Origin of the sequence: Streptomyces sp. NPDC050433 (assembly GCF_044458565.1) — a bacterium.
Classification (GTDB): domain Bacteria; phylum Actinomycetota; class Actinomycetes; order Streptomycetales; family Streptomycetaceae; genus Streptomyces.
Window position 1 is genome coordinate 111,561 of record NZ_JBITIB010000005.1, and the last position, 57,671, is coordinate 169,231.

Annotated in this window: 45 protein-coding genes and 1 tRNA gene (2 of these 46 cut by a window edge); 24 read left to right on the forward strand and 22 right to left on the reverse strand. The window is 70.5% G+C overall.

The window, feature by feature from the left end:
• Both ACIBLA_RS08510 and ACIBLA_RS08515 read left to right on the forward strand, forming a co-directional pair.
• Positions 1-883, forward strand: partial view of an ATP-binding cassette domain-containing protein gene (locus tag ACIBLA_RS08510; RefSeq protein ID WP_399198239.1) — the 3' portion only. The gene continues 134 nt to the left of window position 1, outside the view; 883 of the gene's 1,017 nt are visible here — the last part of the coding sequence; its start codon lies off the left edge, out of view; it ends in the stop codon at positions 881-883.
• On the forward strand, positions 880-1,668 hold the full coding sequence (locus ACIBLA_RS08515) for an ABC transporter permease (RefSeq protein WP_399198155.1): 789 nt from the start codon (positions 880-882) through the stop codon (positions 1,666-1,668). The genes ACIBLA_RS08510 and ACIBLA_RS08515 overlap by 4 nt, the downstream gene beginning before the upstream one ends.
• Positions 1,669-1,744: 76 nt before the next feature.
• On the opposite strand, the gene ACIBLA_RS08520 is transcribed toward ACIBLA_RS08515, so the two are convergent.
• From ACIBLA_RS08520 to ACIBLA_RS08540, 5 genes are all read right to left on the reverse strand, one after another.
• Positions 1,745-1,975 (reverse strand): hypothetical protein, encoded by a 231-nt coding sequence (locus ACIBLA_RS08520; RefSeq protein ID WP_399198156.1) that lies wholly within the window; start codon positions 1,973-1,975, stop codon positions 1,745-1,747.
• Positions 1,959-2,222 (reverse strand): DUF6400 family protein, encoded by a 264-nt coding sequence (locus ACIBLA_RS08525; RefSeq protein WP_399198157.1) that lies wholly within the window; start codon positions 2,220-2,222, stop codon positions 1,959-1,961. The genes ACIBLA_RS08520 and ACIBLA_RS08525 overlap by 17 nt, the downstream gene beginning before the upstream one ends.
• Before the next feature lie 218 nt (positions 2,223-2,440).
• Positions 2,441-3,052, reverse strand: coding sequence for an alpha/beta fold hydrolase (locus ACIBLA_RS08530; protein WP_399198158.1), 612 nt, complete (start codon positions 3,050-3,052; stop codon positions 2,441-2,443).
• Between the two features lie 295 nt (positions 3,053-3,347).
• Entirely contained in the window at positions 3,348-4,481 is a 1,134-nt protein-coding gene (locus tag ACIBLA_RS08535) for a PQQ-dependent sugar dehydrogenase (protein WP_399198159.1), read from the reverse strand.
• Positions 4,482-4,717: 236 nt separating this feature from the next.
• Entirely contained in the window at positions 4,718-5,866 is a 1,149-nt protein-coding gene (locus ACIBLA_RS08540) for a PQQ-dependent sugar dehydrogenase (protein WP_399198160.1), read from the reverse strand.
• A 312-nt stretch (positions 5,867-6,178) separates the two neighbouring features.
• Here ACIBLA_RS08540 and ACIBLA_RS08545 point away from each other — a divergent pair, with 312 nt between their 5' ends.
• From ACIBLA_RS08545 to ACIBLA_RS08560, 4 genes are all read left to right on the forward strand, one after another.
• A complete protein-coding gene (locus ACIBLA_RS08545) occupies positions 6,179-7,996 on the forward strand; it encodes an ABC-F family ATP-binding cassette domain-containing protein (protein WP_399198161.1) in 1,818 nt (605 codons plus the stop codon).
• Between the two features lie 256 nt (positions 7,997-8,252).
• Positions 8,253-10,070: a PQQ-binding-like beta-propeller repeat protein gene (locus tag ACIBLA_RS08550; RefSeq protein ID WP_399198162.1), complete on the forward strand. Its 1,818-nt coding sequence runs from the start codon at positions 8,253-8,255 to the stop codon at positions 10,068-10,070.
• A 97-nt stretch (positions 10,071-10,167) separates the two neighbouring features.
• Positions 10,168-11,997: a PQQ-binding-like beta-propeller repeat protein gene (locus ACIBLA_RS08555; protein WP_363246688.1), complete on the forward strand. Its 1,830-nt coding sequence runs from the start codon at positions 10,168-10,170 to the stop codon at positions 11,995-11,997.
• Between the two features lie 242 nt (positions 11,998-12,239).
• Positions 12,240-12,947, forward strand: coding sequence for a LuxR C-terminal-related transcriptional regulator (locus tag ACIBLA_RS08560; RefSeq protein WP_363246689.1), 708 nt, complete (start codon positions 12,240-12,242; stop codon positions 12,945-12,947).
• Positions 12,948-12,958: 11 nt separating this feature from the next.
• Here the strand turns inward: ACIBLA_RS08560 and ACIBLA_RS08565 are convergent, their stop codons facing one another.
• Together ACIBLA_RS08565 and ACIBLA_RS08570 are read right to left on the reverse strand one after the other, a co-directional pair.
• Positions 12,959-13,276: a hypothetical protein gene (locus ACIBLA_RS08565; RefSeq protein WP_399198163.1), complete on the reverse strand. Its 318-nt coding sequence runs from the start codon at positions 13,274-13,276 to the stop codon at positions 12,959-12,961.
• A 20-nt stretch (positions 13,277-13,296) separates the two neighbouring features.
• Positions 13,297-14,979: a sodium:solute symporter family protein gene (locus tag ACIBLA_RS08570; RefSeq protein ID WP_399198164.1), complete on the reverse strand. Its 1,683-nt coding sequence runs from the start codon at positions 14,977-14,979 to the stop codon at positions 13,297-13,299.
• Between the two features lie 221 nt (positions 14,980-15,200).
• Between ACIBLA_RS08570 and galT the strand changes: the two genes are divergently transcribed.
• From galT to galK, 3 genes are read left to right on the forward strand one after another with little or no spacing between them, the layout of a single operon-like run.
• Positions 15,201-16,256, forward strand: coding sequence for a galactose-1-phosphate uridylyltransferase (gene galT / locus ACIBLA_RS08575; protein WP_399198165.1), 1,056 nt, complete (start codon positions 15,201-15,203; stop codon positions 16,254-16,256).
• Positions 16,253-17,221, forward strand: a complete 969-nt coding sequence (gene galE, locus ACIBLA_RS08580) for a UDP-glucose 4-epimerase GalE (RefSeq protein WP_363246693.1) — start codon at positions 16,253-16,255, stop codon at positions 17,219-17,221. Before galT ends, galE begins: the two co-directional genes overlap by 4 nt.
• The gene (gene galK, locus ACIBLA_RS08585; protein ID WP_363246694.1) at positions 17,218-18,384 is read left to right on the forward strand and encodes a galactokinase; all 1,167 of its coding nucleotides are present in this window, start codon (positions 17,218-17,220) and stop codon (positions 18,382-18,384) included. Before galE ends, galK begins: the two co-directional genes overlap by 4 nt.
• 62 nt (positions 18,385-18,446) lie before the next feature.
• Here the strand turns inward: galK and ACIBLA_RS08590 are convergent, their stop codons facing one another.
• Positions 18,447-18,890: a GNAT family N-acetyltransferase gene (locus tag ACIBLA_RS08590; protein ID WP_363246695.1), complete on the reverse strand. Its 444-nt coding sequence runs from the start codon at positions 18,888-18,890 to the stop codon at positions 18,447-18,449.
• Positions 18,891-19,146: 256 nt separating this feature from the next.
• Between ACIBLA_RS08590 and ACIBLA_RS08595 the strand changes: the two genes are divergently transcribed.
• The gene (locus tag ACIBLA_RS08595) at positions 19,147-19,917 is read left to right on the forward strand and encodes a LuxR C-terminal-related transcriptional regulator (protein WP_399198166.1); all 771 of its coding nucleotides are present in this window, start codon (positions 19,147-19,149) and stop codon (positions 19,915-19,917) included.
• A 216-nt stretch (positions 19,918-20,133) separates the two neighbouring features.
• Here the strand turns inward: ACIBLA_RS08595 and tamR are convergent, their stop codons facing one another.
• Positions 20,134-20,631: a MarR family transcriptional regulator TamR gene (gene tamR, locus ACIBLA_RS08600; RefSeq protein WP_363243241.1), complete on the reverse strand. Its 498-nt coding sequence runs from the start codon at positions 20,629-20,631 to the stop codon at positions 20,134-20,136.
• 131 nt (positions 20,632-20,762) lie between these two features.
• On the opposite strand from tamR, the gene ACIBLA_RS08605 reads away from it, so the two are divergent.
• Complete coding sequence (locus tag ACIBLA_RS08605; RefSeq protein ID WP_363243239.1) at positions 20,763-21,632, forward strand: trans-aconitate 2-methyltransferase; 870 nt, start codon at positions 20,763-20,765, stop codon at positions 21,630-21,632.
• Complete coding sequence (locus ACIBLA_RS08610; protein WP_363243238.1) at positions 21,632-21,994, forward strand: VOC family protein; 363 nt, start codon at positions 21,632-21,634, stop codon at positions 21,992-21,994. The genes ACIBLA_RS08605 and ACIBLA_RS08610 overlap by 1 nt, the downstream gene beginning before the upstream one ends.
• 71 nt (positions 21,995-22,065) lie before the next feature.
• Here ACIBLA_RS08610 and ACIBLA_RS08615 read toward each other — a convergent pair whose 3' ends face one another.
• The 3 genes from ACIBLA_RS08615 to ACIBLA_RS08625 all read right to left on the reverse strand — a co-directional run bounded on the left by ACIBLA_RS08615 (position 22,066) and on the right by ACIBLA_RS08625 (position 25,240).
• Positions 22,066-23,427: a hypothetical protein gene (locus ACIBLA_RS08615; protein ID WP_363243237.1), complete on the reverse strand. Its 1,362-nt coding sequence runs from the start codon at positions 23,425-23,427 to the stop codon at positions 22,066-22,068.
• Positions 23,428-23,510: 83 nt separating this feature from the next.
• Positions 23,511-24,206 (reverse strand): TetR/AcrR family transcriptional regulator, encoded by a 696-nt coding sequence (locus tag ACIBLA_RS08620; protein ID WP_363243236.1) that lies wholly within the window; start codon positions 24,204-24,206, stop codon positions 23,511-23,513.
• Entirely contained in the window at positions 24,203-25,240 is a 1,038-nt protein-coding gene (locus tag ACIBLA_RS08625; protein WP_399198167.1) for an acyl-CoA desaturase, read from the reverse strand. The genes ACIBLA_RS08620 and ACIBLA_RS08625 overlap by 4 nt, the downstream gene beginning before the upstream one ends.
• A 281-nt stretch (positions 25,241-25,521) precedes the next feature.
• On the opposite strand from ACIBLA_RS08625, the gene ppc reads away from it, so the two are divergent.
• Positions 25,522-28,251, forward strand: coding sequence for a phosphoenolpyruvate carboxylase (gene ppc / locus ACIBLA_RS08630; RefSeq protein WP_399198240.1), 2,730 nt, complete (start codon positions 25,522-25,524; stop codon positions 28,249-28,251).
• A gap of 77 nt (positions 28,252-28,328) precedes the next feature.
• Here the strand turns inward: ppc and ACIBLA_RS08635 are convergent, their stop codons facing one another.
• From ACIBLA_RS08635 to ACIBLA_RS08665, 7 genes are all read right to left on the reverse strand, one after another.
• Positions 28,329-28,799 (reverse strand): hypothetical protein, encoded by a 471-nt coding sequence (locus ACIBLA_RS08635; protein WP_363243234.1) that lies wholly within the window; start codon positions 28,797-28,799, stop codon positions 28,329-28,331.
• A 65-nt stretch (positions 28,800-28,864) separates the two neighbouring features.
• Positions 28,865-29,461 carry an aminoacyl-tRNA hydrolase gene (gene pth / locus ACIBLA_RS08640; protein WP_363243233.1) on the reverse strand — a complete coding sequence of 199 codons (597 nt, stop codon included), beginning with the start codon at positions 29,459-29,461 and terminating at the stop codon, positions 28,865-28,867.
• 75 nt (positions 29,462-29,536) lie between these two features.
• On the reverse strand, positions 29,537-30,127 hold the full coding sequence (locus tag ACIBLA_RS08645; RefSeq protein WP_363243232.1) for a 50S ribosomal protein L25/general stress protein Ctc: 591 nt from the start codon (positions 30,125-30,127) through the stop codon (positions 29,537-29,539).
• A 203-nt stretch (positions 30,128-30,330) separates the two neighbouring features.
• Positions 30,331-31,308, reverse strand: coding sequence for a ribose-phosphate diphosphokinase (locus ACIBLA_RS08650; RefSeq protein WP_363243231.1), 978 nt, complete (start codon positions 31,306-31,308; stop codon positions 30,331-30,333).
• 110 nt (positions 31,309-31,418) lie between these two features.
• Entirely contained in the window at positions 31,419-32,867 is a 1,449-nt protein-coding gene (gene glmU, locus ACIBLA_RS08655; RefSeq protein ID WP_399198169.1) for a bifunctional UDP-N-acetylglucosamine diphosphorylase/glucosamine-1-phosphate N-acetyltransferase GlmU, read from the reverse strand.
• Positions 32,868-32,981: 114 nt separating this feature from the next.
• Positions 32,982-33,056: transfer RNA gene (locus tag ACIBLA_RS08660), tRNA-Gln, on the reverse strand.
• A 28-nt stretch (positions 33,057-33,084) separates the two neighbouring features.
• Positions 33,085-33,939, reverse strand: coding sequence for a hypothetical protein (locus tag ACIBLA_RS08665; protein WP_399198170.1), 855 nt, complete (start codon positions 33,937-33,939; stop codon positions 33,085-33,087).
• A gap of 157 nt (positions 33,940-34,096) precedes the next feature.
• Here ACIBLA_RS08665 and ACIBLA_RS08670 point away from each other — a divergent pair, with 157 nt between their 5' ends.
• Positions 34,097-35,443 (forward strand): histidine kinase, encoded by a 1,347-nt coding sequence (locus tag ACIBLA_RS08670; protein WP_363243228.1) that lies wholly within the window; start codon positions 34,097-34,099, stop codon positions 35,441-35,443.
• A gap of 21 nt (positions 35,444-35,464) precedes the next feature.
• Here ACIBLA_RS08670 and ACIBLA_RS08675 read toward each other — a convergent pair whose 3' ends face one another.
• Together ACIBLA_RS08675 and ACIBLA_RS08680 are read right to left on the reverse strand one after the other, a co-directional pair.
• Positions 35,465-35,953, reverse strand: coding sequence for an SUKH-3 domain-containing protein (locus ACIBLA_RS08675; protein WP_363243226.1), 489 nt, complete (start codon positions 35,951-35,953; stop codon positions 35,465-35,467).
• A 7-nt stretch (positions 35,954-35,960) separates the two neighbouring features.
• A complete protein-coding gene (locus tag ACIBLA_RS08680; RefSeq protein ID WP_363243259.1) occupies positions 35,961-36,422 on the reverse strand; it encodes a YwqJ-related putative deaminase in 462 nt (153 codons plus the stop codon).
• Positions 36,423-36,874: 452 nt separating this feature from the next.
• Here ACIBLA_RS08680 and ACIBLA_RS08685 point away from each other — a divergent pair, with 452 nt between their 5' ends.
• The 3 genes from ACIBLA_RS08685 (at position 36,875) to ACIBLA_RS08695 (ending at position 41,454) form a co-directional block, all read left to right on the forward strand.
• Positions 36,875-37,852 (forward strand): SMI1/KNR4 family protein, encoded by a 978-nt coding sequence (locus ACIBLA_RS08685; RefSeq protein WP_363243225.1) that lies wholly within the window; start codon positions 36,875-36,877, stop codon positions 37,850-37,852.
• 5 nt (positions 37,853-37,857) lie between these two features.
• Entirely contained in the window at positions 37,858-40,293 is a 2,436-nt protein-coding gene (locus tag ACIBLA_RS08690) for an SUKH-4 family immunity protein (protein WP_363243224.1), read from the forward strand.
• Positions 40,294-40,560: 267 nt separating this feature from the next.
• Positions 40,561-41,454, forward strand: coding sequence for a cellulose-binding protein (locus ACIBLA_RS08695; RefSeq protein WP_363243223.1), 894 nt, complete (start codon positions 40,561-40,563; stop codon positions 41,452-41,454).
• Between the two features lie 17 nt (positions 41,455-41,471).
• Here ACIBLA_RS08695 and ACIBLA_RS08700 read toward each other — a convergent pair whose 3' ends face one another.
• Positions 41,472-43,094 carry an MFS transporter gene (locus tag ACIBLA_RS08700; protein WP_399198241.1) on the reverse strand — a complete coding sequence of 541 codons (1,623 nt, stop codon included), beginning with the start codon at positions 43,092-43,094 and terminating at the stop codon, positions 41,472-41,474.
• Positions 43,095-43,611: 517 nt separating this feature from the next.
• Here ACIBLA_RS08700 and ACIBLA_RS08705 point away from each other — a divergent pair.
• The 7 genes from ACIBLA_RS08705 to ACIBLA_RS08735 all read left to right on the forward strand — a co-directional run.
• Positions 43,612-44,400 (forward strand): ABC transporter ATP-binding protein, encoded by a 789-nt coding sequence (locus ACIBLA_RS08705; protein WP_363243222.1) that lies wholly within the window; start codon positions 43,612-43,614, stop codon positions 44,398-44,400.
• Entirely contained in the window at positions 44,397-46,973 is a 2,577-nt protein-coding gene (locus ACIBLA_RS08710; RefSeq protein ID WP_399198171.1) for an ABC transporter permease, read from the forward strand. Before ACIBLA_RS08705 ends, ACIBLA_RS08710 begins: the two co-directional genes overlap by 4 nt.
• 409 nt (positions 46,974-47,382) lie before the next feature.
• Entirely contained in the window at positions 47,383-49,203 is a 1,821-nt protein-coding gene (locus ACIBLA_RS08715) for a BTAD domain-containing putative transcriptional regulator (protein ID WP_399198172.1), read from the forward strand.
• A 5-nt stretch (positions 49,204-49,208) separates the two neighbouring features.
• Entirely contained in the window at positions 49,209-51,587 is a 2,379-nt protein-coding gene (locus ACIBLA_RS08720) for a TOMM precursor leader peptide-binding protein (RefSeq protein WP_399198173.1), read from the forward strand.
• Positions 51,588-51,624: 37 nt separating this feature from the next.
• The gene (locus ACIBLA_RS08725) at positions 51,625-53,517 is read left to right on the forward strand and encodes a TOMM precursor leader peptide-binding protein (protein ID WP_399198242.1); all 1,893 of its coding nucleotides are present in this window, start codon (positions 51,625-51,627) and stop codon (positions 53,515-53,517) included.
• Between the two features lie 13 nt (positions 53,518-53,530).
• On the forward strand, positions 53,531-55,162 hold the full coding sequence (locus ACIBLA_RS08730; RefSeq protein WP_399198174.1) for a nitroreductase family protein: 1,632 nt from the start codon (positions 53,531-53,533) through the stop codon (positions 55,160-55,162).
• Between the two features lie 35 nt (positions 55,163-55,197).
• A protein-coding gene (locus ACIBLA_RS08735; protein WP_399198175.1) for a lantibiotic dehydratase crosses the window boundary here: on the forward strand, positions 55,198-57,671 show its 5' portion. 355 nt of this gene lie beyond the right edge of the window; the window shows 2,474 of its 2,829 coding nt (coding positions 1-2,474); the start codon lies at positions 55,198-55,200; the stop codon falls past the right edge of the window.

A 57,671-nucleotide genomic window follows, 5' to 3' on the forward strand; every position in this document is an offset into this window, starting at 1 on the left:
CGCGCTCCTCGGACCGAACGGCGCCGGCAAGACCACCACCGTGCAGATCCTGTCCACACTCATCGCCGCCGACGGCGGCCAGGCCCAGGTCGCGGGCCACGACGTCGCCTCCGCACCGGAGGGTGTGCGCGCCGCGATCGGCGTCACCGGGCAGTTCGCCGCACTCGACGACCTGCTCACCGCCGAGGAGAACCTGCTCCTCATGGCCGACCTGCTGCGCCTCGGCAAGCGCGAAGGGCGGTCCCGTACCAAGGAGTTGCTGGAACGCTTCGACATCGCGGACGTCGCACACAAGCGAGCCGCGTTCTTCTCCGGCGGTATGCGGCGCCGGCTCGACCTCGCCATGACGCTGGTCGGCGACCCGCAGGTGATCTTCCTCGACGAGCCGACGACCGGCCTCGACCCGCGCAGCCGCCGCACCATGTGGGAGACCGTGCGCTCGCTGGTCGCCGGAGGCGTCACCGTCTTCCTCACCACGCAGTACCTGGAGGAGGCCGACCAGTTGGCGGACCGGATCGCGGTGCTCGACGGCGGCCGGATCGTCGCCGAGGGCACCGCCGAGGAGCTGAAGGCGCAGATCCCCGGCAGTCACGTACGGCTGCGGTTCACCGACCTCGACGAGTACGGGCGCGCGTCCGCCGCCTTCCCGGGCGCGGCCCTGGACGACGAGGAACTGGCCCTGCGTATCGCGAGCGACGGCGGACTCGACGCGCTGCGCTCCCTGCTCGACCGGCTCGACGCCACCGGCGTGCGCGCAGCCGACTTCTCCGTGCACACCCCCGACCTGGACGACGTGTTCCTCGCTCTGACCGGCGACGGCACCCCGGGCGACGGCACCACCGGCACCCGCACCCCCCTTCACGTCAAGGAGACCCTGCGATGAGCACCCTCACCCTCAGCCACGCCCTGCACGACTCGAAGACGATGCTGCGGCGCAACCTGAAGCACGCGATCCGCTATCCCAGCGTGTCGCTCGGCTCGGCCATGATGCCGATCCTGATGCTGCTGCTGTTCGTGTACGCCTTCGGTGACTCGATCGGTGCCGGAATGGGCGGCAGCCGGGGCGTATATCTGGAGTATCTGACTCCTGGCGTCCTGATCATGGGGGTGGCGGCCGGGGTCATCTCGACGTCCATCGCTGTCTGCTCCGACATGACCAAGGGCATCATCAACCGCTTCCGCACCATGAACATCACGCGTTCGTCATTCCTGACCGGTCATGTCATCGGCAGCGTTCTCCAGACGATGGTGAGCCTGGTACTGGTCGTCGGCGTGGCGCTCGCGCTCGGCTTCCGCCCGGACGCGAGCCCGGTCGAGTGGCTGGCGGCGGCCGGGCTGCTCGCGGGCATCGCCTTCGGGGTGACGTGGCTCGCCGTGGGGATCGGGCTGGTGTCCAAGACGGTCGAGTCCGCGAGCAACAAGCCGCTGCTGATCCAGTTCCTGCCGTTCCTCGGCTCCGCGTTCGTGCCGGCCGAGTCGATGTCGCCGGGTCTGCGCTGGTTCGCCGAGTACCAGCCGTTCACCCCGATGATCGAGACCCTGCGCGGCCTGCTGACCGGCACGGCGATCGGCAACGACGGCTGGATCTCGCTGGCCTGGTGCGCCGGGATCGCCCTGGTCGGTTACGTGTGGTCGCGCTCGCTCTTCAACAGCAGTACCACGGGCTGAAGGCGACTGAAGGCGGGGCAAGCGCGAGGGCGGGGTGCTCACTCACCGGGGAGGTGAGCACCCCGCCCTCGCCTGTTCAGGCGCCTCGGTGGGGCACATCGGGTCGCGTGTTCACCGACCACATGTGCGTGCACCGCGGGCACTGGAGGTGGAGCACCGGCCCGCTGTTGGAGATCAGATAGCGCCAGTGCTCGCCGCAGTTGCGGGTGCCGGCGCACACCGCGCAGTGCCGGGCGTCGTCACAGACGGGGCAGGCCACCCAGGCGCGCCGGGAGGCGTCGGCCTGCGGATCAATGGGCAGGCGCACGACCCGGCCCGTCCTCCGGCAGGACCCCGGCCGCCACCAGCATGTCGTATGTGCGCTGCTGCTCGGCGTCCAGGCCGGAGTAGAGGAGCGCGTACGCCTCGTCCTCGCCGCGCAGGGCGGCCACCGGGTCCCAGTCGGGCCCGAGCGCGGCCACGACCTCGGCCCGTCGCCGGGCTTCCTCGAAGGTCAGGTCGATGTCGAAGGGTATGAGGTCGGGAGCGGGGTCGGTGCCGTTGTCGTGGTTCATGGCGAGACTTTCGCTGTGCGGGTGCCGGGTGCCGGGTGCCGGGTGCCAGTGGTACCCCTCCATCTGTAGCAGGCGGCGGCAGGGGCAGGGAAGGGTGGCCTAAGTCGTCCTGGTCGGCCCGGTCGATCCCGTACGGCAGTGCGTCCCCGGATCGGCGGACGGGGGTGGGCTGTTGCCGGCGCGGGGCCCCTCGCCCGCCCGCGGTGCTGTGACGTACTTCACGTTTGCGTGGTGAGGGTGAGGAAGAAGTCCCGGATGTCCCCGGCCAGCAGCTCCGGCACCTCCATCGCGGCGAAGTGGCCGCCGCGGTCGAACTCCGACCAGTGCCTGATGTCGTACAGCCGCTCGGCCAGCGGTCGCACCGACTGGGTGATGTCGTACGCGAACACCGCCACGCCCATGGGTACCGGGCACGGCTCCGACCCCCGCGCGGCGTCGTGGTGCAGGCGGGCCGAGGAAGCGGCGGTGGCGGTCAGCCAGTACAGCGAGATGCCCGTGAGTATCCGCTCGTCACTGATCGGCGAACGCGGGTCGGTCCACTGCGCGAAGCGCTCGGCGATCCAGGCCAGTTGCCCGACCGGCGAGTCGGTCAGTGCGTAGCCGATGGTCTGCGGGGTGAGCGCCTGAAGTGCCTGGTACGGCGGACGGTTCGCCATCAGCTGCCTGACCTTGTCCAGCCGGGCCTCGTCCGTCTCGGAGAGTCCGATGCCGGCGTCCGGAACCGGTCTGGTCGGCAGGTAGTTGACGTGCACGCCGACGACTCGCTCGGGTGCCACGGCGCCGAGCGCGGTCGAGATGCCGCGCTGCTGTCGAAGCTGCTGGACCACCATGGTGGGCGAACGGGTGCGTCCGGGGAGACGTGGCGCTGAGGGGAGGGCGATGGTCGCCGGGTGCCGTCGGGGGCGGGTTCGGGATCTCCGGAGGGGTATGTCCGGACGGCATGATTTACGGTGCGTGCCCCGTTCGTTGGATCCGATGAGGCCTTCTTGTTCACGCGCCACAAATCAGCCTGAGTGTCCGAACACACCCTTCCTGCGACCCCGCCCCCCTCACGCCGCCACGTGCTGCGGTTCAGACCGCGGGCGGCGGGAGAAGCGCCGGGCCCGGCCTCGTGTCCGGCAGGAGCTACGCCGCGTCGATGCGCGAGACGCTGCCGCCCAGGCCGAGCACGTACAGCTCGCCGTCGCCGCCCTCCACGAACGAGATGACCTCGCCGCCGTTGACTCCGAGGTCGCCCTGGCCGGTCACGGCGCCGTTCTCGATCTTCAGGGTGCGGAGCGTGCCGTCGCAGTAGTCGCTGTACACGTACTGGCCCTTGAGATCCGGGACGGCGTCGCCGCGGTAGACGTAGCCGCCGGTCACCGAGCAGCCCAGGCCGTTGCGGTCGTACTCGTGCACCGGCGGGACGTGGTTCGCGGGCTCCGTGCCGCCGCGGAAGGGGTGGTTGCCCTCCATGGAGGCCCAGCCGTAGTTCTCGCCGCCCTTGCTGTTCGCCGGGGCCCAGTCGATCTCCTCCCACTCACTCTGGCCGACATCGCCGACCAGCATGTCGCCGGTGCCCGAGTCGAAGGAGAACCGCCAGGGGTTGCGGAGCCCGTACGACCAGATCTCGTCCTTCGCGCTCGGGTCGTTCACGAACGGGTTGTCCGACGGGATGGCGTACGGCTCGGCGCCGGCCGGGTCGATGCGCAGGATCTTGCCCAGCAGAGTGTCGAGTTTCTGGCCGTTGCCGTGCGGGTCGCCGCCCGCGCCGCCGTCGCCGAGGGCGATGTAGAGGTAGCCGTCGGGACCGAACTTGATGTCGCCGCCGTTGTGGTTCTCGTACGGCTGCGTCTGGGTGAGGACCGTACGCCGGGTGTCCGGCTGGATCGCGCCGTCCCGCACCGCGAACTCGTCGATCGTGCTGGTGCCTTCGAGGTCCGTGTACGAGATGTAGAAGTGCGCGAGTTCGTTGTCGAACGCGACGCCCAGCAGGCCGCGTTCACCCGTGGTCGTGGTCTCGTCGGAGATGTCGAGGACCGGCGCGCCGAGTCCCTGGTCGGTCAGGACCCGTACGGTGCCCGCGCGTTCGGCAATCCACACCGTGCCGTCGGGCCCGGCGGCGCCGGCGATCGGGTTCTGGGCCGTGGCCACTTCCGTAAGGGCGACCGCCGCCTGCTGTGGGGCGGCGGGCTCGTCGGCGGATGCCGAGCCCAGGGCGAGGGAGCCGATGAGGCAGATGGTGCCGATGATCGCCGAGCTTCTGGTGCGAATTTTCACCGTGGCCTCCTGGAGGCGGCGAGTGGGGGGACCCGGCTGCTCGGGCGGAGTTGTCGGCGGTGTCGCCCGTGCCAGCGCGCAACCTGGGTGGGGGGATTGAGTGCAACTGGCCACGGATGAGAATACAGAGACAGGGGTGGCCTGGCCTAGACCAATACTGGTCCTTTTGGCCTCGCCCAGCTTTCAGGCCCGGTGCCGAGACCGCGGCACCGGGCCTGACCTGACCTGAGTAGTCGTTACGCCGGGTCGATGCGGGAGATGCTGCCGCCGATGGCGAGCACGTACAGCTCGCCCTCGCCGTCCTGGACGAAGGAGATGACCTCGCCGTTGATGACTCCGAGTTCGCTCTGGCCGGTCACCTTGCCGTTGTTCATCTGCAGGGCGCGCACTGTGCCGTCGCAGTAGTCGCTGAACAGGTACTGGCCCTTGAGGGCCGGGATCTTGGCGCCGCGGTAGACGTAGCCGCCGGTGACCGAGCAGCCGAGGCCGGTGCGGTCGTACTCGTGGACCGGGGGTACGTGGTTCGCCGGTTCCGTGCCGCCGCGGAAGGGGTGGTTGCCCTCCATGGAGGCCCAGCCGTAGTTCTCGCCGCCCTTGCTGTTCGCCGGGGCCCAGTCGATCTCCTCCCAGTCGCTCTGGCCGACGTCCGCGATCAGCATGTCGCCGGTGCCGGAGTCGAAGGAGAACCGCCAGGGGTTGCGGAGCCCGTACGCCCAGATCTCGTCCCTGGCGTTGGGGTCGTTCACGAACGGGTTGCTCTTCGGGATCGTGTAGGGCTTGCCGCTGTACTTGCCGCCGAGCGGGTCGATGCGCAGGATCTTGCCGAGCAGGGTGTCGAGTTTCTGGCCGTTGCCGTGCGGGTCGCCGCCCGCGCCGCCGTCGCCGAGGGCGATGTAGAGGTAGCCGTCGGGACCGACCTTGATGTCGCCGCCGTTGTGGTTCTCGTACGGCTGGGTCTGGGTGATGACGGTGCGCCGCGTGTGCGGCTGGAGTTTGCCGTTGCGCAGGGCGATCTCATCGACGGTGCTGGTGCCTTCGAGGTCCGTGTACGAGATGTAGAAGTGCGCGAACCACTTGTCGAACGCGACGCCCAGCAGCCCGCGTTCGCCGTCGGTGGTGGTCTCGCTGGAGATGTCGAGAACGGGCTGGCTGAGTCCCTGGCCGGTCAGGACCCGTACGGTGCCCGCGCGTTCGGCGATCCACACCGTGCCACGGGGCCCTGCGGCGCCGGCGATGGGGTTCTGGGCGGTGGCCACTTCCGTGAGCGCCACGTCTGCCGCCGGGCGGGGGCCGCGGGGCTCGTCGGCGGAGGCCGTGGTCAGTGCGAGGGACGCGATGAGGCAGATGGTGCCGATGATCGCCGAGCTTCTGGTGCGAACTTTCACCGTGACCTCCTGGAGGCGGCGAATGGGACCCGGCTGCTCGGAGCAGTGTTGGGTGGGCGTCGCCCGCGCCGGCACGCAACCCGGGTGAAGGATTTGTGCGCTACTGGCCACGGATGAGAATACAGAGACAGAAGTGTTTGGCCTAGACCAATGCCCCTGCCTCTTCGCCTCTGTCCATCTACCTTCATTGCGCTCTCCCCGGCCCCGCCGCCCACCACCCGGACCGAGCCCGCGCCCCACCCCCGTGCCGACTACGCTGGGAGGCCGGTCCATCCGGCCCGTCGTACCCGAAGCACCCGTCGCAGGAGTGAAATGGCCGTCAATCTGGTCAATGTCGAGGCAGTCACCAAGGTGTACGGCACCCGTGCGCTGCTCGACGGTGTCTCCCTCGGGGTGTCCGAAGGGGACCGGATCGGGGTCGTCGGGCGGAACGGGGACGGGAAGACCACCCTCATCCGGATGCTCGCCAAGCTGGAGGAGGCCGACACCGGACGGGTCACGCACAGTGGGGGGCTGCGGCTCGGGGTGCTCACGCAGCATGACTCGCTCGATCCCGAGGCCACCGTCCGGCACGAGGTCATCGGGGATCTCGCCGATCACGAGTGGGCCGGGAACGCCAAGATCCGAGACGTGCTCACCGGGCTGTTCGGCGGGCTCGACATGGCCGGGTTTCCGCAGGGGCTCGACACCGTCATCGGGCCGTTGTCCGGTGGCGAGCGGCGGCGGATCGCGCTCGCGAAGCTGCTCATCGCCGAACAGGACGTGATCGTCCTCGACGAGCCGACCAACCACCTCGACGTCGAGGGCATCTCCTGGCTCGCCCGGCATCTGCGCGAACGCCGTTCCGCGCTCGTCGTCGTGACGCACGACCGGTGGTTCCTGGACCAGGTCTGCACGCGGATGTGGGACGTGCAGCGCGGCGCGGTGCACGAGTACGAGGGTGGCTACTCCGACTACGTCTTCGCCCGCGCCGAGCGCGAGCGCATCGCCGCCACCGAGGAGTCCAAGCGGCAGAACCTGGTGCGCAAGGAGCTGGCGTGGCTGCGGCGCGGCCCGCCGGCCCGGACCTCCAAGCCGCGCTACCGCATCGAGGCCGCCAACGAACTGATCGCGGACGTGCCGCCGCCCCGCGACACCTCCTCGCTGATGAAGTTCGCCAACGCGCGTCTCGGCAAGACGGTCTTCGACCTGGAGGACGTGACCGTCCAGGCCGGGCCGAAGGTGCTGCTCAAGCATCTGACCTGGCAGCTCGGCCCCGGCGACCGGATCGGCCTCGTCGGTGTCAACGGCGCGGGCAAGACATCACTCCTGCGCGCGCTCGCCGAGGCGGCCCGTACGCAGGGAGACGTCCAGCCCGAGGCCGGGAAGGTGATCGTCGGACGGACCGTCAAGCTGGCGTATCTGTCGCAGGAGGTGGGGGAACTCAAGCCCACCTTGCGGGTGCTGGAAGCCGTTCAACAGGTGCGTGACCGGGTCGACCTGGGCAAGGGGCGGGAGATGACCGCCGGGCAGCTCTGCGAGCAGTTCGGTTTCGGCAAGGACAAGCAGTGGACGCCTGTCGGCGATCTCTCCGGTGGTGAGCGGCGCAGGCTCCAGATCCTGCGGCTGCTGATGGACGAGCCCAACGTGCTGTTCCTGGACGAGCCGACGAACGATCTCGACATCGAGACCCTCACCCAGCTGGAGGACCTGCTCGACGGCTGGCCCGGTTCGATGGTCGTCATCAGCCACGACCGGTTCTTCGTCGAGCGGACGACGGACAAGGTGTACGCGCTCCTCGGCGACGCCACCCTGCGTCATCTGCCGCGCGGTATCGACGAGTATCTGGAACGGCGGCGCAAGGTCGTCGAGTCGGCTGCCCCGGCGTCCGCCCCGGCCGCCGCTCCGGCATCCACCGCCTCCCCATCCGCCGTCTCCGCCAAGGACAATCGCGCCGCCAAAAAGGAACTCCAGCGAATCGAGCGCCAACTCGAGAAGATGTCGACCCGCGAGACCGCCCTTCACGGACAGATCGCCGAAAGCGCCACGGACTTTGACAAGGTGGCGAAACTCGACAGCGAACTCCGTGAACTCGTGGCGCAGCGCGACGAGTTGGAGATGCGCTGGATGGAGCTGGCCGAGGACGCGTAGAGGTCCCGTACAGACCTCATAACAACCGCGTCACGGGCCGGTCCTCCCTTGGGAACAGGGGGCGACCGGCCCGTCCCGTACTGGGGTGCGAGTGATACAAAGAAGGCCCGCTCGACTGACGTGACACTGCGGATCCCAAGCCCGAATCGCTCCATTCCGGTGGCCCCAGCTGACATTTGACAGCTGAATTCCCGACCGCCGGAACAGCGGGGGAGACCGACCGGACGAAGGACCGTACGACAAGGGGGAAGCGCTGATGACCCAGCCACCCAGCCAGCCACCACCGCCGGGACAGCAGCCGGGCCAACAGCCGGGGTACGGATACCCGCAGGGACCGCCGCAGGGCGAGCCCGGATACGGGTACCCGCAGACGCCGCCCGTTCCCGGCCAGCCGCCGGGTCAGCCGCCTCAGGCCGGTCAGCCGCCGCAGCCGGGGCCGTACAACCAGCCCGGTCCGTACAACCAGCCCGGTCCGTACAACCAGCCCGGTCCCTACGGCCAGCAGCCCGGCCCCTACAACCAGCCGGGACCGTACGGCCAGCAGCCCAATCCGTACGGCGGTGGCGGCTTCCCGCCCCAGCAGTTCCCCGGCGCGCCCACCCCGCCCCCCGGCGGCAACGGCGGCGGCAGCTTCTTCACGCGCAAGCCCGGCGCCCTCATCGCGGCGGCCGTCGCGGGGCTGCTCGTCATCGGCGGCGGCACCTGGTTCGTCCTCAGCGGTGACGACGACGGCGGCTCCAAGAAGAACGTCAGCAAGGACAAGGACGCCAAGCCCTCCGGCTCGGACGAGCCCGACACCGGTGACGGCACCGGCGGCGGGCGTGAGGCGCAGGACGACCTCAACGCCGGGCGCAAGGACGGCGAGTCGAAGATCCTTTGGCTCCAGAAGAACGACGTCGACCTGCCGAAGAACGGCGCCGACGTGTACGGCCCGTGGTTCGCCGGCGACGTCGTCGCCAAGGCCATGTACAAGAAGGTGGTCGGGTACGGCGCCGCGGACGGCAAGGAGAAGTGGAGCCTCACCCTGCCCGCCGAGGTGTGCGCCGCGCCCTCGACGTCCACGGCCGACGGCAAGGTCGTCATCGGGATCAAGGACGGTGTCTCGGAGAAGGCCAACTGCACCGTTCTCCAGCAGATCGACCTCAAGACCGGCAAGGGCGGCTGGAAGCAGGAGGTCAAGCAGGCGGGCAACTGGGACTTCCTGTCCGACATCACGCTCGCGATCAACGGTGGCACCGTCACCGCGGCCCGCACCGGACACGTCAACGCCTACCGGATGAGCGACGGCAAGGAGCTCTTCGACGAGGTGCCCGGCGAGTGCCAGCCGGGCGCCATAGCCAGCGGCGAGCGGATGATCGCCGCCGAGTCGTGCCCCGGCGGCGACGTGGACAAGCAGCAGAACCAGGTGCAGGAGCTCGACCCGGCCACCGGCAAGCCCAAGTGGACGTACAAGCTCAAGACGAACTGGGAGCTCGACAAGGTCTATTCGAGCAACCCGATCGTCCTGTCGCTGACCGAGCCGGACAAGAAGTCCTGGGCCATCGTCGCGCTCAACGACAACGGCACCGTGCGCTCGCAGATCGACGGCGGCAACGACAAGTTCCAGCCCAACTGCGGTGGCAGCTTCATCGTCTTCGGCGCCAACCTGGACGGCTGCACCGGCGTCGCGGCCGACGCCAGCACCTTCTACATGGCGACGCAGCCGAGTGAGACCGGATCGAGCGGCACCAACGAGGTCATCGCGTTCGACCTGTCGACCGGCAAGTCCAAGTGGCGCGCCAAGGCCCCGGCCGAGCGTGTCATGACGCCGCTGGGGATGGAGGGCGCGAACGTGCTCCTCTACTTCGAGCCGGCGTACGACAAGGGCGGCGCTGTCGCGACCCTGGCGCCCACCGGGGGCGCACCGAAGGTGCTGCTCCAGAACCCGCAGTCCACCTCCCAGATCGAGAGTTCGTTCTACGACTCCGAACTGGACTATGTGGGCGGGCGGTTCTATGTGACCAGCAGCCGGGTCAGCGCCAGTGACGACAAGGCGGAGATGGAGACGAAGACCATGATGGCGTTCGGCAAGTGACGCGCCTCATGACGCGCCTCATATCCATTCCCCAGCCGCTGCCGTCTCAGGCGCTCCCGCTCCGTACGCACTCTCATCTCTTCGAGGTAAGCACGCCATGACACACCCGCCCCAGCCGCCCAACGAGCCCCCGCAGGGCGGGTTCGGCAAGCCGCAGGAGCCGCCGGCCGGTGGTTTCGGCGCGCCGACCGAGCCGCCGTCGGGCGGCTTCGGCGCCCCGACGCCGCCGCCCGAGCAGCCCGGTTACGGCTATCCGCAGCAGCCGCCGACCCAGCCCGTGGGCCAGCCCCAGTACGGCTACCCGCAGCAGGGTGGCCAGTACCCGCAGCAGCCGCCGACCCAGCCCATGGGCCAGCCGCAGTACGGGTATCCGCAGCAGGGCCAGCAGCCGCAGTACGGCTACCCGCAGCAGCCCGGCCAGCCGTACACCCAGCCCGGTCAGCCCGGCCCCGGCGGAACTCCCGGCGGCGGCAAGAAGATCAACACCCAGGCGCAGATCATCATCGCCGCGGTGGTCGCCGTCGTACTGATCGTCGGCGGTGGCGTCTACTTCGCCTCCAGCGGCGGCGACGACAAGGACAACCAGGCCAAGACGTCCGACTCCAAGGGCGGCAAGGGCGGCGAGAACGGCGAGAAGTCCCTCGGCGGCGGCAAGGAGAAGCCCCCGGCCAACACCAAGTCGAAGGTCGCCTTCCAGCTCCCGCAGCCCAAGGTCGCCGACATCACCGACGTCTCCGGCTCGTGGATCACCGACAAGGCGTACGTCAAGACCGGTGTGAACCAGATCATCGGCTACGAGCCGGACAGCGGCAAGCAGCTCTGGACCATCCCGCTGCCCGGCCAGGTCTGCGCCGCCTCGCGCCACGCCACCGAGGACAACAAGACGGCCGTCGTCTTCGGCGCGAGCAAGCCGACCGCCAAGGACAAGTACGTCCAGTGCACCGAGGTCGGCGCGATCGACCTCGACGCCGGCAAGCTCCTGTGGACCAAGTCGGTCACCGGTGGCAACGCCGGTGACGACAAGGCGGCCTTCAACGAGGTCACCCTCAGCGGCAAGACCGTCGCCGCCGGCGGCACCGACGGCGGCGCGGCCTTCGACCTGACCACCGGCGACAACCTGTGGAAGCCCGAGGTCAACGCCGAGGGCTGCTACGACATGGGTTACGGCGGCGGCCCCGGACTCGTCGCGGCCCGCAAGTGCGGCTCGTACGACGACCCGACGGTGACGATTCAGAACGTGAATCCGGCCGACGGCGCGCCGATCTCCACGTTCAAGATGCCCGCGGGCGTCGAGTACGTCTCCGTCGTCTCCACCAAGCCGCTCGTCGTCGCGGCCGACGTCGGTGACACCGCCGGTGACGGCAGCGGCATCTCGGACTTCTTCTCCATCGACGAGAAGACCGGCAAGCTGCGCGCCAAGATCCCCGTGGACGCCGAGAAGTACGCGGGCAATTGCCGTTCCACCGAGGTCGAGCAGTGCAACAAGCTCGCCGTCGGCAACGACAGGATCTATGTGCCGACCGAGGAGCACGAGGGCACCGGCGAGGACTACGGCCAGACCAACGAGATCGTCTCCTTCGACCTCGCGACCGGCAAGGCCACGACCGACCGGGCCGACGCGGGTGAGCGCTACGCGATGTACCCGCTGCGCATGGACGGTTCGAACATCATCGCGTACAAGTGGCCCCCGTACGACAAGGGCGGACAGATCGTCTCCATCGACGGCGGGACCTTCAAGGAGACGGTTCTCATGGAGAACCCGAGCGAGGAGTCCGTCCGCGAGGCGGAGACCAGCTTCTCGCTGGACGGCGCGGAGATCCGGTACGCCAACGGCCGGATGTACACCTCGGAGACGCTGATCAGCGAGCCGAGCACGTCCAGCGACCGCAAGGAGTACCTGGTGGTGGGGTTCACCACCAACAACTAGTGGGGTGACCGCGGCTCCTGGGCCGCGGTCGTCGTTCCCGATCGCCGGGCGCGCCGCCAGTACGGGGCCGCCCGGCGAACGCGTTCAAAGCCGCTCCTGAATTGTCTTCAAGATAGTTGCGAATTCGACATTTAGGAGTCTTGTTGGCCGTACGAGGGCGCGCGGCCTCGGGCGAGCGTGTAGCTTGCCGGGTCTAAGGGGGGCCGGGGGGCGCCCGCAGGCGGCGGGGATGGGGTTGCTCAATGGGGGTACGGCTCATGGTGGTTGACGACCACCGACTACTCGCCGAGGCGCTTGCCTCGGCCCTGAAACTGCGCGGGCACCGGGTGCTCGCCGCCGCGGCGCCCACGGCCGGCGCCGCCGAACTCGTCGTGAGCCGGGCGCCCGAGGTGTGTCTCATGGGGACCGCGGCACCGGCCGAGCCCGGCGCCTTCGACCCGATCGTACGGATCAGACGCGACCGCCCACAGGTGGCGGTCGTGGTGCTCGGCCCGGTGCCGAACCCTCGGGGCATCGCCGCCGCCTTCGCGGCGGGGGCATGCGGATACGTACGGCACGACGAGCGCATCGAGGGTGTCGAGCGCGCGATCGTGAAGGCGCGGGCGGGCGACGCGGCCGTCGCGCCGGGGCTGTTGCAGGGGGCGTTCACCGAGCTGCTGAATCCGGCGGCGCAGCCGGACGACGAGGGGCAGCGGCTGCTGCGGATGCTCACCCCGCGCGAGATCGAGGTGCTGGTGCGGGTCGCCGAGGGGGAGGACACCCGGCTGATCGCCGCCGGTATGGGCATCGCGCCGAGCACCGCCCGTACGCATGTGCAGCGGGTCCTGATGAAGCTGGGCGTCGGCTCCCGGCTGGGGGCCGCGGCGCTGGCCGCGCGGACGGGGCTGCTGGACCGGGCGGCCGGGACGGTGTCGCCGGACGGGGCGAAGGACGGCCCGCCCGGCGACTGAAAACCCGCGGGCTAGTCCTGAGACTTCAGGGCGCTGGTGCCGGGCTCGTCCGTCGTGGCCGCCGTCGGCGGCGGTATCTCTGTCGGCCGCAGCTTCATCCAGCCGAGGAAGAACAGGCCGAGCGCCAGCATCGCCAGCCCCGTCCAGAGGTTGATGTTGACGTCCTCGGCCTTCTTCATGTCCGCGTCGGACACGAAGACACCGGCGACGGTGACGATCACCCCGTACAGCGTGAACAGACCGCCGATGATGAGCCGGATGTCGAACAGGCGGGCCGCCGTGGCGGACTTGCCTTCCAGTTCGGAGACTTCTTTGTGCAGGTCGGACATGGTGTGTGCCTCCGTTTCGGTCAGAAGGAGTAGGGGATGTAGCAGAGGGCGGCGAGGACGATCGCGCCCCAGCCGAGGAGAGCGGGACTGCGGTACCACGCGTCGTCGCCCTCGGCGGGCGCCTCGCTCATGCCGGGCGACGTCGTCCCGTACACCAGGCCCGCGAGTTCGGACTCCGGCTTCGGCGCGGTGAACAGGGTGACGGCGACCATCACCACGGCGCCGGCGACGAAGCCGACGATCGCGGAGACGAAGTTGGCGCCCTGGTCGCTGGGTATGTCGATGACGCCCTGCTTGTAGATCCAGAAGTAGTTGACCATCGCGGCCGTCGTACCGGCGACCAGCCCCCAGGCGCCGGATTTCATCGAGGCCCGCTTCCAGAACATGCCGATGATGAAGACCACGAACATCGGCACGTTGAAGAAGGAGAACAGGGTCTGGAGGTAGCTCATGATGTTGGAGAAGCTGGCGGCGATGAAGGCCGTGCCGATGGAGGCGAGCACCCCGATCGCGGTGATGAGGCGTCCGAAGCGCAGGTAGTACGTGTCCTCACGGTCCTTGACCACGTACTTCTGCCAGATGTCGGTGGTGAAGACGGTGTTGAAGGACGACACGTTCGCCGCCATGCCGGCCATGAAGGCGGCCATCAGACCAGTGACGGCGATCCCGAGCACACCGTTGGGCAGCAACTCCTGCATCAGCAGCGGTATCGCGTCGTTGTACGTGAGGTCCGAGCCCGCCGTGCCTATCTTCGGCACGATCACCGCGGCCACCAGGCCGGGGATCATCACCGCGAAGACGATGAAGATCTTCGGGAACGCGGCGATCAGAGGGGTGCGTTTGGCGGCGGAGAGGTTCTTCGCGGAGAGCGCGCGCTGCACCTCGGCGAAGTTCGTCGTCCAGTAGCCGAAGGAGAGGACGAAGCCGAGACCGAGGATGATCGTCAGCCAGTTCGCGCCGAGCGGGTTGGCGTCGCCGATGCCCGTACCGCCCCAGGCGCTGAGGAAGTTGTCACCCTTGCTCGCGGTGAGCGAGTCGGTCAGTCCGTCCCAGCCGCCGACCCGCTTGAGGCCGAGGACGGTGAGGGGGATGAGCGCGGCGAGGATGACGAAGAACTGGAGCACCTCGTTGTAGATCGCCGACGACAGCCCGCCGACGGTGATGTACGCGAGGACGAAGAACCCGGCCACGACGATCGACACCCACTGGGGCCAGCCGAGCAGCGCCTCGACCACGATCGACAGGGCGTAGAGGTTGACGCCCGCGATGAGGATGGCGGCGAAGGCGAAGAGGACCGAGCTGAGCAGGTGCGCCGACTTGTCGAAGCGCTGGAGCAGGAACTCGGGGACGGAGCGCACCTTGGAGCCGTAGTAGAACGGCATCATCACCAGGCCGAGGAAGACCATGGCGGGGATCGCGCCGATCCAGTACCAGTGCACGACGGCCACGCCGTACTGCGCGCCGGTCGCGGCCATGCCCAGGATCTCGGTCGCGCCCAGGTTGGCGGCGACGAACGCGAGGCCGGTGACCCAGGCCGGCAGGGATCTGCCGGAGAGGAAGAAGTCGAGGCTCGTCCTGACGCTCGCCCGTGCGGCGAAGCCGATGCCGAGGACGACGATGAAGTAGATCGCCAGGATCGTGTAGTCGAGTCCGTTGGTGGGGAGCCGAAGTCCTTCGGCGAGGTGATATGTGGGGGACTGCATGCGGGTACTCGCTTCGTCGCGTGAACGTTTACATCCGTGGAACGGTTGACTCCGTCGGAACTTACGCCTGCCATTACCGAAACTGAACACTTTTGATGGTGTTCTTTGTTCGATCGTGATCGAGTGGTGTGACCGTTGACGTGCGTGTGGACTTGTGGTTAGTTATGTTTGAATCTGTTGGGGTGTGGGTTCGGGCTCGGGTGCGGCCGGAGGAAAAATCGATGAAGAAGACGGTGACGGCGCTCGCCGACGGCCGGGAGTTGATCTACTACGACTCCCGTGACGACGCCGTACGCGACGCCGTGGACCGGCGGCCCCTCGAACCGATCTCCACCACCTCCGAGATCCGCCGCGACCCGCTGCTCGGCGACTCGGTCGCCGTCGCCTCGCACCGCCAGGGCCGTACGTACCATCCGCCCGCCGGCGAGTGCCCGCTCTGCCCCACCGACGCCGCCGCCGGCCGGCTCAGCGAGATCCCGGACAGCGACTACGACGTGGTCGTCTTCGAGAACCGCTTCCCCTCACTCGCCGGGGACGCCGGACGCTGCGAGGTCGTCTGCTTCACCGCCGACCACGAGGCCTCCTTCGCCGATCTCACCGAGCGGCAGGCCGGTCTCGTCCTCGGCGTATGGACCGACCGCACCGCCGAACTCGCCGAACTCCCGCAGGTGGAGCAGGTGTTCTGCTTCGAGAACCGCGGGCCCGAGATCGGTGTGACGCTCGGCCATCCGCACGGGCAGATCTACGCGTACCCCTTCGTCACCCCGCGAACCGAACGGATGTCCCGGTCGGTGGCCGAGCACCGGGCGGCCACCGGACGCAATCTCTTCGACGACGTCGTGGCGCGCGAGCGATCCGCCGGCCGGGTGGTTCTTCAGGGCGAGCACTGGGTGGCCTTCGTGCCGTACGCGGCGCACTGGCCGTACGAGGTGCACCTCTATCCGCTGCGGCGGGTGCCGGATCTGCGAGGGCTGGGCGAGGGGGCGCGGGCCGAGTTCCCCGGCGTCTACCTGGAGTTGCTGCGGCGATTCGACCGGATCTTCGGGAGTCCGGGCGGGGACGAGTCGCCGACGCCGTACATCTCCGCCTGGCACCAGGCGCCGTTCCGCGCCGCCGGGCGCGAGGACTTCGCGCTGCACCTGGAACTTTTCACCATTCGCCGCACGTCCGGCAAGCTGAAGTTCCTCGCGGGATCCGAATCCGGCATGGGCGTCTTCATCAACGACGTGCCGCCGGAGACCGCGGCCGAGAGACTGCGAGAGGTAGCGAGCGCGTGAGTGGCAAGTATCTGGTGACGGGCGGCGCGGGGTATGTCGGCAGCGTGGTCGCCACGCATCTGCTGGAGGCCGGGCACGAGGTGACCGTCCTCGACGACCTCTCCACCGGCTTCCGGGAAGCGGTCCCGGCGGGCGCCGACTTCATCGAGGGCCGGGTGCACGACGCGGCCAAGTGGCTCGACCCCTCCTACGACGCGGTGCTGCACTTCGCCGCGTTCTCGCAGGTCGGCGAGTCCGTCCAGAAGCCCGAGAAGTACTGGGACAACAACGTCGGCGGCTCGATGGCGCTGCTGGCGGCGATGCGTACGGCGGATGTGCGCGGGCTGGTCTTCTCCTCGACGGCGGCGACGTACGGCGAGCCCGTCTCCTCCCCGATCACCGAGACCGACCCGACCGCGCCGACCAGCCCGTACGGCGCGTCCAAGCTGGCCGTCGACCACATGATCGGCGGCGAGTGCGTGGCCCACGGGCTCGCCGCGGTCTCGCTGCGGTACTTCAACGTGGCGGGCGCGTACGGGAGTTACGGCGAGCGCCACGACCCCGAGTCGCATCTGATCCCGCTGGTGCTGCAAGTCGCCCTCGGCGAGCGGGAGTCGATCGCCGTGTACGGGGACGACTACCCGACGCCGGACGGCACGTGCGTACGCGACTACATCCATGTCGCCGACCTCGCCGACGCGCATCTGCTCGCACTGAAGGCTGCGGCGCCGGGCGAGCACCTGGTCTGCAACCTCGGCAACGGCAGCGGGTTCTCCGTCCGCGAGGTCATCGAGACCGTGCGTACGGTCACCGGGCACCCGGTGCCGGAGGTCGCGGCCCCGCGCCGCGCGGGCGACCCGGCGGTCCTGGTCGCCTCCGCCGCCACCGCGCACGAGCGCCTGGGCTGGAGCCCGAGCCGCGCCGACCTGGCGGGGATCGTCGCGGACGCGTGGGCGTTCGCACGCCGAGAGGAGACACACGGGTGAGCGGTGCGCAGGCCGTAGCGGCGCAGTTCCAGGAGTTGTACGGCGCGGCGCCCGAGGGTGTGTGGGCCGCGCCCGGCCGGGTGAACCTGATCGGCGAGTACACCGACTTCAACGAGGGCCTGGTGATGCCGCTCGCGCTGCCGCACACCGCCGTCGCGGCGGTGTCGCGGCGGGCGGACGGCGTGCTGCGCGTGCACTCCGCCGACACTCGGGGCGGTGTGATGCGGCTCGGGACCGACGAGCTGGTGCCGCTCTCCGACACCGGCTGGGCCGCGTATCCGGCGGGCGTGGTGTGGGCGCTGCGCGAGGCGGGGCACGCGGTGGGCGGCGCCGACATCCATCTCACGTCGACCGTGCCGACGGGCGCGGGACTCTCGTCGTCGGCGGCGCTGGAGGTCGTGACGGCGCTCGCGCTGAACGACCTGTACGAACTCGGCCTCTCGGCACCCGAGTTGGCGGTGCTCGCGCAGCGAGCCGAGAACGACTTCGTCGGCGTCCCGTGCGGTGTCATGGACCAGATGTCCTCCGCCTGCTGCACCGAGGGCCACGCGCTGTACCTCGACACCCGCGACCTCTCGCAGCGCCAGGTCCCCTTCGACCTGGCTGCCGTCGGGCTCCAACTGCTGGTCGTGGACACGCGGGTGAAGCACAAGCTGGGAGACGGCGCGTACGCGGAACGACGCGCCTGGTGCGAGACCGGCGCGCGGGCGCTCGGCGCACGCACGCTGCGTGAGGTGGAGTACGCGCATCTGCCCGCGGCGCTGGAACGGCTGGCTGGTGAGGACGAGAACGTACGCCGCTGTGTCCGCCATGTCGTGAGCGACAACCACCGCGTGGAGCGGACCATCGCCCTGCTCGACGCGGGCGACGTCCGCGCGGCGGGCCCGATCCTCACGGAGGGACACACCTCGCTCCGCGACGACCTGCGGGTCTCGTGCGCCGAACTGGACCTGGTGGTCTCGTCGTCGGTCGCGGCGGGCGCGCTGGGGGCGCGTATGACGGGCGGAGGCTTCGGCGGCTCGGCGATCGTGCTGCTGGAGTCACGGGACGACAGCCGAGCCACGGTGACGAAGGCGGTCCTGGAGTCATTCGCCGCGGCGGGCTTCACGGCTCCCCGGATCTTCCCGGCGGTCCCGTCGCGCGGGGCGCACCGGGTGGGCTGAGGGGGCGGGGATCCTCGGTCGCGCCGGTCGCGCCGGTCGGGCCAGGCACTCGGGCCAGGTGCTCAGGCCAGGCGCTTGGTGAAGAAGTACTCCGTGACGCCCGGCGGGTAGTCCGGGATGTGGCCGGCCAGGTCGTAACCCTGACGGCGGTAGAACGCCGGGGCCTGGAAGTCCCAGGTCTCCAGGCGTGCGTGGAGGCAGCCGCGGGTGCGGGCCAGGTCCTCCGCCTCCGACAAGAGGCGGGTGCCGAGGCCCGTGCCGCGGTGCGCCTCGTCCACCCACAGCAGGTCGACATGGAGCCAGCGTGCCCACACGTGCGCCGCGAGGCCGCCTGCCAGTTCGCCCGTCGACTCGTCCATCAACCAGACGTGCAGCGGGAATTCCTCGTCGTCTGCCGACCCCCGCAGCTCCCGCAGGACCGGTGAACGGGCCGTGTTGGTCGCCCGCATCCGCTCGCCCAGCAAGGCACGTCGATCTTTGTCAACTTCTGTCTCGATACGAAACATAGGCGTCAGCCTAACCAGCCGTCACCGATCAGTTCTGCAAATACTCTTCCGCTCCCGGCCCCCGCCCGTACGCTGATGCACAGCACCGGTGGGGGCCGGTGCTGATCAGGGAAGCGAGACAGTCGGGTACGACGCCCGGGGTGGGTGGGCAGCCGCACGGCGGCGGCCGTGGCGGCACAGTGTCCACGCGACGCGAACCCCGCTCCACCGGGCGCCGTACCCGCGTCGTCCGTGCCCCGACCTCTGGGGGTGTCAATTGGTCCGTATCAGGGTTCTCGTGGTGGACGACCACCGCATATTCGCCGAGTCGCTGGCAGCCGCCCTCGCGGCGGAGCCGGACGTGGACGTCGCCGCCGCGGGCAGCGGCCCCGTGGCCCTGCGCTGTCTCGACCGGGCGGCGGCCGAGGGGCGCAGGTACGACGTGCTGCTGGTCGACGCCGACCTGGGCATCGTCGCGGGTCCGGGCAGCGGCCCGGTGGCCCGCGCCGTCCCCGACAACGGCGACGGCGGTCTCGGGCTCGTCGACGGCATCTCGCTGGTCGCGGGCGTCCGTTCGGCGCAGCCGTCCGTACGCTGCGTCGTCCTCGCGGAGAAGGACGACCCGAGCCGCGCGGCGCTCGCGCTACAGGCCGGTGCGTCCGGCTGGGTCGCCAAGGACTGCTCGCTGCAACGGCTGCTGGCCGTGATCAGGGGCGTCCTGCGCGACGAGACGCATCTGCCGCCCGCGCTGCTCACGAACGTCCTGCGGGAGCTGACCGCCGCGCGCAAGCACCGCACGGACAGCGAACTGCTGGTCGACTCGCTGACGCCGCGCGAGCTGGAGGTCCTGCGCTGCATGGTGGCGGGCCTGGGCCGCAAGGCGGTGGCCGAGCGCCTCTTCCTGTCCCCGCACACGGTCCGTACGCACATGCAGAACGTGCTCGGGAAGCTGAGTGTGCACTCGACGCTCGCGGCGGTCGCCCTGGCCCGCCGGGCGGGAGTGGGCCCGGCGGACCTGGGCGGCACGGACGCGGTGCGGGTCGGCTAGGCCGTGTTTTAGAAGTAGCGCCGTCCGCCCGCAGGGCGGGCCCCACGGTGTCCGGTGCGTGCGATCGCAAGGCGGAGGATCGCTCTCGTACTGGGCGTACTTGGGCGACTCCGACAACGCCGCGAGTGTGCGTGCCGGGCGCCGTGGGGCAGGCGGGACTTCTAAAACACGGCCTAGGGGGTGCCTTGTCGGTCTGGCCCCCGGGCCTGTCGCGTCTCAGCCGGGGATGTTGTCGAACGGTGCCGTCAACCGGCGCAGCAGCGCGGCCAGTTCGCCGCGCTGGCCGCGTGACAGCTCCGCGAGGATCGCGCGTTCCTGGGCGAGCAGCCCGGCCAGCGCCTGGTCGGCGCGGTCGCGCCCTTCGGGGGTGAGCCGTACGAGCACCCCGCGCCGGTCGCTTGGGTCGGGCAGCCGCTCGACCAGGCCCTTCTTCGCCAGCCGGTCGATGCGGTTGGTCATGGTGCCCGAGGTGACCAGGGTCTGGGTGAGCAGCTGGCCGGGGGAGAGCTGATAGGGCGCGCCGGCCCGCCGCAGCGAGGTCAGCACGTCGAACTCCCACGGCTCCAGATGGTGCTCCGAGAACGCCAGGCGCCGGGCCCGGTCGAGATGGCGCGCGAGCCTGCTGACGCGGCTGAGCACCTCAAGCGGTTCCACGTCGAGGTCCGGCCGCTCCCGGCGCCATGCTGCGACCAGACGGTCGACCTCGTCCTCCATGGCGATCAGTGTAGTTGGTCTGTCGACATGAAGTCTCTTGACGTCAAGATATACTTGGAGGCAGGCTTGGGCATGGTCGGGCGCGGACGGGAATGCGCTCGTCCGCTCCGTATCCCGAGGGGGCTTCACACATGCGTTCGACAGCCGGTTCGGCTACGACTCCAGCGAACAGCCACGCGGCCACTACCGCACCGACCTGGGACCCGCAGCAGTACCTCCACCACTCCGCGCACCGCACCCGCCCCTTCCTGGATCTGCTGGCCCGGATCCCCGAGCTGCCCGCGACGGGCCGGCCCGCGCGGATAGCCGACATCGGCTGCGGCCCCGGCAACGTCACGGCGCTCCTCGCCGACCGCTGGCCCACCGCCCACATCACCGGCTTCGACCTCTCGCCCGAGATGCTGGCACGGGCCGAGCAGGAGTACGCCGGCCCCACGTCCGGCGGCGGCCGGCTGGACTTCCGGCCCGCCGACGCCGCGCACTGGACACCCGAGGAGCCGTACGACCTGATCGTCTCCAACGCCGCACTCCAGTGGGTCCCCAACCACGCCGAATCCTTCGCGGCCTGGATCGACGCCCTCACCCCCGGCGGCACGTTCGCCTTCCAGGTCCCCGGCAACTTCACCGCCCCCAGCCACGCGCTCCTCGGCGAACTGTGCGAGACCCCGCGCTGGAGCAGCCGCCTCGACAGCCACGGCCGGCGCTTCGTCCACATCCTGGACCCGGCCGACTACCTGGTCCGCCTCACGGACCTCGGCTGCACGACGGACGCCTGGGAGACCACGTACCTCCAACTGCTCTCCGGCGAGGACCCGGTGCTGGACTGGGTCAAGGGCACGGCCCTGCGCCCCGTCCTGACCGAACTCGCCGACGACCCGCAGGAGGCGGCGGAATTCCTCGGCCAGTACGGCGACCTGCTCCGCAAGGCCTACCCGCCGGGCCCGCACGGCACGGTGTTCCCGTTCCGCCGCGTCTTCGCGGTCGCGCGGAGGCGGGCCTGATGATCGCGGCCGTCGACCATGTCCAACTGGCCGCCCCGGCGGGCTCGGAGGACGCGCTGCGCACGTACTACGCCGACATCCTCGGCATGACGGAGATCCCCAAGCCGCCGGCCCTCGCGGCGCGCGGCGGCTGCTGGTTCGAGGCCGGAGCCGTACAGCTCCACCTCGGTGTCGAGGCGGGCTTCCGCCCGGCGAGAAAGGCCCATCCGGGCCTGCGGGTCACCGGCATCGCGGCCTACGCGACCCGCCTCGCGGCCCGCGGCGCCTCGGTGACCTGGGACGACAATCTGCCGGGCCACCGCCGTTTCTACTCCGACGACCCGGTGGGCAACCGGCTGGAGTTCCTGGAGCCGGTGACCTGAGCGGGACCTGAGCGGCGGGCGACATCCGCGTACCGGGGCGCCACGAGAACGTGGCGCCCCGGCGTGCGGTGTCAGTCGACGACGTACCACTCGTCCTTCATGTACTCCAGGATGGAGTTTCCGATTTCTTCCTCGGTGAAGGTGACGGACGCCTTGACCGAATCGGCCGGCATCTCGTACTTGTCGGGCGCCTGCTCTATGACGCGCTGCGGGTCGACCGTCGCGGTCTGCAGAGCCTTCTTCTGCGTCGGCGAGATCATCTGGAACGTGATGAGGAACGTCGACTCGCACGGACCGAAGCCCTGGTCCTCGGCCTGCTTCGCCGCCGGACCGGCCACCTCGCAGACCGTGTCGATGTCCTCCCGGCCCACGGCGTGGAGGAACTCCTCGTACCGCTTGATCGCCCCCTCCTTTGTCTTGGGCGACTTGGGCGCGGGCTGCTCCTCGGGCTTCTCCTGGGGCGGATCCGCCGGCGGTTTGTCGGCGTCCTTGCACGGTTCGTCGGTGAAGATGTTGGGCAGTTGACGGTTCGGGTACGGGCCCATCGGCCCGTTGAACCCCTTCACATGTTGCTGCGCGCCCCACCAGCCGCCGTACCCCCACCAGGGCTCACGGTCGACGGGGCGAACATTTTCCCAAGTGTTCCACTTGGGGCCGTCGTCCGAGGTCCGGTCCAAGAAGGGTTCCCAGTGGGGTCCCTCAGTCGCGTAGGAACCGTGTGAACCGAGCGCCGAGTACACCGTCGGATGCCCGTCGCTCGGATTCATTTTCGACCACTTGACGCTGCACGGATCGCTGCCGTGCTTGGCGAACGTCACGGCCTCCGGCTTGCCGTCGCGCAACTGGACCGCGACGCGCTCCCAGTCGCCCTCGTGCCTGTTGCCGGGGTTCAGCTTGTTGTAGGCGTAGAAGAACCAGTACACGTACGCCGTGCGCGCCGGATCGCTCTTGTCCTTGTGGTGCTCCCAGTACACCGGCGCGTCGGTGCCCTCGCCCTTCCGCACCTCCTCCGGCGGGTCGAGATAGAACCCGCCGCCGACCTCGGTCGAGGCGCGCTTCTTCTCCCCGTGCCCGGGGCAGCTCACCGGCTTCGACGACGGTTTCCCCGGCTCGACGATCTGGTGCTCGTAGGGATCCTTACGCGCCGCCAACCGCCGCGGGTCGACCGGGTCGGCCACCGGCTCCTCGTCACGACAGAACCCGTCGTGGTCGAAGCGCAGCACGGACCGCTCGATGAATCGCGTCGCGTCCATCGGCTTCAGCGACTCCTTCTGGTGGAGCCGTACCAGCGGTGCGAACTGAGCCGCCACGGCCGCGGACGCCTCTGAAGGCTCCGCGCCCGTGTACTCCTTCTCCTTCTCCGGACCGCACGCCACCAGCGCCAAAGACGCCGACAGCGCCACGCTCACCATCGCCCCCGACCGAACTCTCATCGTGTCCCCCTTGGTCGCCCGCCACCGGCCGACAGTCGTCAGGACACCACGCGGAATCCGGCCGGACGGTTCCAGCCCGGCGCTCACACCTTGCGATGCCCTATCAGGCGTGGCTTCGCCTCCAGATTGCCGAGGCCGTGCCACGCCAGATTCACCAGATGCGCCGCCACCTCGTTCTTCTTCGGACGGCGGGTGTCCACCCACCACTGGCCCGTCAACGCCACCATGCCCACCAGGGCGTGCGCGTACAGCGGGGCCAGCTTCGGGTCGAAGCCGCGGGCCTTGAACTCCATGCCGAGGATGTCCTCGACCTGCGTGGCGATGTCGCTGATCAGCGAGGCGAACGTGCCGGTCGACTGCGCCACCGGCGAATCGCGGACCAGGATGCGGAACCCGTCCGTGTACTCCTCGATGTAGTCGAGGAGCGCGAACGCCGCCTGCTCGCACAGCTCACGCGGATGGCCCGCCGTAAGAGAACTCGTCACCATGTCGAGCAGCTGGCGCATCTCCCGGTCGACCACGACCGCGTACAGCCCCTCCTTGCCGCCGAAGTGCTCGTACACCACCGGCTTGGAGACGCCCGCCTTCGACGCGATCTCCTCCACCGACGTGCCCTCGTAGCCCTTCTCGGCGAACAGGGTGCGGCCGATGTCCAGCAGTTGCTCGCGACGCTCCTTGCCGGTCATCCGCACCCGGCGGGAGCGCCGGGGCGGCGCGCTCGGGGTCCGGCTCTTGTCGGTGTCGCTCTTACCGCCGTCGATCGCCACGTTGCCAATCATGCCGCGTTGGGATGGTCAATTTTCCGCCGGGCCTCCAGCCGTGCCGCGTCGGGCCAGCGCACACTGTGCACCCAGCCGAAAGCCTCGAACCACCGGATCAGCCGCGCGCTGGAGTCGATCTGACCCCGCAGCACACCGTGCCGAGCGCTCGTCGGGTCCGCATGGTGCAGGTTGTGCCATGACTCGCCACAGGACAAGACCGCCAGCCACCACACATTGCCTGACCGGTCACGCGACTTGAAGGGGCGCTTGCCCACCGCGTGGCAGATCGAGTTGATCGACCACGTCACGTGGTGCAGCAGCGCCACCCGTACCAGCGAGCCCCAGAAGAACGCCGTGAACGCGCCCCACCACGACATCGTCACCAGCCCGCCGACCAGCGGCGGGATCGCCAGCGACACGAACGCCCACAGCAGGAACTGCCGCGAGACCCGCCGGATCGCCGGGTCCCGGATCAGATCCGGCGCGTACTTCTGCTGCGACGTCTGCTCCTCGTCGAAGAGCCAGCCGATGTGCGCCCACCACAGGCCCTTCATCAGCGCGGGAAGCGTCTCGCCGAACCGCCACGGCGAGTGCGGGTCGCCCTCCGCGTCAGAGAACTTGTGGTGCTTACGGTGATCGGCGACCCAGCGGACCACCGGACCCTCCACGGCCATCGACCCCGCCACGGCCAGCGCGATCCGCAGCGGGCGCCTCGCCTTGAACGAGCCGTGCGTGAAATAGCGGTGGAAGCCGACGGTGATGCCATGGCAGCCGATGAAATACATCGCCACGAGCAGACCCAGATCGAGCCAGCTCACGCCCCAGCCCCAGACCAGCGGAACGGCGCCGAGCAGGGCGATGAACGGGACGACGATGAACAGGAGCAGCGTGATCTGCTCCAGCGAACGCTTGCTCTCCCCGCCGAGCGTGGCGGAAGGAACAGAGGAACCGACGGGAGCGGAAGAAGCGGAAGAAGCGGAGAGTGCGGAGGAACCGTCCGGCGCAGGCTGGGCCTGTGAGGAGTCGCCGAGAACGTCAGGGCTTGTCGACATGGGTGTGTCCCCTGGGGGTGTGGAATGCGGCATTCTGCCCGTTTACGGGTGCGTAACCTACGGCAACGTAAGTATGGCAGCGAGAGTGCACGCGACAAGGGGCCTGTGGATAACGACGCGCGAAGGACACCTATCCTTGTGACGTCGGACAGCGCGGTCCGGTCGAACAGTCTCTCCAGAACTTCTCCTCCCGACGTGCTCGAACACTGCAAGGAGCCGCACCTGTGAGCAGTGCCGACCAGACCCCGATCACCGACCTGCCGTCGACCTCGTCGACCCATCTGCCGTCCCCCGACGACGCAACGGCCGCCAACGTCGAGCTGCGCTCCGACATCCGCCGGCTCGGCGACCTCCTCGGCGAAACCCTCGTACGCCAGGAGGGCCCCGAACTCCTCGACCTCGTCGAGCGTGTCCGCGCCCTCACCCGCGAGGACGGCGAAGCAGCAGCCGCACTGCTCGGCGACACCGACCTGGAGACCGCCGCCAAGCTCGTCCGCGCCTTCTCCACCTACTTCCATCTCGCCAACGTCACCGAGCAGGTCCACCGTGGCCGCGAGATGCGCGACCGCCGGGAGGCCGAGGGCGGGCTCCTCGCCCGCACCGCCGACCGCCTCAAGGACGCCGACCCCGACCATCTGCGCGCCACCGTCAAGAACCTCAGCGTGCGCCCCGTCTTCACCGCGCACCCCACCGAAGCCGCGCGCCGCTCCGTACTGAACAAGCTCCGCCGCATCGCCGAACTCCTCGAAGTCCCCGTCATCGCCACCGACCGGCGCCGCCACGACCTGCGGCTCGCGGAGTCCATCGACCTCATCTGGCAGACCGACGAGCTGCGCGTCGTACGGCCCGAGCCCGCCGACGAGGCCCGCAACGCCATCTACTACCTCGACGAACTGCACGCCGAAGCCGTCGGCGACGTCCTCGAAGACCTCGTCGCCGAACTGGAGCGCGTCGGCGTCGAACTGCCCCCCGGCACCCGCCCGCTCAGCTTCGGCACCTGGATCGGCGGCGACCGCGACGGCAACCCGAACGTCACCCCCGCCGTCACCTGGGAAGTGCTGATCCTCCAGCACGAACACGGCATCACCGACGCACTCGAACTCATCGACCAGCTGCGCGGCCAGCTCTCCAACTCCATCCGGTACGCCGGCGCCACCCAGGAACTCCTGGACTCGCTCGCCACCGACCTCGACCGCCTCCCCGAGATCAGCCCCCGCTACAAGCGCCTCAACGCGGAGGAGCCGTACCGCCTCAAGGCCACCTGCATCCGGCAGAAGCTCGTCAACACCCGCGAGCGGCTCGCCAAGGGCACCCCGCACAGCGAAGGCCGCGACTACCTCGGCACCACGCAACTGCTGGCCGACCTCACCCTCATCCAGGACTCCCTGCGCTCCCACCGCGGCGGACTCTTCGCCGACGGCCGCATGGACCGCACCATCCGCACGCTCGCCGCGTTCGGCCTCCAGCTCGCCACCATGGACGTACGCGAACACGCCGACGCCCACCACCACGCGCTCGGCCAGCTCTTCGACCGTCTCGGCGAGGAGTCCTGGCGGTACGCGGACATGCCGCGCGAGTACCGGCAGAAGCTCCTCGCGAAGGAGCTGCGCTCCCGCCGCCCCCTCGCCCCCACCCCGGCCCCGCTCGACGCCGCGGGCGAGAAGACCCTCGGCGTCTTCCACACCGTCAAGCAGGCCTTCCAGCGCTTCGGCCCCGAAGTCATCGAGTCCTACATCATCTCGATGTGCCAGGGCGCCGACGACGTCTTCGCCGCCGCCGTCCTCGCCCGCGAGGCCGGACTCGTCGACCTGCACGCCGGCTGGGCGAAGATCGGCATCGTGCCGCTCCTGGAGACCACCGACGAGCTGCGCGCCGCCGACATCATCCTCGACGAGATGCTGGCCGACCCCTCCTACCGGCGGTTCGTCTCACTGCGCGGCGACGTCCAGGAGGTCATGCTCGGCTACTCCGACTCCTCCAAGTTCGGCGGCATCACCACCAGCCAGTGGGAGATCCACCGCGCCCAGCGCCGACTGCGCGACGTCGCGCACCGCTACGGCGTGCGCCTGCGGCTCTTCCACGGCCGCGGCGGCACCGTCGGCCGCGGCGGCGGCCCCTCGCACGACGCGATCCTCGCGCAGCCCTGGGGCACCCTGGAGGGCGAGATCAAGGTGACCGAACAGGGCGAGGTCATCTCCGACAAGTACCTGATCCCCGCCCTCGCCAGGGAGAACCTGGAACTGACCGTGGCCGCCACCCTCCAGGCGTCCGCCCTGCACACCGCGCCCCGCCAGTCCGACGAGGCACTGGCACGCTGGGACGCCGCGATGGACACCGTCTCGGACGCCGCCCACAGCGCGTACCGCAAGCTCGTCGAAGACCCGGACCTGCCCGCGTACTTCTTCGCCGCGACCCCCGTCGACCAGCTGGCCGACCTGCACCTCGGCTCCCGCCCCTCCCGGCGCCCGGACTCCGGCGCCGGACTCGACGGGCTGCGCGCCATCCCGTGGGTCTTCGGCTGGACGCAGTCCCGGCAGATCGTCCCCGGCTGGTACGGAGTCGGCTCCGGCCTCAAGGCGCTGCGCGAATCGGGTCTCGACCCGGTCCTGGACGAGATGCACGAGCACTGGCACTTCTTCCAGAACTTCCTCTCCAACGTCGAGATGACGCTCGCCAAGACCGACCTGCGGATCGCCAGGCACTACGTGGACACCCTCGTGCCCGACGAGCTGAAGCACGTCTTCACCGCCATCGAGGCCGAACACGCGCTCACGGTGCGGGAGGTCCTGCGGATCACCGGCAGTGGGGAGCTGCTGGGCTCCAACCCCGTGCTGCGGCAGACGTTCGCCATCCGCGACGCCTACCTCGACCCGATCTCCTACCTCCAGGTCTCGCTGCTCGCGCGCCAGCGCGCGGCGGCGGCCCGCGAGGAGGCACCGGACCCGCTGCTCTCGCGGGCACTGCTGCTGACGGTGAACGGGGTGGCGGCGGGGCTGCGCAACACCGGCTGAGCGTGCGTGCGGTCGGTCGGGGCGCCCCGGCCCACCGCACGGAACGCGACTCTTCGCCCTCAGAGCGCCCAGGGTGCTCAGAGCGCGAAGAACGCCGCCCCCAGCAGCGCCGCGCCCGCCAGCGCCGTACCCCACGCCGTACGCGTCAGCCGCAGCCCGCCACCGACCACCGGCGCCGCCAGCAGCAGCGCACCGCCGAGCGGAACCCACGCGAGCAGCGCGCCGGACGAGCCCGCGCGGACCAGTTCGTCGGATCCGGGCTTCAGCACCACGTCGTACTCCTGGCCCTTCTTCACCGCCACCGACCGCTCGATGGGCGTCCCGGCGCGCGGTCCGGCCGCGCCCTCGGGGTCGTACGTGCCCATACACGCCGTATCGCCGCACTCGGTGACCGACAGCGTCCCGTGCTCACGGCCCTTGGAGAGCAGCACATGCTGCGCCGTGTCCCAGGATGTCCAGAATCCCGCGGCGAGCAACAGCGCGGCGACGCACGCCATCGCGGCCCGACGGCCGACCGACAGTGCCCTCTGCGACGAGCTCGGCTTCATGGACGGCGATACTTGGCCATCCGGACGCGGTCGGTCAACTTGTGGCAGAAAAATGGTCGTTGTTGTCAGGAGTTGTACGCGCTCTGCGCGCGCTCCAGCCCTTCCGTCACCAGACACTCCACGGCGTCCGCCGCGCGGTCCACGAGGAACTCCAGCTCCTTGCGCTCCACGGAGGAGAAGTCCTTCAGTACGAAGTCGGCCACCTGCATCCGCCCTGGCGGCCTGCCGATCCCGAACCGCACCCGGTGGTAGTCCGGGCCCATCGACTTCGTCATCGACTTCAGACCGTTGTGGCCGTTGTCCCCGCCGCCCAGCTTCAGCCGCAGCATGCCGTAGTCGATGTCCAACTCGTCATGAACCGCCACGATGTTGGCCGTCGGCACCTTGTAGAAGTCCCGCAGCCCGGCGACCGGGCCCCCGGACAGATTCATGAACGACAGTGGCTTCGCCAGCACCACCCGCCGGCTGCCCGGCCCCATCGGCCCCACCCGGCCCTCCAGGACCTGCGCCTGGGCCTTCTGCGCGCGCTTGAACGAGCCGCCGATCCGGCCCGCGAGGAGATCGGCCACCATGAAACCGACGTTGTGGCGGTTGGCCGCGTAACCGGGGCCGGGATTGCCCAGGCCCACGATCAGCCACGGGGCGGTGACATCGGTCGTCATCTGCGCTGCGTCTCCTCGGGACGTACGAAGAAGAACAGGGTGGCGGGCACCTGCCCGCCACCCTCAGACTCAGGCTCAGGCCTCGGCGGGGGCCTCTTCGGTGGTCTCCTCGGCCGCCGGCTCCTCCGCCTGCGCGGCCAGCACCTGGATGACGACCGCTTCCTCGTCGGTCACCAGCGTCGTGCCCTCGGGCAGCGGGACGTCCTTCGCGAGGATGGAGGCGCCCGCCTCCAGGCCCTCGACGGAGACCGTGACAGACTCGGGGATGTGCGTGGCCTCGGCCTCGACGGTGAGAGTGCTCAGCACGTTCTCCAGGAGGAACGGGCCCGGGGCCAGCTCACCCTCGGTGTGCACCGCGACCTCGACCGTGACCTTCTCGCCACGCTTCACCGCGAGCAGGTCGACGTGCTTGATGAACCCCTTGAGCGCGTCACGCTGGACGGCCTTGGGGATGACCAGCTCCTTGCGGCCCTCGATGTCGATGCTCAGCAGGGCGTTGGCCGTCTTGAGCGCCATCATCAGGTCGTGACCCGGCAGGGAGATGTGAACGGGGTCGGCTCCGTGACCGTAGATGACCGCGGGAACCTTGTTCTCACGACGGGTACGGCGGGCGGCGCCCTTGCCGAACTCGGACCGGACTTCAGCGGCGATCTTGACCTCAGCCATGACTGCACTCCTCGTAGATGACACACGGGCGATATTGAGACTGCTGGTCACCCGGCCACGACAGGCCTGCTACGAAGAGCGCGTCGATAACGGACAGCCGCGAATGAAAGCGGCCTCCCTCGCCGAGCAACTCGGTGAGTCTACCCGGCGGGGAGGCCGCCCCAGAAATCGATCTTCACACTGCCGCGTGTGCGGCGAACGTACTACGCCTGCTCGTCGAAGAGGCTGGTCACCGAACCGTCCTCGAACACCTCACGCACCGCCCGCGCGATCGTCGGCGCGATCGACAGCACCGTGATCTTGTCCATCTCCAGATTGCCCGGATCGGGCAGCGTGTCCGTGAAGACGAACTCGCTCACCTTCGAATTCTTCAGCCGGTCCCCGGCCGGACCCGACAGCACACCATGCGTCGCCGTCACGATGACATCCTCGGCGCCGTGCGCGAACAGCGCGTCCGCGGCGGAGCAGATCGTGCCACCCGTGTCGATCATGTCGTCCACCAGGACACACACCCGGCCCTCGACATTGCCCACGACCTCATGGACCGTCACCTCGTTGGCGACATCCTTGTCACGGCGCTTGTGCACGATCGCCAGCGGCGCGTCCAGCCGGTCGCACCAGCGGTCCGCGACCCGTACCCGGCCGGCGTCCGGCGAGACCACCGTCAACTTCGTACGGTCGACCTTCGTCGCCACGTAGTCCGCCAGGATCGGCAGCGCGAACAGATGGTCCACCGGACCGTCGAAGAAGCCCTGGATCTGATCCGTGTGGAGATCCACGGTCAGGATGCGGTCCGCGCCCGCCGTCTTCATCAGGTCCGCGACCAGACGGGCCGAAATCGGTTCACGCCCACGGTGCTTCTTGTCCTGGCGGGCGTAACCGTAGAAGGGGACGATCACAGTGATGCTCCGGGCCGAGGCACGCTTCAGAGCATCGATCATGATCAACTGCTCCATGATCCACTTATTGATCGGAGCGGTGTGGCTCTGAATCAGAAAACAGTCCGCACCACGGGCCGACTCCTGATACCGCACGTAGATCTCACCGTTGGCGAAATCGAATACCTTCGTAGGCACTATCCCGACACCCAGCGTATGGGCGACCGCCTCGGCCAGCTCGGGGTGGGCGCGGCCGGAGAAGAGCATCAGCTTCTTCTCGCCGGTCGTCTTGATCCCGGTCACAGCACAGTCTCCTCAGACGTGTTGATTGCCGCTGCACCCGCGCGTCCCTGCGAGCCAGCCGAACGTGAGCATCTATCACGGTACGCGCTGTACGCGGCGCCTGTTTCCGGTCAGCTTTCGAGCGCCAGCTCCTCGGCGGCAGCGGCGGCGGCCTGCGCGGCGGCACTTCCCGGACGCTTACGAGCCACCCAACCCTCGATATTCCTTTGCTGGCCCCGCGCGACGGCCAGCGAACCCGACGGCACGTCCTTCGTGATGACCGACCCCGCGGCGGTGTAAGCACCGTCCCCGACAGTGACAGGCGCCACAAACATGTTGTCCGAACCTGTCTTGCAGTGTGAGCCGATCGTCGTGTGGTGCTTCGACTCACCGTCGTAGTTCACGAACACACTCGCCGCACCGATGTTCGTGTGCTCGCCGATCGTCGCGTCACCCACATAACTCAGATGCGGCACCTTCGAACCGTCGCCGATCGTCGCCTTCTTCATCTCCACGAACGTCCCGGCCTTCGACTTCACGCCAAGCTTCGTACCGGGCCGCAGATACGCGAACGGGCCCACCGAAGCCCCCTCGCCAACCTCCGAGTCGATGGCCACCGTGTTGTCCACACGGGCGTTCACGCCCACCGTCGTGTCCGTCAGCCGGGAGTTGGGGCCCACCTCGGAACCCTCCGACAGATGCGTCGCACCCAGCAACTGCGTACCCGGATGCACGATCGCGTCCGGCTCGTACGTCACCATCACATCCATCAGCACCGAGCCCGGATCCACCACCGTCACCCCGGCGGTCATCGCCCGCTCCAACAGCCGCTCGTTCAGCAGCCGGCGCGCCTCGGCCAGCTGCACGCGGTTGTTGATGCCCAGGATCTCGCGGTGGTCCGGCGCGACCGAGGCGCCGACGCGGTGCCCCGCCTCGCGCAGGATGCCAAGGACATCGGTCAGATACTCCTCGCCCTGGCTGTTGTCCGTACGGACCTTGCCGAGCGCCTCCGTCAGCAACCGCCCGTCGAACGCGAACACCCCGGAGTTGATCTCCCGCACCGCGCGCTGCTCGTCCGTCGCGTCCTTGTGCTCCACGATCCCGACGACTGCGCCGCTCGCCTCGTCCCGCACGATCCGCCCGTACCCGGTCGCGTCCGGCACCTCGGCCGTCAGCACGGTCACGGCGTTGCCGTCCTTCTCGTGCCGCTCGGCGAGCGCGGCGAGCGTCGCCCCGGACAGCAGCGGGGTGTCCCCGCACACGACGACGACGGTCCCGTCGGGGACCTGCCCCAACTCCTCAAGGGCCATCCGGACGGCGTGCCCGGTGCCGTTCTGCTCCGCCTGGAACGCGGTACGCACCCCGTCGTACGTCCCGTCCAGATGCCCCTCCACCATCTCCCGCGCATGCCCGACGACGACCACGAGATGCTCGGGCTCCAGCTCCCGCGCGGCGGAGACGACATGACCGACGAGCGAGCGCCCGCAGATCTCGTGCAGAACCTTGGGTGTCTTCGACTTCATGCGGGTGCCCTCACCCGCTGCGAGAACGACGACGGCGGCCGGGCGATTGGCGCTCACGGGAATGCCCTTCGGCTTCGGATGCTTGGCGTACGGACATCCGCAGGATACCGGGGGGTTTCGGGGCGGAAACGAAGGCGGGTCCTGACCGGAGAGGTCAGGACCCGAGCTTGCTGGCTCCCCTGCCAGGACTTGAACCTGGAACAAATCATCCAAAGTGACCCGTGTTGCCGATTACACCACAGGGGATAGTAAGTGCGACCAAATCGGACAGTTTTTATTCTGCCGACTTGGCCGCCTCCACTATGCCGCACCACCAGCCCTCGATGCGACGGTATAGGTCGGCACTTTGCTGGATGTGGATGACCAGGCAACCGTGGTAGGTCTCGCCGGTGTTCTTGCGGACGGTTTTCGGGTTGTGCTTCTTGAGTGTTGTCTTGCCGAAGCGCTCGGCGCCCGACCGGGTCAATTCCGCCCAGAACCTCTCCGCCTCGGCGACATCAGCGCTCTCGTGGATCATTACGTGATACGTGTGCCGCTGCCTCGGAATGTCGAGCAGGTCCAGCCAGGCCAGGAAGATCCTGATCATGCTTGGGTCACTGTTCACGAACGTCACGCGCTCCCGCCGAGCGTAGGGCTTGTCCTTCGTTCCCTCGGCCCAGTACAGACCGACTCCGACCAGAAACAGCTCCCGGTCCGACATGGTGCCGATGCTCTCGGTGGCTGCGCGCTTCGTCTCCTGGCGCTCCCGTTCGCGCCGTTCGAGCGTCGCCTCCCACCCGCGCCTGCCTCTCGCCGATGCCTCCTCGCGCGTCTGCCTTGGCGGCTTCGGCAGATCCCGTACCCACAGCGAGATCGAACCCTTCGAGCACCCCAGCTCCAGCTGTATCTGGTCGTACGTGAGCCCCTGGAGTCGTAGCTCCCGCGCCTTGGCCCGCAGGTCGTCCTTCGCGTTCGGCCGCCTCGTCCAGTCCGGGGCCGGTTCGCCCTCCAGCAGGCGGTTCAGGATGTCGTTGTTGTCGACGTGGATCCGGTCGCGGATCTGGCGGCGGCTCAGGCCCTCCCGTCGCAGTGCCACCGCCTGCTCTCGAAGTACCTCGAAGTCCGCGTATTTGCCGTTCAGTGCTGTCATGTAGGACATCCTCGTCCGGAATGCGGACGTCCGGCTCGAATGTGTGGTCGGTTCGCCGGATCGTGTGATCGACGTCCGTTCTCCTTGTGCGGGGCCCGTTCCCGTGCTGTTTGCACTCGCCGGAAATTGAGTCGCGAGCGCCCGTAGGCTGGACGGTATGACCACAACGGGGGCACACCAGGAGCCCGAGGGTTTGACCACCCGCGGGCTCTGGTGGTGGACACGGCGGCGCAGCGTCGTGCTGGATGTGGGGCTGGCCGGTGTGTCCGCCCTGGAGTGTGCGTTCGAAGGGATCCGGTTCGCGGGCAGTGCCCAGTTGCCGGTGCCCCTCGGGGTCGTTTTCGGGGTGGTGGTCGGGTCCGTGCTGCTGTTGCGGCGGCGGTGGCCGATGGCCGTGGTGCTCGTCTCCGTCGCCGTGACCCCCGCCGAGATGGGCGTTCTGCTCTCCGTGGTCGGGCTCTACTCGCTCGCCGCGTCCGACGCGCCCCGCCGGATCATCGGCGCGCTGTCCGGGATGTCGCTCGTCGGGACGCTCATTGTCGCCTTCGTACGGACGCGGCAGGATGTCGTGGGCACGGATCTCGCGGACGCGACGCGGTGGTACATCCCGCTGATCGCCGTCTTCATGTCGCTGAGCGTGGCGCTGCCGCCCGTGCTCCTCGGCCTCTATGTGGGAGCCAGGCGCCGGCTCATGGAGAGCTTGCGGGAGCGGGCCGACAGTCTGGAGCAGGAGTTGTCGCTGCTCGCCGACCGGGCCGAGCAGCGGGCGGAGTGGGCTCGTACGGAGGAGCGCACGCGTATCGCGCGTGAGATGCACGACGTGGTGGCGCACCGGGTGAGCCTGATGGTGGTGCATGCCGCCGCGTTGCAGGCGGTGGCGTTGAAGGATCCGCAGAAGGCCGTGAAGAACGCCGCGCTGGTGGGGGACATGGGGCGGCAGGCGTTGACGGAGTTGCGGGAGATGCTGGGTGTGCTGCGCGCCGGGGAGCAGCAGGCGGCGCGGAAGGTGGCTGACGCGGGGCCGGAGGGCGGAGTGGGCCGTGCCACGGTGCCGTTGGCCTCGGTGGGTGTCGCCGCAGCGGCGGCGGCTGCCGCCGCTGCCGAGGCGGGGCCCGGTATGGGCGACATCGAGACACTGGTCGGTCAGTCTCGGGACGCGGGGATGGTGGTGGAGCTGGCGGTGCAGGGGGAGTCGCGGGCGTACGCGCCGGAGGTGGAGCAGACCGCGTACCGGGTGGTGCAGGAGGCGTTGACGAACGTGCACAAGCACGCGGCGGGGGCGAAGGTCATGGTGCGCCTGGCGCACCGGGAGGCCGAGATCGCGATGCAGGTGGAGAACGGTCCGTCGTACGGCGCCGGCGATGCCCGGCTGCCCAGTGGCGGGAACGGGCTGGTGGGGATGCGGGAGCGGGTGCACGCGTTGGGCGGGGTGTTCGTGTCGGGGGAGACGGACGCGGGGGGTTTCCGGGTGTCGGCGGTGCTGCCGGACCGGGCCGCCGCGTAGGGGTGCCGGGCGGCGGCTGTCTCAGTCGGATGTCAGCCGTTGCGGCTGCGCTCCGGTCACCAGCGCGGTGAGTGCCTGGTCGATGTGCGGGCCCAGGTACCAGTCGCCGGTGTGGTCGATGGAGTAGACGCGTCCGGTGGCGTCGACGGCGAGTACGGCCTGTCCGTCGCCCTCCTCGCCGATCGGGCTGATCTCCGTGTCGAGGGAGCGCCCGAGGTCTCCGAGCGTACGGGCGAGGTGGATGCCGGCCAGCGGGTCGAACCGTACGGTCGTCGGCGCGATCTGCCGCCCCGGTCCGGTCCCGGTCACGGTCAGCCCGCCGAACTCCGCCCAGATCTCGACGACGGCCGCGAACACGGCGTGCACGTGCCCGGCCGGGGTGGTGTGGGCGCGCAGCGTGTCCGCCCACTCCTCGGCCTGCCGCATGTCCCGGTGGCCCGGCTGCCAGCCGGCCTCGCGCAGGGCGGCGTCGACGGCGACGGGGAAGCGGGTGGTGGTGAGGTCGGACACGGGGTGGTCAGCCGTTCTGCGTCGGGTCGACGGGGCGTACGCCGAAGTGGGCGAGCATCGCCGTACAGGAGCGGCAGGGCGGCGCGTAACTGCCGTGGAGGGGGTCGCCGTCCTCGCGGATGCGGCGTGCGGTGAGTTTGGCGTGCTTGAGGGAGCGGCGGGCCTCGCCGTGGGTGAGTGGCTTGCGCTGGGCGCGCTTGGAGCGGGCGCCGTCGACGGCGGTGAGATGCCGGGACAGCAGGATGGCTTCGGGGCAGCGGCCGGTGAATCGTTCCCGCTGGCCGCTGGTGAGGGTGTCCAGGAAGTCCTGTACGAGGGGGTGCAGGGCGGGCGGTTGGTCGGCCTTGCCGGCGGTGCACGTGAGATTTTCGCCACGCACGGAGAGGGCGGCGGCGACGGCTGGCAGGATTCCGTCGCGGCGGTGCCGGAGTGCGGGCGGGCGGTGCGGTTCGGTGCTGCTCCAACTCAGGCGCGGGTCTCCGGAGGCGTCTCCCGAGGTGTCACCGACGGGGGGTGCTGTGGTCCGCGCCGTACCGTCCCCGGCGACGTCCGTGCCGAGGTGTCCAGGCGGGCCGAGGCGTGGATCTCCCGATGTGTCCTGTTGTGCTGTGTGCAAAGCGTTGTCCCTCCCTACGCAATCCCCACGCAATCCCCCGAGTTGCGGGGGACAGCCTGCCAAATGTGACACGTCGTGGGGAAGCCGGGGCGGTATCACCGCGCGCCGTCGTCGCTGCGTGACCTGCGGTGACCGGTTGTCACCGGTACCCGAACGGGTGCCTGGGCGAGGCGTGGCGGCGGCGCTGCGGCAGGACTGGCGCGTGACGGGAGCGTGGTGGAGGCGGGGCGGAGGGGCGGCGTCCCCTGTTGCTTCACCGCATAGGCTGTGTCGAACCAGTCAGAAGCCAGCAGGGGGCATCCGCCATGACGACAGGTCGGCTCGGGCAGCAAGCCGCGCCACCGAACGCGGCCTACGCCGGGCAGGTCGTGCACTTCCCGGACCCGGTCCGGGCCTCCCGCCACCCCAGAGGTGTGCCGGTGGACGCCGACGGCTTCCCGGACTTCTCGCCGTACGCGCGTGCCGCCGCCGAGATCGCCGAGCCCCCCGAGGGCTTCGGGGTCGACGAACTGCGGCTCACGGACTACGTGTCCGCCAACGCCGCGCTGCACGCCGACGGTCACGACCTGTGGGACACGATCCCCGCGGTGGCGACCCCGCACGGCTGGACCTGGCACCACGCGCCGGGATCGCGCCGGCTGCTGCTGGTGCCGGTGGAGGTCAAGGCGCTGCTTCGCCATCACGGCGGGCTGGCGACGACGCCGGTGGACCACGACAAGCGCGGGACGCGTCCTCTTCAGGAGACGAGGCCGGTGCACTTCGGGCTGCCGAAGGGTTCGGTGTCGGTGACCGAGCAGCAACTGCTCGGTGTGGAGGAGGACCTCGGTTACCGGCTGCCCGGCGCGTACCGCACCTTCCTCAAGGCGGCGGGCGGCTGCGCCCCGGTGGGCGCGGCGCTGGACGCGGAGTTGGGACTGCTGGTGGACCAGCCGTTCTTCACGGTGCGTGAAGAGGCGGCGGTCAACGACCTGTTGTACGTCAACAAGTGTCTGCGGGACCATCTGACCAAGGACTATCTGGGCGTGGCGTTCGTGCAGGGCGGCATCCTCGCGTTGAAGGTGCGCGGGGAGCAGGCCGGTTCGGTCTGGTTCTGCGCGTACGACGACGCACGTGACCGCGACGGCTGGAGTGTGCAGGAGCGGGTGGAGCGGCTGCTGCTGCCCTGCGGTGCGGACTTCGACGCCTTCCTTATGAGGCTGGCGGGCAATCCGCCGGAGTTGGACACGGTGGCGAACCTGATGGTGGACGGCGGCTTCGCCCGCGCCGTCCCGGTGGAGGGGTGAGCGCGATGGTGACATTCGCGCAGGCGCAGGAACGCGCGGACGAGTGGGTCAACGGCGACATGCCCGCGTATCAGCACCGTGAGGTGCGGGTGCGGGAGTTCGAGCTGGGGTTCGTGGTGTGGGCGGAGGACCGGGCGGACGGTCCGAGGTCGGACGGCGGGCTGCAGCGGCTGGTGATCGCGAGAGACAGCGGTGAGGCGACGCTGTGGCCGGGGCTGCCGGTGGGTGAGGTGATCCGGCGGTACGAGGAGGAGTACGGGGCGCAGGCGCAGGTCCAGGAGCCGTCGCCGTCGCAGGCGCCGAAGCGTATCGATCTGAATCAGACGTCGTTCCTGTTGACGCCGCCGGAGTGGTTGCAGGACGCGGCGGACCGGATGGGTGTTCCGGGGGCGTCGACGCCGGGCCGGCCTGAGCCTTCCGTCCCTGCTCCCGCACCCGGTCCGGCGCCCGGTCCCGCGCCGGTGCCTGCTCCGGCGCCGTCGGTCTCGGCGTCGCAGAGCAGCAGTTCGCCGTGGCCCGACGCCGATCGCAGTGGGGACCGTCAGCCTTCGGGGTCGCACGGCGCCCCGGATGCCGGGGCGACGCCATGGGCCGGTACGGACACGAACGGCGCCGGTGACGACGGATCCGTGGGGCTTCCGGCGACGGTCTTCGCGCCGCCGCTGTCCGGGGCGGACGACGACGACACGCCGCCGCCGGGTCTGGCGGCCGAGGCGCCTACGGCGCTGATGTCGGGCGGCAGCCATCTGCCGCGTACGACTCTGGCGCCGGCGCTCGGCTCGGCAGCTCCCGCTCCTGGGTCGGCCGGTGACATCGCGGACGCGGCGACGAGCAAGGCGACGTCGCAGCCGCGCGGTGCGCGTGGCGGTGCGGGTTCGGCTCCGCCGCCCAGTCCCCCCGGTGTGCCGGGAGTTCCCGGCCCACCCGGTGCTCCGGGTGCGCCCGGCGCTCCGGCCGGTGGTTACCAGCCGACGCAGCTCGCCCCGCAGGTCGGGCCGGGCGGCCCGCAGCCGCCGGGTCCGCCCGGTCCTCCTGGTGCGCCTGGTACGCCGGCGGGTGGGGTGCATCACGCGGCGACGATGTTCGCGGATTCGAGTCAGGGTGGTCAGCCGGGTCCGCCCGGTCCGCCCCGTCCTCCTGGTGCTCCTGGGATGCCACCGGGTCCGCCCGGTCCTCCTGGTGCGCCTGGTACGCCGGCGGGTGGGGTGCACCATGCGGCGACGATGTTCGCGGATTCGAGTCAGGGTGGTCAGCCGGGTCCGCCCGGCGCGCCCGGTCCGCCCGGTGCCCCCGGTACGCCTCCGCCCGGTGGCGTCCACCACGCGGCGACGATGCTGGCCGGCCCCGGAGCCGTACCGGGTCCGCCGCCCGGCACCCCCGCGCCGCCCGGCCCGCCCGGTGCGCCTCCGGGCGCGCCCCCCGGCGCCCCGCAAGGCTCGTACGGCTATCCGCAACAGGCCGGCGGCATGCCGACGGTCGGCCCCGGCTACCAGGCCGTGCTGCGCTACCGCGCGCCCGACGGCTCCGAGGCGCAGCTCATCCGCCGCTCGGCGCCCGGCACCCCGCACCCCGAGTGGCAGATCCTGCACGAGCTGCGCGCCATGAACGTGCCGCCGCAGCAGGTGCTGGAACTCCACACGGAGCTGGAGTCCTGCGAGCTGCCCGGCGGTTACTGCGCGCGGATGATCCGCGAGACCTGGCCGCAGGTGCGGATCACCAGCGTCGCGCCGTACGGCAGGGACCACTCCAGCCGGCAGCAGGGCATGCGGCATCTGCTCACCCACCAGGGCGAGTTGCACCAGGTCGCGGACGGTCCGGCGCGTCCGGCGCCGGTACGCGCTCCGCTGCCGCAGGTGCCGCCCGCGCAGCCGGTCCCGCCGGAGGCGATCGCGCAGGAGCTGGCGGGCGCGTTCGGGCCGCAGGGCATCTGCCGGTTCGACCAGCGGGCGGTGTCCCGTCAGGGCGTACCGGAGATCGTGGCGCGCACGCTCGTGTGGGCGGGCCTGCCGGGTGATTTCGGTCCGTTCTTCTGGGCCCAGCCCGCGCAGCCGGTGGTGCCGACGCTGGCCGAGCTGGCCGCGCAGCGGCAGGTGCAGCCGGCGGCGGACGCGGGCTCGTATCTGGTGATGGGCAGCGACTTCGGCCGGGCGATCTGTGTCCAGTACGGCACGGCGCACATCATGGCCGTGTCGGTGGAGTTGGGGCCCGGCGGCCAGACGGTCCCGCCGCAGTTCGTGAACACCGGGCTGCCGGAGTTCACGCGCTCGATGGCGCTGCTCGGCCGCATGTGGCGACTGCGTTTCGGCCTCAATCCGGAGCAGGCGGGCCGCTGGACGGTCGACTTCCAGGCGCAGCTCGCGGCGATCGATCCGGCGGCGCTGTCGTCGCCGGAGAGCTGGTGGTCGGTGCTGCTGGAGCAGATGTGGGACGGGCTGCTCTGACCGTACGGCGCTGATCCGGCACGTGTGCGTGTGCACGAGGCGCCCCCCGTGGAGCACGGGGGGCGCCTCGTACTGTCCGGCGCCCGGTCGGGCGGCAGCATGAGACGGCCCGAGCCCGGGATGGCTTGAACGCGTCGGCCGGGTCGGCGGTACGGAAGCGGAGTCAGGTGCCCTGCGTCAAATGCCGCATCCTTGAGCAGGATGGACGGGTAGGGCGTTACGTAGGGCGCCCGTCTTGTCACCGCACGTCGGAGAGAGGCTTCACGAATGGCTGCTGCACGGGCATCGGCTCACGGCTTCGACTCCGCACGGGGCCGTGGATACCGCCCCGAGCAGGTCGACCGCAGGGTCACGGAACTGTCGAGGGACCGCGAGGACGCCCAGGCGCAGGAGCGGCGGCTCGACGCGCTCGCCGAACGCCTTCAGTTGGAGGCGGAGCTGCTGCGGCAGCAGGTGGAGGCCCTGCCGCCGCAGACGTACGAGTCACTGGGAGGCCGCGCCCGGCAGATCCTGGCTCTTGCCGCCGAGGAGGCGGACGCGGCGCGTGCGACCGGGCGGGAGGACGCGCAGGCGCTGAACGACGCGGCGGGCGAGGCGGGCCGCCGGACCCGCGAGGCGGCCCGCGCGCACGCGGACGCGGTCTCGGCGGACGCGGACGCGTACGTGACGCGGACCCTGGAGGGCGCGGAGGGCGCGGCCGACGAGCAGCGGACGGCGGCGCGCAGGGACGCCGGGGAGGTACGGGGCGCGGCGCTGGCCCGCTTCGACGAGATCCGGCAGCGTACGGAGGCGTTGCTCACCGAGCTGTCGCAGGAGCACGCGGAGCGGCTGGCCGCGACGGAACGGGAGTTCGCGGCCCGTGAGGCGGAGGCCGAAGCCCGTCGGACGGAGCTGACGGCCCGCGCGGACGCCCAACTCGCGGACGCGAGGCGGGCCTTCGCGGAGGCGGAGGAGACGGCCCGGCGCATCCAGGAGGACGCGGTGGCGCGCGCGGAGGAGCTGGTCGCGCAGGCGCGGGCGGCGGAGGAGCGGACCGTACGGGAGACGGAGCGCATCCTGCGGGAGCACACCGAGTCCCGCGAGGAGGTACAGGCGCGGATGGCGCACGTGCGCAACAGCCTGGCGGCACTGACGGGCCGGGCGCCCGCAGACACGGCCTAGAGGCCCGCCCCGGAGGGTTAGCGCCCTTCCTTCTTGGGAGGCGCCGCGTTCGTCGCGGGGTCGGTCGTTCTGTGGGGGCGCGTGTCCGGGGAGGGGCCCGGCGGGGGGTCCGCGGGCGGGTCCGGGTGGAGGGGGAAGCGGCGCGGTGCCAGGAAGAGCAGCACCAGCAGACAGAGCGCGGCGGCTCCCGCCGCCCCCAGGAAGACGGCGTCGACCGCCGAGTCCAACGCGCGGCGCAGGAAGTCGGCCGCGCGGTCGGTGAGGGCGGCCGGGTCGTCCAGGGCGTGCGCCACGGAGTCGAGGTCGCGTGGGAGCCCGGTGCCGGGCGCGTCGGCGAGCCTGTTGGTGAGGACGCCGTTGGCCAGCGCCCCGAAGAGGGCGGCGCCCACACTCTGGCCGAGTTGGCGGCAGAAGAGGATCGACGCGGTCGCTGTACCGCGCTCCGACCAGCCGACCGTCCCCTGTACGGCGATGATCAGCGGGAGTTGGAACAGCCCGAGCCCCGCACCGAGCAGCAGCATCAGCAGCGCCGGCTGCCACGCCTGGCCGGGGAAGGGCAGCAGGGGGAAGGCCAGCAGGACCAGCAGCGCGCAGGACATGCCGGTGATCGCGGTACGGCGGAAGCCGACGCGGTTGTAGACGCGGTCGCTGAGGGCCGCGCTGATCGGCCAGGTCAGGGTCATCGCGGAGAGGACGAAGCCGGCGGCTATCGGGCCGAGGCCGAGGACGGACTGGGCGTACGTCGGCAGGAAGACCGTCGGGGCGATCATCAGCAGCCCGAGTGCGCCGAGCGCGAGGTTGACGGCGGCGATGGGGCGGCGGCGCCAGACCCAGCCGGGGATGATCGGCTCGGCCGCGCGCCGTTCGACGAGGACCGTCACGACGGTGAGGAGCGCGGTGCCGCCGAGGAGCGCCAGCGAGGGGGCGGAGAGCCAGGGCCAGGCGACCCCGCCCTGGACGAGGGCGGTGACCAGGAGCGTGCCGGTGGCGAAGACGGCGAGCGCGCCGGCCCAGTCGATCCGGGGCCGGGGCCGGGCCCCGGTCCGGCGCCCGGTGTCGGTCCCGGCGCGTGGACCGTGCTTCGTACGGGCGGCGGTCCGGGTCTCGCGGTCGCGGGTGCGGCCGGGCTCGTGCAGGTGGCGGACGGTGAGGTAGAGCGCGAGGGCGCCGACCGGCAGATTGATCACGAAGATCCAGCGCCAGTCCGCGTAGCCCGCGAGCAGTCCGCCGAGCGCGGGGCCGGCGATGGAGGACGTGGCCCAGACGGTGGAGAGCTTGGCCTGGATCTTGGGGCGTTCCTTGAGGGGATAGAGGTCGGCGGCGATGGTCTGCACCGTGCCCTGGATCGCGCCGCCGCCGAGGCCCTGGACGACGCGGAAGGCGATGAGCGATCCCATGTTCCACGCGGTCGCGCAGAGCACCGAGCCGATGAGGAACAGGATGATGCCGGCGATCAGCACGGGCTTGCGGCCGAAGGTGTCGGAGAGTTTTCCGTACACGGGGAGCGTGACCGTCGCGGCGAGCAGATAGCCGGAGAAGAGCCAGGAGAAGACGGAGAAGCCGCCGAGGTCTCCGACGATCTGCGGGACGGCGGTGGAGAGGATCGTGCCGTCCAGCGCGGCCAGCGCCATACCGAGCATCAGGGCGGCGACGACGGGACCGCGGCGGGGCTCGGGTATGACGGCCACAGGATTCCTTCCCTATGCAGGTATTTCCTGGGACACCTTCTCACTTGACTCTCTCGCCGCGGCAGGGTGCATCGTTCGTTCCCGGAGACGAACCCTCAGAGGCGCTCCACCTGAGGGTGGAGAGCCCTTAGGTGGTTCTCCCTACTTCTGGTCGGGGCCGGTTCGTCCCGCTGGAGGAGGAGAAGAGTGGGGCTTGTTCTTTAAGTTGGTCTTACACCGCAAGGGGGGCCGGTCGGGGGGCCGGTCGGTGAGGGGGAGCCCGGCCCGAGGGGGGGGCTAGCACCCGGAAGTCCTGAGGGAAACCCCAGGGGAAGTGTGCGCTTTTCCCCAGCGCGCCGAGGGGCCTCGGGCGCGCAGACTCAAGTCAGTGCCGGTGCGGCCCGCACGCCGTACACCGGGATTCCACACAGCGCGAGGCACACGCCGTGCCCCATCACGCCCAATTATCGACGGACTTAGGAGACTTACGGTGACAACGGCTATGACCATCCCCAAGCACGGGGGCACGGGTGGGCGTTTGGCCGTCGCCGCGCGAGCGCGGCAGGTCGTCAAGGCCTACGGCTCGGGGGAGACCCGGATCGTCGCGCTCGACCATGTCGATGTGGACATCGCCCGCGGGCAGTTCACCGCGATCATGGGCCCGTCGGGCTCCGGCAAGTCGACGTTGATGCACTGCCTCGCCGGGCTCGACACCGTGTCCTCGGGGGAGATCTATCTCGACGAGACCGAGATCACGAAGCTCAAGGACAAGAAGCTCACGCAGCTGCGCAGGGACCGGGTCGGTTTCATCTTCCAGGCCTACAACCTGCTGCCGACGCTGAACGCTCTGGAGAACATCACGCTGCCCATGGACATAGCGGGCCGCAAGCCCGACCGTCAGTGGCTCCAGCGGGTCGTGGAGACCGTCGGTCTCGCCGACCGGCTCCGGCACCGGCCCACCCAGCTCTCCGGCGGTCAGCAGCAGCGTGTCGCCGTCGCCCGTGCGCTCGCCGCCCGGCCCGAGATCATCTTCGGTGACGAGCCGACCGGCAATCTGGACTCGCGGGCCGGCGCCGAGGTGCTGAGCTTCCTGCGCAGGTCGGTGGACGAGCTGGGGCAGACCATGGTGATGGTCACCCACGACCCGGTCGCCGCGTCCTACGCGGACCGGGTGCTGTATCTCGCCGACGGCCGGATCGTGGACGAGATGCGCAACCCGACCGCCGAGCAGGTCCTGGACCGGATGAAGAACTTCGACGCGCGGGGGCGGACGTCGTGACCGTCCTCAAGACCTCCCTGCGCAACTTCCTCGCGCACAAGGGACGCATGGCGCTCTCCGCCGTCGCGGTCCTGCTGTCGGTGGCGTTCGTCTCGGGGACGCTCGTCTTCACCGACACCATGAACACCACGTTCGACAAGCTCTTCGCCGCGACGTCGTCCGACGTCACCGTCAGCCCGAAGACCGCCGCGGCGGCCGACGACATGCCGTCGCAGACCGGCAAGCCCGAGTCGCTGCCGGCGTCCGTCGTCGGGCGCGTCGAGAAGTCGCCGGGCGTGAAGTCCGCCGAGGGCGCGGTCAGCAGCATGAGCGTCACGGTCGTCGACGCCGAGAACAAGAACGTGGGAGGGTCCAGCGGCGCCCCGACGATCGCGGGCAACTGGACCGCCAACGACCTCAAGTCGATGGAGATCACCTCCGGACACGCCCCGCGCGGTCCCACCGAGGTCATGGTCGACGCCGACACCGCGGACAAGCACGACCTGAAGCTCGGCGACGAGCTGCGGACCATCGTGGTCACGGGCGACATCAAGGCGAAGATCGTCGGTATCGCCACCTTCAAGGTGACCAACCCGGGCGCGGCCGTCGTCTACTTCGACACCGGGACCGCCCAGCGCGGACTCCTGGGCGGGGCCGGTCTGTTCACGCAGATCAATGTCGTGGCCGACCATGGGGTCAGCGACGCCCGGCTCAAGACGGACCTCGCGGGGTCGCTTGGGGGCACGTACAAGCTCCAGACGCAGAAGGAGACGGCGGACGCCGGCAGGGACAGCGTCGGCTCGTTCCTCGACGTGATGAAGTACGCGATGCTCGGCTTCGCCGGGATCGCCTTCCTCGTCGGCATCTTCCTGATCGTCAACACCTTCTCCATGCTGGTCGCCCAGCGGACCCGCGAGATCGGCCTGATGCGGGCCATCGGGTCCAGCCGTAAGCAGGTCAACCGCTCGGTGCTGCTGGAGGCCGTCCTGCTGGGCATCGTCGGCTCCGTCGCCGGTGTCGCCGCGGGCGTCGGACTGGCCGTCGGCCTGATGGAACTGATGTCGTCCATGGGCATGGAGCTGTCCACCGACGACCTCACCGTGAAGTGGACGACCCCCGCGATCGGGCTGGCCCTCGGGGTGATCGTCACCGTCCTCGCCGCGTACATACCCGCCCGCAGGGCCGGGAAGATCTCGCCGATGGCGGCGCTGCGTGACGCCGGTACGCCGGCCGACGGCCGCGCCGGGTGGATCCGGGGCACGATCGGTCTGCTCCTCACCGGCGGTGGCACCGCCGCGCTCCTCGTCTCCACACAGGCCGAGAAGGCGAGCGAGGGCTCCCTGTTCCTCGGTGTGGGTGTGGTGTTCACACTCATCGGCTTCGTCGTCATCGGCCCGCTGCTCGCCGGTTTCTTCGTCAGGGTCCTGAGCGCGGTCGTGCTGCGGGTCTTCGGCCCCGTCGGCCGGATGGCCGAGCGCAACGCGCTGCGCAACCCGCGGCGTACGGGAGCCACCGGCGCGGCCCTGATGATCGGCCTGGCTCTGGTGGCGTGTCTGTCGGTGGTCGGTTCGTCGATGGTCGCGTCCGCGACGGACGAGCTGGACAAGACTGTCGGCGCGGACTTCATCATCCAGTCCGGCACCGGTCAGCCGATCGTGCCGCAGGCCCAGAAGGCGCTGGAGGAAGCACCCGACATCGCGCATGTCACCGAGTACAAGCTGGTCGAGGCCAAGCTGACGACGCCCGGCGGGAAGACCGTCAGCGAGGAACTGGCGGCGGCCGACTCGACGTACGCGCAGGACCTGCGCCGCGAGACCGTCGCGGGTGAACTGAGCGCCGCGTACGGCAAGGACGCGATGTCCGTCGGCGACATCTTCGCCGAGGAGCACGGCGTCAAGCTCGGGGACGAGCTGACCGTCGCCTTCAAGGGCGGCGAGAGCGCCAAGCTCAAGGTGGCGGCGATCACGTCCGACGACGTGTCGGTGGACAAGGGCGCCAAGTACACGTCCATAGCCACCGCCGAGCGGTATCTGCCGGCGCAGAAGGTGCCGAAGAACATCCTCATGTTCGCGGCGGCAGACGACGGCAAGGAGAAGGAGGCGTACGCGGCGCTGAAGGACGCGCTCTCCCCGTACCCGCAGTACAAGGTCCAGGACCAGACGGACTTCAAGCAGGATCTGAAGGACCAGATCGGCCAGTTGCTCAACATCGTCTACGGCCTGCTCGGACTCGCGATCATCGTCGCGGTGCTGGGAGTGGTGAACACCCTCGCGCTGTCGGTCGTCGAGCGGACCAGGGAGATCGGGCTGCTGCGGGCCATCGGCCTCTCGCGCCGTCAACTGCGCCGCATGATCCGCCTGGAGTCGGTCGTCATCGCCCTCTTCGGAGCGCTGCTCGGCCTCGGGCTGGGCATGGGCTGGGGGACGGCGGCACAGAAGCTCCTCGCCCTGGAGGGCCTGGAGGTCCTGGAGATCCCGTGGCCGACGATCACCGGGGTGTTCGTGGCGTCGGCCTTCGTGGGACTGTTCGCCGCGCTCGTTCCGGCCTTCCGGGCCGGCCGGATGAATGTCCTGAACGCGATCGCAACCGACTAGACAAGTAAGTCCGACAGGTCGGACACGGCCCGGTGCCTCATTGGCCGGTAGTTGCCCAATGTAGTTTTTCGGCTCCGGTGGGTGTCCTCAGCACCCACCGGAGCCAATTCCGTTCCCCCAGTTCAGAGAGGTGCTGACAACAAGCTGCGCGCGTAGATGCAGCAAGCTGACAAGCCCCGGCCCCCCATTTCGAGACACCCGCTGTCATCGTCTTCCCACCGAAAGCATCCGGTCCGACGGAACGATTCAACAGGGGGAATTGTGCCCGGTGTACCGCACTGCAACTCCAGGAAGATCACGGCCCCGGGGACCGCGTGCCAGTCGGCCGCCGGCGTCCTCCCCTCGCCGGCGGCCGGCGAGATCCTGACCCTCTGCAAGCTTGTCAACGGCTGGGACTGAGGCGTAGCCGGTGCGGTTTCAGCTCCTCGGGCCGCTCAGCATCACGGACGGCTCCGACACCGTCGTCCTCCAGCCCTCCAAACCCACCATTCTCCTCGCCTCACTGCTTCTGCATGCCAACTCGGTCGTCTCCGCGGACTACTTGCAGCGGACGATGTGGGGCGAGGAACAGCCGGCCACCTCACGGGCCGCGCTCCAGACGTGCGTACTGCGGCTGCGGCGGCTGTTCACCAAGCACGGCGTGACCGAGACACCGATCGAGGCCGTGCCCGGTGGCTACCGGATCACGGCCGGACCCCGCCATCTCGATCTGATCGGTTTCCGCGACGAGGTACGGCGCGCCGCGGAGACCGCCGACCCCGAGAGCGAACTGCACGTACTCAAAGGGGCGTTGTCGCTGTGGGAGGGCTCCGTCCTGGCCAACGTACGCTCCGACGTGCTGCACCGCGACGAAGTCCCCCGGCTCGTCGAGGAGCGGCTGCGGACCCTGGAGCGCGCCTGCGACCTCAAGCTGCGGCTCGGCCGCTGCGGCGAGGCGCTGGTGGAGCTGTGGAGCGCCAGCCGGGCCTACCCCGGACATGAGCGGTTCCGCGAACAGCTCATCGAGGCCCTGTACCGCACCGGCCGGCAGACCGAGGCGCTCGCCGAGTACCGGATGGTCAAGGACTATCTGCACGACGAGTTGGGCGTGGACCCCTCGCCCGCGCTGCGCCGGCTGGAGATGGCCATCCTGCGCGGCGAGGACCTCGGACCCGCCGATGACCGGCACCCCGCCGGTCCCGCCCACCTCTCCGGCGGCGGCGATCGGCAGCACCCCGCCGCCACAGCCGCCTCCGCCCCGCCCGCCGTGCGGTCGGCTCCGGCGGCGGCGATCGTGGGCCCGGTCCCGGCCGTGCACTCGTTCACCGGGCGCACCGACGACACCGCCGCGCTGCTGGAGCGGCTGACCGCGCCCGGCCACGACCCCGTCACCCTCCTGGTGTCCGGGGCACCCGGCATCGGCAAGTCCGCGCTCGCTCAGCATCTCGCGCACCAGGTCAAGGACGCCTTCCCCGCAGGGCAGTTCATGGTGCGGATGGTCGGCCCGGACGGCATGCCCCGCCGCCCCGACGACGCGGCGGCCGAGGTGGCCGCCGCCCTGCGCGACCAGGTGCGGGGCGAGCGTGCCCTGCTCCTGCTGGACGACGTGGTCGACGCCGACCAGGTCAGGCCCCTGCTGCCGGCCGCCGCCGACGGCGCGGCGGTCATCACCAGCCGGCGCGGCCTCGCCGGTCTCGTCGCCACCCACGGCGGCTGGGTCCTGCGGCTCGGCACCTTCGCCGAGGAGGAGTCGTACGCGCTGCTGCTCGCCGTCCTCGGCGCCGAACGCGTCGAGGCGGAGCCGGAGGCGGCACACCGCCTCGCCGAGGCCTGCGGCCACCATCCGCTCGCCCTGCGCATCATGTCGGCCCGGCTGCTCACCCGGCCGGCGCTGCGGCTGGCCGACTCCGTCAGCTGGCTGGCGGAGGACCCGCTGGCACGGCTCTCGCTCGCGGACTCGCCCGAGTTGTCGGTGCACCGCGTTCTCGGCGGGGCGCTCGACCGGCTCGACGCCCCTGTCGCCGACGCCTTCCTGAAGGTCGCCGCGCAGATCCCCGACCACTTCACGGCCGAGGACGGCGTACGCGTACTCGGGATGTCCCCCGCCGAGGCGGACGACGTACTGGACCGGCTCGCCGACGCCGGACTGCTGGAAGAAGGGCCGCCCGGCCCCTACCGGGTGCACGAACTGCTCCGTGTGTACGCGCGCAGAACCGCGCCGTATCGATCCCGACCGATACAGAAGGTGTGAATCCCATGGCTGCAGAAGCGACAGCGACTCCGAAGGCCGTCACGCCTCCGTCGGACGAGGCGTCAGCGGTGCGGGGAACGCCGGTTCAGGGACCGGCGGCGTCCGCCTTCGAGGCCCTGGCCGACACCAGGCCCCGGGTCCGCCGCGACGTGCTCTTCACCGAGACGCCCGGCGGGGTCCTCTTCCACAACGCCGACGGAGGCTTCCACCTCACCGGTCGCACCGCCTACCGCTTCGCCTCGCTGATGGTGCCGCACCTCGCGGGCCACCACCGGCTCGGCGACATCTGCCAGGGTTTCGGCCCCGCTCAGCAGGCCATGGCCGCCGAGCTGGTCAAGACGCTGTACGAGCGCGGCTTCGCCCGTGACATCCCCGAAGACGAAACCACCACCACCCCTGCCGCCACCGACGCCACCGGCACCCCCGTCCCCGCCGCGCTCTCCGACGCGGTCACCACCCGCTTCGCCCCCCAGATCGCGTACGCCGACCACTACGCCGACGGCGCCCTCGCCCGCTTCGGCCGCTACCGCGCCACCCGCGTCGCGATCCTCGGCACCGGCCCCGTCGCCCGCTGGTGCGCGCTCAGCCTCGTCCGCAACGGCGGCGCCCGTCTCGCCGTCGAGGGGGACGCGGCCGACGACCGGACCCTGCTGGCCGAGGTCGCCGAACTGGCCGCCCAGGACTGCCCGGTGACCGTCGACAGACTCCCGGCGAACCCCGACTGGACCGCGCTCGACGCCTACGACATCGTCGTCGTGACCGGCGCCGACTCCTCCGCCCGTACCCACGCCCTGCTGTCGGCGGGCGTACCGGAGGGCAAGACCCTCGTCCCCGCCTGGACGTTCGGCCGCAGGTCGGTCACCGGGCCCCTCAGCAAGGCCGGTTCGACCGGCTGCTGGTCCTGCGCGGTGCTGCGCCTCGGCGGCAACACCGATGCCGGGACCGCCGCCGACATCTGGAGCGAGGTCGCCGGCGGAGCCACCTGCCGCGCCGCCGGGCGGTCCCCGCTGACCGGCCCCGTCGCCGCGATGTCCGGCAATCTGCTCGGCTACGAGATCTTCCGCCTCACCACCGGAGTGCTGCCCGCCGAGACCGACGGTCAAGTCCTCGTCCAGGACCTCGAATCGCTCGACGTCATGGCCGAGCCCGTGCAGCCCCACCCGCGCTGCGCGCTGTGCGCGCCCGCCACCGCCGGGACCCCCCGCGCCGCCCTGCCGGGCGGGCCGACCCTCCCCGTCACCCCGACCGTCGAGAGCGCGGGCGAGGCGGAGGCGCTCGTCGAAGGGCTCAACACGATCAGTACGGCGCTGGTGCGCCCCTTCACCGGAGTCTTCAACCGGTACGAGGACGAGAGCCTCACCCAGACCCCCCTCAAGATCAGCCGCCTCGAACTGGCCGTCGGCCACGGACCGCGCAGGCGCGTCGCCGCCTTCGACGTGCACCACCTGGCGGGCGCCCGGCTGCGCGCGCTGTACGCGGCGGCCGAGACGTACGTCGAGCACGTCGTGCCCGTGACCCCCGAGACCACCGCGCCCGGCGCCCCGGCGCCCGACGACGGCATCGCCGCCCTGGCCCCCGACCGGCTGACCACGGGCAGCGGCACCGGCGCGGGCGTCGAGACGGTCGGCGCCTGGCTCACCGCGACCTCGCTGCTCACCAAGGAGCCCGTGCGCGTACCGGCCGCCGCCGTACGGCCGTTCGGCCCGTACAACGCCGATCGACTGCACCAGGCCACCACCGCCGGCGCGGGCGCGGGCCCCAGCCCGCAGGAGGCGGCCGGCCGCGGTCTGCTGTCGGCGCTCGCCCACGGCGCGCTGCTGCGGGCGGTACGCGGCGAGGCGCCCGGCGCGCTCGTCACCTCCCCGGCGGCCGGCGACCCGGACGCCGACCCGGAGCTGGTGTTCCTGCTCAAGTCCGTGCCGAACGTGGGCATCCGGGCCGAACTCGTCGACCTCGGCGAGCAGGAGCACTCCGGCGCCCATGTCGTGCTGGCCCGTGAGACGGGAAGTACGGAAGGGGCGGGATCGAAAGGACTGGGACGCTGGGCCGTCGGTGCCGGGCTCTCCCGGACCGCCGCCGCCTGCGCCGCGCTGCGCGACCTGCTCGGCCAGGTGCAGCTCGCCACCGAGGACCCGGACACCGCAGTCGACCTCGGCGACCCGCTGATGGGCGAACTCGCCGCCGAGACCGTCCTGTTGACGGCCGACCCGGTCGCCGCCGACGCGACCGCCACCACGTTCGACGCGGTCCTCGACCGGCTGCGCGCGGCCGGTCGCGACGTGCTGTACGTCGCGACCACCCCGGCCGACCTGCCTGCCGGCGGCATCAGCACCGCGCGTGTCCTGCTCACGACCGGCGCGGAGGCCATCGCCGATGCAGGCTGACCCCTGGGAGAGGTCCGCCGCCGACCTCGCCACGCTGATGCGCCGCAGCTTCGAGGCGACCTCGGACGCACGCGCACCCGAACTCGACATCGCGCCTCTCGGCGTCCGCGACGCCTTCGCGGACGACGAGCCGCCGCGGGGCGACGGCGTGCCCGTACGGTTCTACGGCCGCCACGCGATCGTCGGACCGTTCCCCGCCGCCAATGCCCAGGACGCGGCCACCCACCGCCCCTGCGCACACTGCCTCGCCCGCCGCTGGCAGGGCGTGCGCTCCGTCGCGCTGCGCGAGGCCCTGGAGCTGGGCTCCGGCACCAGGGCCGCCGGCCGGTCGCCGTACATCACCCCGTTCACCGCCGACGCCCTCGCCGGGATCGTCGCGGCCCGACTCGCCGGGCAGGGGCCGTCGACCGGCTCCTTCCCGGCGGTCCACCTGGTGGACCTCCAGACCCTCCAGGTCCGGCACTACCCGCTCGTCCCGGACCCCGAATGCCCCCGCTGCGGACGCGGCGAGGCGGACACTCCCGAGGCGGCCGTCCTCACCCTGAACCCCGCGCCCAAGCACAGGCCGGGCAGCTTCCGGCTCCGTGACATCAGCGCGTACGAGCTGCCCGTGGAGCCGTACGCCAACCCGGTCTGCGGCTCGCTCGGCCCCTCCGTCGTGCACGACATCTCCTCCACCTCCACCTCGGCGACCATCGGCTGCTTCTCGATGCGCTCCGGTGAGTACCTGCGCGAGACGTTCTGGGGCGGCCACGCCGACACCTTCGCGCAGAGCGTGCGCATCGGCGTGCTGGAGGGACTTGAGCGGTACGCCGGGATGCGCTCGCGCGCCAAGACGGCGGGCGTGCACGGCTCGCTCCACGGGCTGCGGGCCGCCGGTCAACGCGCCGTCGATCCGCGCGAAGTCGGCCTGTACTCCGAGGAGTTCCACCGCGCCAACCCGCACGTCACCCCCTTCCACCCGGACCGCGAACTCCCCTGGGTCTGGGGCTACTCGCTCCGCGACCAGCAGCCCGTCCTCGTACCGGAAGTGCTGACGTACTATCACGCGCCGGGCCTGGAGAACCGTTTCGTACAGGAGAGTTCCAACGGCTGCGCCTCCGGCGGCTGCATGGAGGAGGCCGTGTACTTCGGCCTCATGGAAGTCGTGGAACGCGACGCCTTCCTTCTCACCTGGTACGGCCGGGCCGCCCTCCCCGAACTCGACCCGCGCACCAGCACCCGCGCCGCGACTCGGCAGATGGTCGACCGCCTGGAGATGTACGGGTACGAGGCCCGCTTCTTCGACACCCGCATCAGCTTCCCCATCCCCGTCATCACCGGCGTCGCCGTCCGCCCCGACGGCGGCAGCGGCCGGATGTGCTTCGGCGCGGGCGCCGGGCTCGACCCGGAGTCCGCGCTCTCCGGGGCGCTGTGCGAGATCGCCACCGACGCCGTCAACCTCCAGGGCCGCACCGAGCGGGACGAGGCCCGGCTGCGCGCGATGGCCACCGACTACGACAAGGTCGCCGCGCTGCACGACCACCCGCTCGCCTACGGCATCCCGGAGATGGGGAACAACGCCCACTTCCTGATCGGCGAACCGGGCGTGCCCCGGCCGCGCAAGCGCTCACTCACCGAGGCGTACGGCGACGGGTCCCTGCCCCCCGTCTCCGACGATCTGCGCGACGACCTCACCCGGTGCGTAAGTGCCGTCACCGACAAGGGATTCGACGTGATCGTGGTCGACCAGACCATGCCCGAACAGCGTGATCTGGGGCTGACGACGGTCTCGGTGATCGTCCCCGGCCTGCTGCCCATCGACTTCGGCTGGACCCGGCAGCGCGCGCTCGGGATGCCCCGGCTGCGCACCGCCCTGCGCGAGGCGGGCCTGCGTGACCACGACCTGACCGACGCCGATCTGAACCTCGCGCCGCACCCGTTCCCCTGAGAGGAGCACCACCATGGGGTACGCCCATGACTACGCCGCCGCGATCATGCAGCGTGGCCGGGTCCCGATGCCACCGGTCGATTTCGTACCGAACTGGTCCGACGGGCCGCGCAAGGCGAAGTACTACCCGGCGGTCGACAGCCTGCCGCTGCCCGTCGCCGACTACCCGGCGGACGCGAGCCTGGACCGCGCCTTCGGCGACGGCGGCGACGGCGCCACGAGCGCGGGGGAGTTCGACCTGACGTCGCTCTCCGGGATGCTCCTCGACTCCTACGGCCTGACCGGCCGCCGGCTCGGCGTCCAGGCCAACACCGACCTGAGCGCCCTGCCCTTCTACCCGCTCGCCAACTGGTCGCGCGGCTCCGCCTCCGGCGGCGGTCTCTACCCCGTCAGCGTGTACTGGGTCAGCGGGCGGCGCGGGCCCGTCACGCCGGGCGTGCACTACTACTCGACCCGCCACCACGCCATGCAGCGCCTGCTCACCGGGGATGTGTCCGGCGAGGTGCGCGCGGCGCTGGGCGGGCATGCCGCCGGGACCCCGACCGACCAGTACCTGGTCCTGGGCATCAAGTACTGGCAGAACTCCTTCAAGTACAACAGCTTCTCCTTCCACGCCGTGAGCATGGACCTCGGCGCCGCCGTGCAGACGTGGCGCATGTGGGCGCGTGCGCGCGGGCTGTCCGTCGAGCCGGCGATGTGGTTCGACGAGGCACGGCTCCAGAAGCTCCTCGGGGTGGCGGGCCCGGAGGAGGGCGTCTTCGCGGTCGTACCGCTCAAGTGGGCCGGTGAGCCTGCCGGTTCCACCGAGGAGCCCGCTCGGCCGGGCGCCGGGGACGTCTCCGTACGCCACCGTGACATCGAGCGCTCGCGGCAGGTCTTCACCTTCGACGCGCTGCTGAAGATGCAGGCGGCGACGGCCGAGCTCGCCACACAGCGCCCCGCTCCGGGCGCGCTCGCCCCGGCCGCCGCGCCCCCGGCCAACCCGGACCTGCCGGTCGTGGCACTGCCCGCCGCGCGGGCGATGCCCGGCGACGTACGGACGGTGCTGCGCCGCCGTCGCAGCAGCTTCGGCCGCTTCGACGCGAGCCGGCCGGTCACGGGCGAGCAACTGGCCGCCTGCCTCGCCGCGTCGAGCGCGGGCTCGCGCCTCGGCGGCGACACGGGCACAGGCACGGGCACGGGCGTCGAGGGTGGAGGCGTACGGCTCGCGAAGCTGTACGCGTTCGTCAACCACGTCGACGGCCTGGAGCCGGGCGCGTACGAGTACGACCCCGACACCCACGAGCTGCGGCTGGTCAAGGCGGGCCGCCCCGGCGAATTCCTCCAGCGCAACTACTTCCTCTCCAACTACAACCTGGAGCAGGCCGGCGCCGTGCTGGTGCCCACGGTCCGCACCGCCGCCGTCCTCGACGCCGTCGGCGACCGGGGCTACCGGCTCGTCAACGCCACCATCGGCGCCGTCGCGCAGTCCGTCTACACGGCGTGCAGCGCGCTGGAACTGGGCTGCGGCGTCGCACTCGGCTTCGACAACGTCTCGTACATCGAGGAGTTGGGACTCGACGCCACCGGAGAGGCCCCGCTCCTGATCATGATGGTCGGCAACGAGCGCCCCGCCCCCGCCGGCTTCCGGTTCGAGATCGCCTGAGCCTGAGCCGATGACCTACCGGATGGGGGAGCAAGATGCCTGACCAGTCGAACCAGACGCAGCAGGCGCACCACTCGCACGACCAGGACCCGAGACGCGCGTTCATGCTGCGCGTCGCCGGGCTGCCGATCGAGACCGTGCGCGCCCTGCGCTGCCCGGCCAGCCGCCGCTGGGCGGACACCGTGCTGGCCGAGGAGGAGCGGCTGCGGGCGGCCGGGGAGCGCGTCGGCGATCTGCTGCACGACCTCGTCGGCCGCACCGACGAGGGCCCGGACGCCGCACCCGGTGAGGCGGACGTCCGGCGCGCGCTGCTGAAGCTGCGCCGCGAGGTGTTCAACAACCGGCTGCCCGCGCGGCCGGGCGCCGCGCTCGCGTTGGTCGCGGGGCGCGACGCCGCGACGGGCGAGGCCCTGTCGCGCTGGCTGCTCGACCGGCGGGAGCTGGCCGAACAGCGGGCCGCCGGGGCCCAGTTGTTCGCGGGCGAGAGCGCCGAGGCGCGTGCCGCGCTCCGTGGCATCGTGGGGGAGGAGCGGCTGCGCAAGGGGCTGCTGCTGGCCTCGCCGACGCTCGACGCGCAGATCGACGCGTTCGTGGCGCAAGGCGCGGACGGCAAGCACGACGCCAGGCCCGACAAGCGCCGCAGGAAGATCGAGCGGTCGCTGCTGTCGTACCTCTACCGCACCGTCTGCAAGACCAGCCCCTTCTCGACGTTCACCGGCGTCGCGCTCGGTGAGTTCGAGGACCAGCCGGCCGGGGCCGACGGCCCCGAGGCACGCGACGGCTTCGAGGTACGGGTCGCCGAGGAGTGGACCGGGCACGCGCGGCTCAACGTCGTCGCGCTGGGCCGGCTCGCCGAGTGCGTGATCGCCGACCCCGTACGCCGCGCGGATCTGCCCGTCGCGCCCGCGTCCGGCTGGGGCAGGGACGACGACCGGGTGCGTTACGTGCGCCGCTGGGTCACCACCGGCGACGACGACACCGCCGTCACCTTCGACGCGGTCAAGGACCGGCTGTTCTTCCTGCGCCGCAGCGGCACCCTGGAGCGGCTGCTCGACTTCTTCGAGGAGCACCCGGCCCTGCGCTACGGCGAGTTGGCCGCGTGGCTCGCCGACGACGCGCACGCCGGGGCCGACGAGGCGGAGCAGTATCTGGCCGCGCTGCTGGACCTGGGCATGGTCCAGGTACCCGCGCTGCGTACGGCGGTTCACGACACGGACCCGCTGCGCGCCTTCCAGCGGTCGCTGCGCGAGCTGGACCGGCCCTGGGCCACGGAGCTGGCCGGGCGGCTGGACGAGGCGATCGCGCTGACCGACCGGTTCGCCGGGGCGGAGCCCGCCGGGCGCCGCGAGGTGATGGCCGCGCTCCGGACCACACTCAGGGACGTCCAGGTGGAACTCGGCGCCGAGAAGGCCCGTGTGCCGCAGACGCTGCTGTACGAGGACGCGGCGGCGGGACGCGAGACGGCGATGGACCTCGGCGCCTGGCGCGAGCTGACGGCGGGGCCGCTCGGCCGGGTCGAGACCGTGCTGCCCGCCTTCGATCTGACGCTGCCTCAGCGCGTCACGTTCCGGGGCTTCTTCCTGGCCCGATACGGACACGGTGGGCGCTGCGACGATCTGCTGAAGCTGGTGCACGACTTCCACGAGGACTTCTTCGACCAGTACATGTCGTTCACCGCGAGCCGTACGACGTTCGACGCGGACGGTCAGTACGTGCCCGAGGTGAACTGGCTGGGACTGCCGCAGCTCAAGTCCATAGACACCGCACGGCAGTTGTTCATCGAGCGGATGCGCGGCCTCTGGGCCTCCGAAGGACACCTCGACGAGATCGACCTCGACGCGGGCTTCCTCGCCGACGTCGCCGCCGAACTCGCCCCGGCCGCACCGACGTTCGCGCCGATGAGCCACCACGTCCAGCTCGCCGACCGCCCGGACGACCCGCTGGTCGTCCTCAACCGCTCCTACGGCGGGCTGTCCTTCCCCTTCAGCCGCTTCGCCCAGTGCTTCGAAGGGCTCGACAGCGCCCTGCTCGCCGGCGCCGCCCGGGTGCAGCCGCCGGGCGCCGTGTTCGCCGAGGTCACCGGCGGCCCGGTGACCAGCAATCTCAATCTGCACGAGCGGCTGACCGAGTACGAGATCGTCTGCCCCGGCGAGACCGGCACGCTGCCGGAGGAGTACCGGATCGATCTCGACGACCTCTACATCGAGCATGACGTCACCGGGGACGCCGACCGGCTGGTGCTGCGCTCGACCCGGCTCGGCCGCGAGGTCATCCCGGTCTACCTCGGCTATCTCGTGCCGCTCGCCCTGCCCGAACTGCCCCGCACCCTGCTGCTCCTGTCCCCGACCTCGATGGCCCCGCTCAATGTGTGGGGCGGGGTCCCGGAGGCCGAGCCGGTGGGCGGTGTCACCCGCAGACCGCGCGTACGGCACGGCAGCGTCGTACTCAGCAGGCGCAGCTGGAGCGCGCCCGCCGCCGGGCTTCCGCTGCACGCGCCGGGAGTCTCCGA

Coding starts and splice junctions, on each gene's coding strand:
- ACIBLA_RS08515 (WP_399198155.1), top strand. CDS start 880: ATGAGCACCCTCACCCTCAGCCACGCCCTGCACGACTCGAAGACGATG.
- ACIBLA_RS08525 (WP_399198157.1), bottom strand. CDS start 2,222: ATGAACCACGACAACGGCACCGACCCCGCTCCCGACCTCATACCCTTC.
- ACIBLA_RS08530 (WP_399198158.1), bottom strand. CDS start 3,052: ATGGTGGTCCAGCAGCTTCGACAGCAGCGCGGCATCTCGACCGCGCTC.
- ACIBLA_RS08545 (WP_399198161.1), top strand. CDS start 6,179: ATGGCCGTCAATCTGGTCAATGTCGAGGCAGTCACCAAGGTGTACGGC.
- ACIBLA_RS08550 (WP_399198162.1), top strand. CDS start 8,253: ATGACCCAGCCACCCAGCCAGCCACCACCGCCGGGACAGCAGCCGGGC.
- ACIBLA_RS08555 (WP_363246688.1), top strand. CDS start 10,168: ATGACACACCCGCCCCAGCCGCCCAACGAGCCCCCGCAGGGCGGGTTC.
- ACIBLA_RS08560 (WP_363246689.1), top strand. CDS start 12,240: ATGGGGGTACGGCTCATGGTGGTTGACGACCACCGACTACTCGCCGAG.
- ACIBLA_RS08565 (WP_399198163.1), bottom strand. CDS start 13,276: ATGTCCGACCTGCACAAAGAAGTCTCCGAACTGGAAGGCAAGTCCGCC.
- ACIBLA_RS08570 (WP_399198164.1), bottom strand. CDS start 14,979: ATGCAGTCCCCCACATATCACCTCGCCGAAGGACTTCGGCTCCCCACC.
- galT (WP_399198165.1), top strand. CDS start 15,201: ATGAAGAAGACGGTGACGGCGCTCGCCGACGGCCGGGAGTTGATCTAC.
- ACIBLA_RS08590 (WP_363246695.1), bottom strand. CDS start 18,890: ATGTTTCGTATCGAGACAGAAGTTGACAAAGATCGACGTGCCTTGCTG.
- tamR (WP_363243241.1), bottom strand. CDS start 20,631: ATGGAGGACGAGGTCGACCGTCTGGTCGCAGCATGGCGCCGGGAGCGG.
- ACIBLA_RS08605 (WP_363243239.1), top strand. CDS start 20,763: ATGCGTTCGACAGCCGGTTCGGCTACGACTCCAGCGAACAGCCACGCG.
- ACIBLA_RS08610 (WP_363243238.1), top strand. CDS start 21,632: ATGATCGCGGCCGTCGACCATGTCCAACTGGCCGCCCCGGCGGGCTCG.
- ACIBLA_RS08615 (WP_363243237.1), bottom strand. CDS start 23,427: ATGAGAGTTCGGTCGGGGGCGATGGTGAGCGTGGCGCTGTCGGCGTCT.
- ACIBLA_RS08620 (WP_363243236.1), bottom strand. CDS start 24,206: ATGATTGGCAACGTGGCGATCGACGGCGGTAAGAGCGACACCGACAAG.
- ACIBLA_RS08625 (WP_399198167.1), bottom strand. CDS start 25,240: ATGTCGACAAGCCCTGACGTTCTCGGCGACTCCTCACAGGCCCAGCCT.
- ACIBLA_RS08635 (WP_363243234.1), bottom strand. CDS start 28,799: ATGAAGCCGAGCTCGTCGCAGAGGGCACTGTCGGTCGGCCGTCGGGCC.
- pth (WP_363243233.1), bottom strand. CDS start 29,461: ATGACGACCGATGTCACCGCCCCGTGGCTGATCGTGGGCCTGGGCAAT.
- ACIBLA_RS08645 (WP_363243232.1), bottom strand. CDS start 30,127: ATGGCTGAGGTCAAGATCGCCGCTGAAGTCCGGTCCGAGTTCGGCAAG.
- ACIBLA_RS08665 (WP_399198170.1), bottom strand. CDS start 33,939: ATGACAGCACTGAACGGCAAATACGCGGACTTCGAGGTACTTCGAGAG.
- ACIBLA_RS08670 (WP_363243228.1), top strand. CDS start 34,097: ATGACCACAACGGGGGCACACCAGGAGCCCGAGGGTTTGACCACCCGC.
- ACIBLA_RS08685 (WP_363243225.1), top strand. CDS start 36,875: ATGACGACAGGTCGGCTCGGGCAGCAAGCCGCGCCACCGAACGCGGCC.
- ACIBLA_RS08690 (WP_363243224.1), top strand. CDS start 37,858: ATGGTGACATTCGCGCAGGCGCAGGAACGCGCGGACGAGTGGGTCAAC.
- ACIBLA_RS08695 (WP_363243223.1), top strand. CDS start 40,561: ATGGCTGCTGCACGGGCATCGGCTCACGGCTTCGACTCCGCACGGGGC.
- ACIBLA_RS08700 (WP_399198241.1), bottom strand. CDS start 43,094: ATGCTCGGTATGGCGCTGGCCGCGCTGGACGGCACGATCCTCTCCACC.
- ACIBLA_RS08720 (WP_399198173.1), top strand. CDS start 49,209: ATGGCTGCAGAAGCGACAGCGACTCCGAAGGCCGTCACGCCTCCGTCG.
- ACIBLA_RS08725 (WP_399198242.1), top strand. CDS start 51,625: ATGCGCCGCAGCTTCGAGGCGACCTCGGACGCACGCGCACCCGAACTC.
- ACIBLA_RS08730 (WP_399198174.1), top strand. CDS start 53,531: ATGGGGTACGCCCATGACTACGCCGCCGCGATCATGCAGCGTGGCCGG.